Source organism: Paenibacillus sp. NPDC093718 (assembly GCF_050279985.1).
Classification (GTDB): domain Bacteria; phylum Bacillota; class Bacilli; order Paenibacillales; family Paenibacillaceae; genus Paenibacillus_AQ.
This window is the reverse complement of the sequence record NZ_JBNNUS010000008.1, coordinates 215,176-272,846: the sequence shown is the minus strand read 5'-3', so window position 1 is coordinate 272,846 and position 57,671 is coordinate 215,176. Positions and strand designations below refer to the sequence as shown.

The 57,671-nt window shown below is 49.6% G+C and carries 54 protein-coding genes and 2 pseudogenes (2 of these 56 only partly in view); 26 read left to right on the top strand and 30 right to left on the bottom strand.

Going from position 1 to position 57,671, the window contains the following annotated elements; genetic code table 11:
• Both moaD and ACQKPA_RS24030 read left to right on the top strand, forming a co-directional pair.
• Positions 1-149, top strand: the final stretch of a protein-coding gene (moaD, locus tag ACQKPA_RS24035) for a molybdopterin converting factor subunit 1 (RefSeq protein WP_427495010.1). The gene continues 589 nt to the left of window position 1, outside the view; the window shows 149 of its 738 coding nt (coding positions 590-738); its start codon lies beyond the left edge, outside the window; it ends in the stop codon at positions 147-149.
• Positions 150-236: 87 nt separating this feature from the next.
• Positions 237-1,283, top strand: a complete 1,047-nt coding sequence (locus tag ACQKPA_RS24030) for an HD-GYP domain-containing protein (protein WP_427495009.1) — start codon at positions 237-239, stop codon at positions 1,281-1,283.
• 254 nt (positions 1,284-1,537) lie between these two features.
• On the opposite strand, the gene sufB is transcribed toward ACQKPA_RS24030, so the two are convergent.
• The 6 genes from sufB to ACQKPA_RS24000 all read right to left on the bottom strand — a co-directional run bounded on the left by sufB (position 1,538) and on the right by ACQKPA_RS24000 (position 7,629).
• Positions 1,538-2,935: a Fe-S cluster assembly protein SufB gene (gene sufB / locus ACQKPA_RS24025; RefSeq protein WP_427495008.1), complete on the bottom strand. Its 1,398-nt coding sequence runs from the start codon at positions 2,933-2,935 to the stop codon at positions 1,538-1,540.
• 33 nt (positions 2,936-2,968) lie between these two features.
• Complete coding sequence (gene sufU / locus ACQKPA_RS24020; protein ID WP_071218030.1) at positions 2,969-3,388, bottom strand: Fe-S cluster assembly sulfur transfer protein SufU; 420 nt, start codon at positions 3,386-3,388, stop codon at positions 2,969-2,971.
• Positions 3,378-4,598 (bottom strand): cysteine desulfurase, encoded by a 1,221-nt coding sequence (locus ACQKPA_RS24015; protein ID WP_113057523.1) that lies wholly within the window; start codon positions 4,596-4,598, stop codon positions 3,378-3,380. The genes sufU and ACQKPA_RS24015 overlap by 11 nt, the downstream gene beginning before the upstream one ends.
• Positions 4,595-5,899, bottom strand: a complete 1,305-nt coding sequence (gene sufD, locus ACQKPA_RS24010) for a Fe-S cluster assembly protein SufD (RefSeq protein WP_427495007.1) — start codon at positions 5,897-5,899, stop codon at positions 4,595-4,597. The genes ACQKPA_RS24015 and sufD overlap by 4 nt, the downstream gene beginning before the upstream one ends.
• Positions 5,900-5,921: 22 nt before the next feature.
• Positions 5,922-6,704: a Fe-S cluster assembly ATPase SufC gene (gene sufC / locus ACQKPA_RS24005; RefSeq protein ID WP_216530513.1), complete on the bottom strand. Its 783-nt coding sequence runs from the start codon at positions 6,702-6,704 to the stop codon at positions 5,922-5,924.
• A 448-nt stretch (positions 6,705-7,152) separates the two neighbouring features.
• Positions 7,153-7,629, bottom strand: coding sequence for a Dps family protein (locus ACQKPA_RS24000; protein WP_427495006.1), 477 nt, complete (start codon positions 7,627-7,629; stop codon positions 7,153-7,155).
• Between the two features lie 308 nt (positions 7,630-7,937).
• Between ACQKPA_RS24000 and mtnK the strand changes: the two genes are divergently transcribed.
• Together mtnK and mtnA are read left to right on the top strand one after the other, a co-directional pair.
• Positions 7,938-9,161, top strand: a complete 1,224-nt coding sequence (gene mtnK / locus ACQKPA_RS23995) for an S-methyl-5-thioribose kinase (RefSeq protein ID WP_427495005.1) — start codon at positions 7,938-7,940, stop codon at positions 9,159-9,161.
• Positions 9,158-10,237, top strand: a complete 1,080-nt coding sequence (gene mtnA, locus ACQKPA_RS23990; RefSeq protein ID WP_427495004.1) for an S-methyl-5-thioribose-1-phosphate isomerase — start codon at positions 9,158-9,160, stop codon at positions 10,235-10,237. Before mtnK ends, mtnA begins: the two co-directional genes overlap by 4 nt.
• Positions 10,238-10,410: 173 nt before the next feature.
• On the opposite strand, the gene ACQKPA_RS23985 is transcribed toward mtnA, so the two are convergent.
• Entirely contained in the window at positions 10,411-10,713 is a 303-nt protein-coding gene (locus ACQKPA_RS23985; protein ID WP_113057527.1) for a YunC family protein, read from the bottom strand.
• 233 nt (positions 10,714-10,946) lie between these two features.
• Between ACQKPA_RS23985 and ACQKPA_RS23980 the strand changes: the two genes are divergently transcribed.
• On the top strand, positions 10,947-11,486 hold the full coding sequence (locus tag ACQKPA_RS23980) for a hypothetical protein (protein ID WP_427495003.1): 540 nt from the start codon (positions 10,947-10,949) through the stop codon (positions 11,484-11,486).
• 85 nt (positions 11,487-11,571) lie between these two features.
• Here ACQKPA_RS23980 and ACQKPA_RS23975 read toward each other — a convergent pair whose 3' ends face one another.
• Positions 11,572-11,952 carry a DUF423 domain-containing protein gene (locus ACQKPA_RS23975; protein ID WP_427495002.1) on the bottom strand — a complete coding sequence of 127 codons (381 nt, stop codon included), beginning with the start codon at positions 11,950-11,952 and terminating at the stop codon, positions 11,572-11,574.
• 210 nt (positions 11,953-12,162) lie between these two features.
• Here ACQKPA_RS23975 and ACQKPA_RS23970 point away from each other — a divergent pair, with 210 nt between their 5' ends.
• From ACQKPA_RS23970 to ACQKPA_RS23950, 5 genes are all read left to right on the top strand, one after another.
• Entirely contained in the window at positions 12,163-12,585 is a 423-nt protein-coding gene (locus tag ACQKPA_RS23970; RefSeq protein WP_427495001.1) for a hypothetical protein, read from the top strand.
• Positions 12,586-12,751: 166 nt separating this feature from the next.
• Positions 12,752-13,912: a sporulation protein YhbH gene (yhbH, locus tag ACQKPA_RS23965; protein ID WP_113057531.1), complete on the top strand. Its 1,161-nt coding sequence runs from the start codon at positions 12,752-12,754 to the stop codon at positions 13,910-13,912.
• Positions 13,913-14,248: 336 nt separating this feature from the next.
• Positions 14,249-14,386 carry a hypothetical protein gene (locus ACQKPA_RS23960; protein WP_427494999.1) on the top strand — a complete coding sequence of 46 codons (138 nt, stop codon included), beginning with the start codon at positions 14,249-14,251 and terminating at the stop codon, positions 14,384-14,386.
• On the top strand, positions 14,370-16,583 hold the full coding sequence (locus tag ACQKPA_RS23955; RefSeq protein WP_427494998.1) for an acyltransferase family protein: 2,214 nt from the start codon (positions 14,370-14,372) through the stop codon (positions 16,581-16,583). The genes ACQKPA_RS23960 and ACQKPA_RS23955 overlap by 17 nt, the downstream gene beginning before the upstream one ends.
• 169 nt (positions 16,584-16,752) lie before the next feature.
• Positions 16,753-17,598 (top strand): sulfurtransferase, encoded by an 846-nt coding sequence (locus ACQKPA_RS23950; RefSeq protein ID WP_427494997.1) that lies wholly within the window; start codon positions 16,753-16,755, stop codon positions 17,596-17,598.
• Positions 17,599-17,661: 63 nt separating this feature from the next.
• On the opposite strand, the gene ACQKPA_RS23945 is transcribed toward ACQKPA_RS23950, so the two are convergent.
• The 5 genes from ACQKPA_RS23945 to ACQKPA_RS23925 all read right to left on the bottom strand — a co-directional run bounded on the left by ACQKPA_RS23945 (position 17,662) and on the right by ACQKPA_RS23925 (position 23,604).
• Positions 17,662-18,687, bottom strand: a complete 1,026-nt coding sequence (locus ACQKPA_RS23945) for a hypothetical protein (protein ID WP_427494996.1) — start codon at positions 18,685-18,687, stop codon at positions 17,662-17,664.
• A 72-nt stretch (positions 18,688-18,759) separates the two neighbouring features.
• Positions 18,760-19,194, bottom strand: a complete 435-nt coding sequence (locus ACQKPA_RS23940; RefSeq protein WP_427494995.1) for a hypothetical protein — start codon at positions 19,192-19,194, stop codon at positions 18,760-18,762.
• Between the two features lie 199 nt (positions 19,195-19,393).
• Complete coding sequence (locus ACQKPA_RS23935) at positions 19,394-20,581, bottom strand: multidrug effflux MFS transporter (protein ID WP_427494994.1); 1,188 nt, start codon at positions 20,579-20,581, stop codon at positions 19,394-19,396.
• Positions 20,582-20,887: 306 nt separating this feature from the next.
• On the bottom strand, positions 20,888-21,892 hold the full coding sequence (locus tag ACQKPA_RS23930; RefSeq protein ID WP_427494993.1) for an ABC transporter substrate-binding protein: 1,005 nt from the start codon (positions 21,890-21,892) through the stop codon (positions 20,888-20,890).
• 95 nt (positions 21,893-21,987) lie between these two features.
• On the bottom strand, positions 21,988-23,604 hold the full coding sequence (locus ACQKPA_RS23925; RefSeq protein ID WP_427494991.1) for a helix-turn-helix domain-containing protein: 1,617 nt from the start codon (positions 23,602-23,604) through the stop codon (positions 21,988-21,990).
• Between the two features lie 265 nt (positions 23,605-23,869).
• Here ACQKPA_RS23925 and ACQKPA_RS23920 point away from each other — a divergent pair, with 265 nt between their 5' ends.
• The gene (locus ACQKPA_RS23920; RefSeq protein WP_427494990.1) at positions 23,870-24,208 is read left to right on the top strand and encodes a VOC family protein; all 339 of its coding nucleotides are present in this window, start codon (positions 23,870-23,872) and stop codon (positions 24,206-24,208) included.
• Between the two features lie 164 nt (positions 24,209-24,372).
• Here ACQKPA_RS23920 and ACQKPA_RS23915 read toward each other — a convergent pair whose 3' ends face one another.
• Positions 24,373-24,909, bottom strand: a complete 537-nt coding sequence (locus tag ACQKPA_RS23915) for an SMI1/KNR4 family protein (RefSeq protein WP_427494989.1) — start codon at positions 24,907-24,909, stop codon at positions 24,373-24,375.
• Positions 24,910-25,036: 127 nt separating this feature from the next.
• The gene (locus tag ACQKPA_RS23910; RefSeq protein ID WP_427494988.1) at positions 25,037-25,801 is read right to left on the bottom strand and encodes an SDR family oxidoreductase; all 765 of its coding nucleotides are present in this window, start codon (positions 25,799-25,801) and stop codon (positions 25,037-25,039) included.
• Between the two features lie 320 nt (positions 25,802-26,121).
• Here ACQKPA_RS23910 and ACQKPA_RS23905 point away from each other — a divergent pair, with 320 nt between their 5' ends.
• Positions 26,122-26,958 (top strand): YitT family protein, encoded by an 837-nt coding sequence (locus ACQKPA_RS23905; protein ID WP_427494987.1) that lies wholly within the window; start codon positions 26,122-26,124, stop codon positions 26,956-26,958.
• Between the two features lie 512 nt (positions 26,959-27,470).
• Positions 27,471-28,850 carry an NADP-specific glutamate dehydrogenase gene (gene gdhA / locus ACQKPA_RS23900; RefSeq protein WP_427494985.1) on the top strand — a complete coding sequence of 460 codons (1,380 nt, stop codon included), beginning with the start codon at positions 27,471-27,473 and terminating at the stop codon, positions 28,848-28,850.
• Positions 28,851-28,900: 50 nt separating this feature from the next.
• Here the strand turns inward: gdhA and ACQKPA_RS23895 are convergent, their stop codons facing one another.
• The gene (locus tag ACQKPA_RS23895) at positions 28,901-29,884 is read right to left on the bottom strand and encodes a diaminopimelate dehydrogenase (RefSeq protein WP_194544235.1); all 984 of its coding nucleotides are present in this window, start codon (positions 29,882-29,884) and stop codon (positions 28,901-28,903) included.
• A gap of 150 nt (positions 29,885-30,034) precedes the next feature.
• Positions 30,035-31,096 (bottom strand): suppressor of fused domain protein, encoded by a 1,062-nt coding sequence (locus ACQKPA_RS23890; protein WP_427494984.1) that lies wholly within the window; start codon positions 31,094-31,096, stop codon positions 30,035-30,037.
• 173 nt (positions 31,097-31,269) lie between these two features.
• On the opposite strand from ACQKPA_RS23890, the gene ACQKPA_RS23885 reads away from it, so the two are divergent.
• Positions 31,270-32,001: a hypothetical protein gene (locus ACQKPA_RS23885; protein WP_427494983.1), complete on the top strand. Its 732-nt coding sequence runs from the start codon at positions 31,270-31,272 to the stop codon at positions 31,999-32,001.
• Positions 32,002-32,181: 180 nt separating this feature from the next.
• Here ACQKPA_RS23885 and ACQKPA_RS23880 read toward each other — a convergent pair whose 3' ends face one another.
• Complete coding sequence (locus ACQKPA_RS23880) at positions 32,182-32,631, bottom strand: YdeI/OmpD-associated family protein (RefSeq protein ID WP_427494982.1); 450 nt, start codon at positions 32,629-32,631, stop codon at positions 32,182-32,184.
• A gap of 51 nt (positions 32,632-32,682) precedes the next feature.
• A pseudogene (locus tag ACQKPA_RS23875) lies at positions 32,683-33,438 on the bottom strand (SDR family NAD(P)-dependent oxidoreductase).
• A gap of 225 nt (positions 33,439-33,663) precedes the next feature.
• Here ACQKPA_RS23875 and ACQKPA_RS23870 point away from each other — a divergent pair.
• Together ACQKPA_RS23870 and ACQKPA_RS23865 are read left to right on the top strand one after the other, a co-directional pair.
• A complete protein-coding gene (locus ACQKPA_RS23870; protein ID WP_427494981.1) occupies positions 33,664-34,776 on the top strand; it encodes a DUF3626 domain-containing protein in 1,113 nt (370 codons plus the stop codon).
• A 137-nt stretch (positions 34,777-34,913) separates the two neighbouring features.
• Positions 34,914-35,768: an AraC family transcriptional regulator gene (locus tag ACQKPA_RS23865; RefSeq protein ID WP_427494980.1), complete on the top strand. Its 855-nt coding sequence runs from the start codon at positions 34,914-34,916 to the stop codon at positions 35,766-35,768.
• Between the two features lie 94 nt (positions 35,769-35,862).
• Here ACQKPA_RS23865 and ACQKPA_RS23860 read toward each other — a convergent pair whose 3' ends face one another.
• Entirely contained in the window at positions 35,863-36,378 is a 516-nt protein-coding gene (locus ACQKPA_RS23860; RefSeq protein WP_427494979.1) for a GyrI-like domain-containing protein, read from the bottom strand.
• Positions 36,379-36,471: 93 nt separating this feature from the next.
• Here ACQKPA_RS23860 and ACQKPA_RS23855 point away from each other — a divergent pair, with 93 nt between their 5' ends.
• A complete protein-coding gene (locus ACQKPA_RS23855) occupies positions 36,472-37,164 on the top strand; it encodes an effector binding domain-containing protein (protein ID WP_427494978.1) in 693 nt (230 codons plus the stop codon).
• Between the two features lie 195 nt (positions 37,165-37,359).
• Here the strand turns inward: ACQKPA_RS23855 and fabV are convergent, their stop codons facing one another.
• Together fabV and ACQKPA_RS23845 are read right to left on the bottom strand one after the other, a co-directional pair.
• Positions 37,360-38,550 (bottom strand): enoyl-ACP reductase FabV, encoded by a 1,191-nt coding sequence (gene fabV, locus ACQKPA_RS23850; protein WP_427494977.1) that lies wholly within the window; start codon positions 38,548-38,550, stop codon positions 37,360-37,362.
• A 223-nt stretch (positions 38,551-38,773) separates the two neighbouring features.
• Positions 38,774-39,523 (bottom strand): SDR family NAD(P)-dependent oxidoreductase, encoded by a 750-nt coding sequence (locus ACQKPA_RS23845; RefSeq protein WP_076324406.1) that lies wholly within the window; start codon positions 39,521-39,523, stop codon positions 38,774-38,776.
• A 144-nt stretch (positions 39,524-39,667) separates the two neighbouring features.
• Between ACQKPA_RS23845 and ACQKPA_RS23840 the strand changes: the two genes are divergently transcribed.
• On the top strand, positions 39,668-40,567 hold the full coding sequence (locus tag ACQKPA_RS23840) for a LysR family transcriptional regulator (RefSeq protein WP_427494975.1): 900 nt from the start codon (positions 39,668-39,670) through the stop codon (positions 40,565-40,567).
• Positions 40,568-40,669: 102 nt separating this feature from the next.
• Here ACQKPA_RS23840 and ACQKPA_RS23835 read toward each other — a convergent pair whose 3' ends face one another.
• Complete coding sequence (locus ACQKPA_RS23835; RefSeq protein ID WP_427494974.1) at positions 40,670-41,434, bottom strand: exodeoxyribonuclease III; 765 nt, start codon at positions 41,432-41,434, stop codon at positions 40,670-40,672.
• 249 nt (positions 41,435-41,683) lie between these two features.
• Between ACQKPA_RS23835 and ACQKPA_RS23830 the strand changes: the two genes are divergently transcribed.
• A complete protein-coding gene (locus ACQKPA_RS23830) occupies positions 41,684-41,827 on the top strand; it encodes a hypothetical protein (RefSeq protein WP_009595787.1) in 144 nt (47 codons plus the stop codon).
• A 150-nt stretch (positions 41,828-41,977) separates the two neighbouring features.
• Here the strand turns inward: ACQKPA_RS23830 and ACQKPA_RS23825 are convergent, their stop codons facing one another.
• The 3 genes from ACQKPA_RS23825 to ACQKPA_RS23815 form a co-directional block, all read right to left on the bottom strand.
• A complete protein-coding gene (locus tag ACQKPA_RS23825; protein ID WP_427494972.1) occupies positions 41,978-42,352 on the bottom strand; it encodes a VOC family protein in 375 nt (124 codons plus the stop codon).
• A 95-nt stretch (positions 42,353-42,447) separates the two neighbouring features.
• Complete coding sequence (locus ACQKPA_RS23820; protein ID WP_427494971.1) at positions 42,448-43,155, bottom strand: RNA polymerase sigma factor; 708 nt, start codon at positions 43,153-43,155, stop codon at positions 42,448-42,450.
• 143 nt (positions 43,156-43,298) lie between these two features.
• The gene (locus ACQKPA_RS23815) at positions 43,299-44,315 is read right to left on the bottom strand and encodes an iron-hydroxamate ABC transporter substrate-binding protein (protein WP_427494970.1); all 1,017 of its coding nucleotides are present in this window, start codon (positions 44,313-44,315) and stop codon (positions 43,299-43,301) included.
• Between the two features lie 150 nt (positions 44,316-44,465).
• On the opposite strand from ACQKPA_RS23815, the gene ACQKPA_RS23810 reads away from it, so the two are divergent.
• Both ACQKPA_RS23810 and ACQKPA_RS23805 read left to right on the top strand, forming a co-directional pair.
• Positions 44,466-45,506 carry a FecCD family ABC transporter permease gene (locus tag ACQKPA_RS23810; protein ID WP_427495059.1) on the top strand — a complete coding sequence of 347 codons (1,041 nt, stop codon included), beginning with the start codon at positions 44,466-44,468 and terminating at the stop codon, positions 45,504-45,506.
• 2 nt (positions 45,507-45,508) lie between these two features.
• Positions 45,509-46,513, top strand: a complete 1,005-nt coding sequence (locus ACQKPA_RS23805; RefSeq protein WP_427494969.1) for a FecCD family ABC transporter permease — start codon at positions 45,509-45,511, stop codon at positions 46,511-46,513.
• A gap of 218 nt (positions 46,514-46,731) precedes the next feature.
• Here ACQKPA_RS23805 and ACQKPA_RS23800 read toward each other — a convergent pair whose 3' ends face one another.
• A complete protein-coding gene (locus ACQKPA_RS23800) occupies positions 46,732-47,781 on the bottom strand; it encodes a 2,3-butanediol dehydrogenase (RefSeq protein WP_427494968.1) in 1,050 nt (349 codons plus the stop codon).
• A gap of 325 nt (positions 47,782-48,106) precedes the next feature.
• On the opposite strand from ACQKPA_RS23800, the gene ACQKPA_RS23795 reads away from it, so the two are divergent.
• The gene (locus ACQKPA_RS23795; protein ID WP_427495058.1) at positions 48,107-49,135 is read left to right on the top strand and encodes a LacI family DNA-binding transcriptional regulator; all 1,029 of its coding nucleotides are present in this window, start codon (positions 48,107-48,109) and stop codon (positions 49,133-49,135) included.
• 84 nt (positions 49,136-49,219) lie between these two features.
• On the opposite strand, the pseudogene ACQKPA_RS23790 reads toward ACQKPA_RS23795, so the two are convergent.
• Both ACQKPA_RS23790 and ACQKPA_RS23785 read right to left on the bottom strand, forming a co-directional pair.
• Positions 49,220-49,738: pseudogene (locus tag ACQKPA_RS23790) on the bottom strand (DinB family protein).
• A 254-nt stretch (positions 49,739-49,992) separates the two neighbouring features.
• A complete protein-coding gene (locus ACQKPA_RS23785) occupies positions 49,993-50,841 on the bottom strand; it encodes an AraC family transcriptional regulator (RefSeq protein ID WP_427495056.1) in 849 nt (282 codons plus the stop codon).
• A gap of 494 nt (positions 50,842-51,335) precedes the next feature.
• Here ACQKPA_RS23785 and ACQKPA_RS23780 point away from each other — a divergent pair, with 494 nt between their 5' ends.
• The 4 genes from ACQKPA_RS23780 (at position 51,336) to ACQKPA_RS23765 (ending at position 57,066) form a co-directional block, all read left to right on the top strand.
• Entirely contained in the window at positions 51,336-52,883 is a 1,548-nt protein-coding gene (locus ACQKPA_RS23780) for a PTS transporter subunit EIIC (RefSeq protein WP_427494966.1), read from the top strand.
• 9 nt (positions 52,884-52,892) lie between these two features.
• The gene (locus ACQKPA_RS23775) at positions 52,893-53,738 is read left to right on the top strand and encodes a PRD domain-containing protein (protein WP_427494965.1); all 846 of its coding nucleotides are present in this window, start codon (positions 52,893-52,895) and stop codon (positions 53,736-53,738) included.
• A 240-nt stretch (positions 53,739-53,978) separates the two neighbouring features.
• The gene (locus ACQKPA_RS23770) at positions 53,979-55,430 is read left to right on the top strand and encodes a glycoside hydrolase family 68 protein (RefSeq protein ID WP_427494964.1); all 1,452 of its coding nucleotides are present in this window, start codon (positions 53,979-53,981) and stop codon (positions 55,428-55,430) included.
• 103 nt (positions 55,431-55,533) lie between these two features.
• Complete coding sequence (locus tag ACQKPA_RS23765) at positions 55,534-57,066, top strand: glycoside hydrolase family 32 protein (protein ID WP_427495055.1); 1,533 nt, start codon at positions 55,534-55,536, stop codon at positions 57,064-57,066.
• A gap of 223 nt (positions 57,067-57,289) precedes the next feature.
• On the opposite strand, the gene ACQKPA_RS23760 is transcribed toward ACQKPA_RS23765, so the two are convergent.
• Positions 57,290-57,671 carry the 3' portion of a hypothetical protein gene (locus tag ACQKPA_RS23760; protein WP_427494962.1) on the bottom strand. Its footprint extends 302 nt past the window's final position, so only the last 382 of its 684 coding nucleotides appear in the window; its start codon lies off the right edge, out of view; its stop codon occupies positions 57,290-57,292.

Genomic DNA, 57,671 nt, shown 5'->3' with positions numbered 1-57,671 from the left:
CGCATCGGAATGCATGTTATGAGGCCAGCCGTTATGCCATCGAACAACTGAAACGATCCGTTCCAATCTGGAAGAAGGAGGTCTGGGACGATGGTTCTGAGTGGAAAGGCCCGCAGACCGGACCATGGGACCCAACCGTTAGGCAATAAGTCATGATTACACATTGTAAAACCATAATTTTCTTGCTAAGATAGTTTTGATCTTTTTACTTATATAAGGGCAAGAGGTGCAATGATTTGAGAGTACATGTCACGGACCTGATACCCGGTGATCAAATGCAGCATGATGCTTACAACACAAACGGCGTTCATGTTCTACAAAAAGGAGCAACCCTTCGTTTAGAGGATATATCCAAGCTACTGCAGCACGGTATCGATTACATAGAAATAAAGCCACGCGCACTGTCTGTATCCCTCGATTCATCGTCTGAAATTTCAGAATCATACAACAAGGTTAAACCCCATTTCAATCTTGCATTTGACGGGTGCTCCACCTTATTTACGGAAGCGTCACAATCAGGTAAATTCAATGAGTCCGTTGTGGACGATGTATTTAAACCCTTAGTCGGCTCTCTGAACGAGCATACGGATGTTGTCTCCCTTCTATTGCTGTTTAATGGTAAAGACGATTATACCTACAGACACTCCATTCAAGTTGGAATGTTATCGTACTACATCGCGGATTGGATGGGTTACTCCGACAAGGAAGCTTATGAAATCGGCAAAGCGGGCTATCTCCATGATATCGGCAAAAGCAAGATTCCTAGAGATATACTGGACAAGCCAGGGAAGCTGACTCCTCAAGAATATGAGGAAGTGAAGCTGCATACCATCTATGGTTACGAGATGATCTCTGAATCCATGGAAGATAAGGTCACCGCTATGGTCGCGCTCCAGCACCATGAACGGGACGACGCTTCCGGTTATCCACGAGCGCTCCGTGCTGAACAGATTCATCCATACTCTCATATTTGCGCTGTAGCCGATGTATATAGCGCGATGACAACGAACAGGGTCTATCAATCCAAGCAGCAGCTGTTAACCGTACTTCGAGAGCTGTATAGTCTTAGTTTCGGGAAGCTGAACGGCAAGCCGACACATGCCTTTATCCAGCAGATGCTGCCGAACTTTATCGGTAAGAAGGTTCTGCTGACGACCGGCGAATCCGGCATGATCGTCATGAACAATCCTTCGGATTACTTCCGTCCGCTCGTGAAGACCGAGGATCGATTCATTGACCTCTCCAAGGAGTATAATACCGAGATCCAGGAGATTCTTCTGTAATTGGCGTTTTCCCCCAGGTCCCTGAATAGCCAGTATAACCGTCAGGCTTGTACGCCGACGGTTTTTTTGCGCGCTTGCGTGACATTTCTCACCTCTCACTCTTGATTTCTGGCACAATAAAAGTCATGACCTGTCGAGAGGGCTCACGCAACCCTCAATGTCACAATGAAATCAACATTACATAAACAATCCAAACATAAAAAGGGGCAAACCACTCGTTTCTGAGTGATTTGCCCCTTGTATATAAGAAATATTTAGCCGATACTGCCTTCCATTTCGAACTTGATAAGTCGATTCATCTCAACCGCATACTCCATCGGGAGTTCCTTGGTGAATGGCTCGATGAAGCCCATCACGATCATTTGCGTAGCTTCAGACTCGCTAAGGCCACGACTCATGAGATAGAACAATTGTTCCTCAGACACCTTGGATACGGTCGCTTCATGCTCCAGCGTAATGTTGTCATTCTTGATCTCGTTGTAAGGAATCGTATCAGACGTCGATTCATTATCGAGGATGAGTGTATCGCACTGGATGTTGGCTTTCGCGCCTGCTGCATTCCGACCGAAGGAAGCCAGTCCACGGTAAGTTACTTTACCGCCATGCTTACTAATGGACTTGGATACGATCGTAGAAGTCGTGTCCGGCGCTAAGTGAATCATTTTGGCTCCTGCATCCTGATGCTGGCCTTTGCCTGCTACAGCGATGGACAAGACCATCCCTTTGGCACCGCGACCCTTCAGGATAACGGCAGGATACTTCATTGTCAGCTTGGAACCGATGTTGCCGTCCACCCATTCCATCGTTGCATTCTCTTCAGCAACAGCACGCTTGGTCACGAGGTTGTAGATGTTTGGCGCCCAGTTCTGAATGGTTGTATAGCGAACGCGCGCATTCTTCTTACAGATGATCTCTACTACCGCACTATGAAGCGAGTTCGTGCTGTAGATCGGAGCCGTACATCCTTCTACGTAGTGCACGAAGCTATCTTCGTCCGCAATGATCAGCGTACGTTCGAATTGACCCATGTTCTCGGAGTTGATACGGAAATACGCTTGCAGCGGAATTTCACATTTCACGCCTTTTGGAACATAGATGAAGCTTCCGCCAGACCACACGGCACTGTTCAGCGCAGCAAATTTGTTATCCGTTGGAGGCACTACCGTTGCAAAATATTCTTTCAAGATCTCCGGATGCTCTCTAAGAGCCGTATCGGTATCCATAAAGATAACGCCTTGATCCTCAAGGTCCTTTTGCATGTTATGGTAAACAACTTCGGATTCGTACTGTGCGGATACGCCCGCCAGGAACTTCTGCTCTGCTTCCGGGATACCCAATTTATCAAAGGTTTCCTTGATCTCGGTAGGTACTTCCTCCCAAGTCTTGCCTTGCTTGTCGGAAGGTCTTACATAGTACTGGATATCGTTGAAGTCCAGCTCATCAAGATCGCCGCCCCAGCGAGGCATTGGCATTTTCTCGAACTGCTCCAGTGCTTTCAAACGGAATTCCAGCATCCATTCCGGCTCGTTCTTGATTTTGGAAATTTCCATAACGACTTCACGCGTCAAACCTTTGCCGGTTTGAAAAATAGCTTTGTGCTCGTCACGGAAACCATATTTATACTCTTCTATTTCTGGTGCTTTTTTAGCCATTTAACTTACCTCCCTATCGATCTATTCATTCGCTTACTTCGCGTCTATTCCTTTTCGGAGTGCGTTCCAGGCAAGTGTTGCGCATTTAATGCGTGCAGGAAACTTGTTGACACCGGATAGGGCTTCAATATCCTCGTACTCTTCAAAATCTACGGCCTCGCCTTTCATAAGGGAGGAGAAGCGGTCCGCCAGACTGATCGCTTCATCCAGCGTTCTGCCTTTTACGGCGTCCGTCATCATCGAAGCGGAAGACATGCTGATGGAGCAGCCTTCCCCCGTATATTTGGCATCGGCTACCACGCCGTTCTCTACCTTAAGCTGCAAGGAAATGCGATCTCCGCAAGTCGGATTGTTCAAATCGATGGTTACCGCATCTTCTTCAAACTTGCCGCGATTGCGGGGGTTCTTATAATGATCCATGATGACACGTCTGTACAAATCGTCAAGTTGCATCGCCAAAATACTCCTTTGTCTGGATTAAGGCGCTAACTAATCGATCAACGTCCTCTTCTGTATTATACAGATAAAAGCTCGCGCGTGCCGTAGAGGAAACTTTTAACCAACGCATAAGTGGTTGACAGCAATGATGTCCTGCACGAATCGCAACCCCCTGTGCATCCAGCACCGTTGCCACGTCATGCGGGTGAACGTCGCCGAGATTAAAGGTAACAAGGCCCACTTTACGTTCACGAGGACCGTAAATGGTAATCCCGTCGATCTCGGAGATGCGGTTCATGGCGTAGGCCGCAAGCTGCGTCTCATGCTGTTCGATGGCCTCCATTCCGATTTCCTCCAGGAAATCGATGGCAGCACCCAAACCGACAGCCCCTGCAATGATAGGGGTGCCCCCTTCGAACTTCCAAGGGAGCTCCTTCCAGTTCGATTCGTACAATCCAACATCATTGATCATTTCTCCGCCGAATTCGATCGGCTCCATTGATTCCAGCAGCGCCTTCTTGCCGTATAATGCGCCGATACCTGTTGGAGCACACATCTTATGGCCGGACAAAGCGTAAAAATCGCAATCCAGGTCCTGGACGTCCACTTTCATATGCGGTGTGCTTTGCGCACCGTCAACCACAATGACAGCGCCGTGGCGGTGTGCGATTTCCGCAATTTGTTTCACGGGATGCACAACGCCCATGACGTTGGATACATAAGCGATGGCTACAACCTTGGTCCGTTCGGTAACGAGTGCCTCGACATCTTCGACACGGATCGTGCCGTCAGGCTGCAGAGGAATATATTTCAGCGTAGCGCCAACGGCGATAGCCGCCTGCTGCCACGGTATGAGATTACTATGATGCTCCATTTCCGTCAGGACAATTTCATCCCCGGGACCACATACAGAGCGTGCGTAGGACGATGCTACCAGATTCAAGGCTGTCGTCGTACCACGGGTGAAAATAATCTGTTCCGAACTCTCGGCATTAATGAAACGGGCAACCTTCTCCCTGGCTCCTTCATAAGCATCGGTAGCACGGCTGCCGAGTGTATGAACCCCGCGGTGCACATTGGAGTTCTCCCACTCGTAGTACCGCTTGATAGCATCTATGACCACCTGCGGCTTTTGTGATGTCGCGGCATTGTCGAGATATACCAGCGGATGTCCGTTGATCTCCTGATGAAGAATGGGAAATTGCTCACGGACAGAGGCGATCATTGTCCCAGCTTCCTTTCAACGAGCCCCTGCAGTTGGTCACGAAGCCCCTCAAGCGGAATTTCGCTGACAACCGGAGCCAAGAAGCCGTAAATAATCAAGGATTCCGCCACGGTACGCGAGATACCACGGGACATCAGGTAGTAAATTTGCTCCTGATTCACTTGTCCTACGGATGCTGCGTGACCGGCTGTTACATCATCCTCGTCAATCAACAGAATCGGGTTCGCGTCGCCGCGGGCTTTCGGGCTGAGCATCAGCACGCGTTCGGTCTGTTGTCCGTCCGCCTTCGTTGCACCCTTTTCAATCTTGGTAATGCCGTTGATGATGGCTTGTGCCTCTTCGCGCATGACGGCACGGGTGATCATCTGGGACGCCGAGCTCTTGCCGAAATGCTTCGCTTGGGTAGTGTAATTGATCTTCTGGGAGCCGGAGCCAACCGCGATGACTTTCGCATCGGATGTCGAACCGTTGCCCTTCAGAATACTCATGGTATCGCTAGCTGTATCGCCATCGTTCATCTCGCCAACAATCCACTCGATCGAAGCGTCATTGTCCAGCACCGCACGACGGAATGTAACATCGGTTGCTTCGCCAGCCAATTGGTGAACGGAAGCATAACGCACTTTCGCTCCGTTTTTAACGAAGACTTCCACCGCTCCGTTATGGGTTACCGGCGCAGCCAGGGAATCCGAAACGTAGTTGTCTACATAAGTGATCTGACTGTTCGCTTCGGCTACCACCAGCACATGCGGTGCAAATGTCGCTTCGGCATCGTCGGTCAGCATAACGGCTTGAAGCGGAACATCGACCTCCACATTTTTAGGAACATAGAGGAATACCCCGCCGTTCCATACGGCAGCATGCAGAGCAGCCATCGCATGCTCATCGTTCTTAAGGGCTTGGTGCAGGTAAGGCTTAACCAAATCCGCGTGTTCTTTAACCGCTGTTTCCAAATCGGTGAAAATGACGCCTTTGGCAGCCAGTTCCGGAGCCAGACTCACATATACGGTTCCCGAATTGCGTTGGATAACCAGACCGCCTTCTCTTGAACCTTCAACAAGTTTGGCTACCTGTTCAGGCAATTCGTCAAGGGAAGCAAGTTTATTGCTCTCTTTATATTCACCATAGCTTTGGATGTTCCAACGCTCGATGCGTTGTTTCTCGAGCTTGGGCAGTTCCAACTGGCCAGCCAGCTCCAGGGAAGCCAGACGGCTGTCTGTCAGCCAGGCCGGTTCCTGTTTACTTTCGGACAATGCCTTCAGAGCCTCAGCGTTGACCGGAAGAATGGTTTGTGTAGTCATATCGTTTCCTCCTCCCGTCTATTTACGCGTCTTGACCTACAGTTTCATCAGTAATGCCCAGCTCTTCCTTAATCCAGTCATAACCTTCTGCCTCCAGGCGCTCTGCCAATTCAGGACCACCGGATTTTACGATGCGTCCTTGCATCATCACGTGAACATAATCTGGAGTGATATAGTTAAGCAAACGTTGATAGTGGGTAATAATCAAGAAACCGCGTTCTTCGGATTTCATGGCATTTACACCGTTCGCTACAATTCTCAAAGCATCGATATCAAGACCGGAGTCGATTTCGTCAAGCACGACAAGTTTCGGGTCCAGCATCATCATTTGCAGAATTTCGTTACGTTTCTTCTCACCACCGGAGAAACCTTCGTTCAGGTAACGGTGAGCGAACTCGGGATTCATCTCGAGCTCCTTCATTTTGCCTTCCATTTGACGAATGAACTTGATCAGGGAAATCTCGTTGCCTTCACCGCGGCGTGCATTGATGGAACTGCGCAGGAAGTCGGAGTTCGTAACGCCGGCAATTTCGCTCGGATATTGCATGGCCAGGAACAGACCTGCGCGTGCGCGCTCGTCAACTTCCATCTCCAGTACGTCTTCATCGTTAAGCAATACTTTGCCTTCTGTAACTTCATATTTAGGATGACCCATCAAAGCGGAAGCCAAAGTACTTTTGCCTGTACCGTTTGGTCCCATGATGGCATGAACTTCTCCGCCCTTCATCTCAAGGTTGATACCTTTAAGGATCTCCTTGCCTTCAATTGCTGCTTTCAATCCTTCAATGACAAACTTGGTTGACATATTAGATTCCCTCCGTTGAATAGGTAGTGTATTGTTGTCCTATATGATAACAGGATTGGACGCCCTGATTTCATAAAACAAAAAATAATTATTTATTTATAATCATTCTAAACTGATTATCAATGATTCTCAAGCCATTTTATAATAAAATATGACGTATTTCAACCGGACAAGCGTTTTGCAGACAACATTCGGACAACCGTAACAATTAAAAAACAGGCATGACCGATAACCCGGTCAAGCCTGTTTCGTTCACCCTGTTCCCCTCCATATTTGCGGTTGCTCCTAAAGAGTCTATTACGGCATCCGGCACCGGCGTTTATCGCGCGTTGACAGACGGTACCCAGGTCAACATCATGAGCTCTATGGGCGCACGGCACGATAACCGGCACCCTCAGCTCTTGCAAATACAAGGGATGAACAGGCAGCATTCTGTTGTATTCACGCTTTATCCAAGGAACGAACGCAGCATCCACATATGCTTCTCAAGATCAGCCTTAAATCCGGTGAACATGTCCGCTGTTGGTGCATCGCCGGCTTCCTCCGCCATTTCGATGCCTTCCGCCAGCTCCTCGGATACGGTTGCAAAGTCTTCAATCAAGGCTTGTACCATGCCGCGGGTATCCTCGTTGCCTGAAGCCTCCTGGACTGTCGCAAGTTCCAAATATTCTTTCATCGTTGCTGCCGGTTTGCCTTTAATCGACAGCAGGCGCTCCGCAACCTCATCCATTTTAAGCGTAATTTCATCATACAATTCTTCGAATTTAACATGAAGGGAGTAGAATTGCTCTCCGGTTACATACCAGTGATAATTGTGGAGTTTGACATAGAGCACGTTAAAGTTCGCAACCTGTTGGTTCAACAATTGCTCCAGACTTGCGTTCTTTGTTTTTCCTGCAGCTTTGCCAGATGTAGTTTTTGCCATGCTTAATCCCTTCCTTTTCTATATGAAATGCACCCTGTACTGCGTCAAAGGAACATTCGGCAGAGCGGTGTTTACCCATTGTAACTGGTACCATCTGCTAATGCTAATCCTTCATTAATATATGAGTACATCCTGTGCTTGGGCGTCTATTTGTAGTTTACCCTTTGGACTACGAAGCGAATCAGTTTCGCAAACCTTTCGTCTTGCCAAAAAATTATACAAAATTCGCGAAAAAACGTTATACTAGGTAATACCAAGCAAAAAAGTTGGCTTTGTTTTTCTTCTATTCTATTTGGGGGTGACCATCCATGTCTGCATATCATCCGCTGAACGCGGAAGAAGCTATACAATTAGCTAAAAGTATACCGGGCCGGTTCCCGGACCATGCCGAACTCGAATGCCGCGAAATCGGCGACGGCAATCTCAATCTGGTGTTTCATGTCACCGCCAAAAATACGACTGATAGTATCATTATCAAGCAAGCTGTTCCTTATGCAAAAGTTGTAGGCGAATCCTGGCCACTGTCTCTCGACCGGGCCCGTATCGAACGTCTGGCGCTGGAGACGGAGTACTCCATCTGCCCCGACCTCGTACCCGAAGTATACGGTTATTCGGACGAGCTCGCCTACACCGTAATGGAAGACCTGAGCGAGTACACCATCATGCGCAAAGGCCTGATTGAGGGCAATGCCTATCCGAAGTTCGCAGAGCATATTGGCCGCTTCCTGGCCAGAACATTGTTCTACACGTCCGATCTCGGGATGAACCAACAGAAGAAGAAGGAACTTGCCGGCCGCTTTGTCAATCCGGATTTATGCAAAATCACCGAAGATTTAATCTTCGAAGATCCATACCGCGAATCCGCCAATAACAATTATGCGCAGAGCATTGCCGATGAAGCGGAAGCCCTCCGCGCCGACCTGCCGCTTCACTTTGAAGTCGCGCTGCTTCGGGAGAAGTTTCTGACTCATGCACAGGCTCTGCTGCACGGGGATCTGCATACAGGCAGCATTTTCGTCACGCCGGAATCCACCAAGGTCATCGACCCGGAATTCGCTTATTTCGGCCCGATGGGATTCGATATCGGTGCGGTCATCGGCAACCTTCTGCTCAACTATGCGGCACAGCCGGGCTGGAGTGAGGACGAGCATACGCTGGCTGCCCGGGAAGCCCGACTCCTCGAGATGGCAAGCGATGTATGGACCCACTTCGAGAACAACTTCCGCATGCTGTGGAATGAAGACCTCTTGGACGAAATGTCTCGCACGCCGGGCTACCAGGACCATTATGTGTCGCAGATTTTGAAGGATACCGCAGGATTCGCGGGCTGTAAAATGATCCGGCGCATCGTCGGATTGTCCCATGTTGCGGACATTGACACCATTGCAGATGACAAAGCCAGAGAAGCTGCGCAGCGCAAAGCGCTTGCCATCGGCAAAAATCTAGTGCGCCATCATCGCAGCATGAAGTCCTTTGAGGACATTTTAACTTTGATTACACAAGCAATTAAGGGAAATGAGGTATCGATATGAGCGGTATGACTACCGGCAATGCCAGCACCTATGAACCGCTAAGCTCGGTTTACTGGGGAGGAGACCATCTGGTCCTTCTTGATCAGCGCTTGCTCCCGGAAGAGATCGTCTATCTTCAACTCTATACACCGGAGGAAGTCTGGGAAGGCATTCACTCCATGAAAGTCCGCGGCGCCCCGGCTATCGGCATCGCGGCAGCATTCGGCACAGTCCTTGGCGGCATGCAGGTTGAAGCCAACGATAGTGAGGGATGGCTGCAACAAGTCGCAAAAACCTGCGCTTATCTCGCTACCTCCAGACCGACGGCCGTCAATCTGTTCTGGGCGCTGGACCGCATCAAGCTTGCAGCTGAGAAGCTGGCTGCTTCGGATCTCGATACGGCCGGACTGAACGCTGCGCTGCTCGCCGAAGCCGAAGCCATTCGTGCCGAGGATGAGGATGTATGCCGCCGCATCGGCGAAAACGCGCTGCCGTTCTTCCAGGACGGCATGGGCGTGCTCACCCACTGCAACGCGGGCGGACTGGCAACTGCCAAATACGGGACCGCCCTGGCGCCGATGTATCTCGCTCATGAGCAGGGCCTAAACATCAAGGTGTTCGCGGATGAGACAAGACCTGTCCTGCAAGGCGCGCGTTTAACTGCTTTTGAGCTCCAGCAGGCAGGGATTGACGTTACACTGCTGGCGGATAACATGGCCGCCATGGTCATGTCCAAAGGGTGGATCCAAGCGGTTATCGTCGGTACGGATCGCGTTGCCGCAAACGGCGATGTTGCCAACAAGATCGGAACGTACGGAGTAGCGGTACTTGCTAAAGCCCACGGCATTCCTTTCTACGTGGCATGCCCGCTGTCCACGATTGATCTGAATACGAAGACAGGTGCCGACATTCCGATTGAGGAACGTCCTGCGGAAGAGATCACCGAAGGTTTCGGCAAGCGCACAGCGCCGCAAGGCGTAAAAGTGTACAACCCTGCCTTCGACATTACGCCGAATGAATATGTGACAGCCATCATTACGGAAAAAGGCGTCGTGCAAGCTCCTTATCATGAGAGCTTAAAAAGCTTGTTCGAATAACCGCTATATCCGCCGAGTTTTATGGCATCATAAAACGGACAACCGGCCCTCCAGCCGAATTGTCCGTTTTTTTACGGTTTGCATTTTAGTGCATCTGAAGTCTAAACCTTGTTATCTCTAAAAAAAGAGCGATCCGCACGGGAATCACTCTTGGAACAGAAGGCATACATGACTCATAACATGCGCAGGATCGCATCCTTGCCAGCCAAGCCAGGATGAATGCCCCACTTCTCTGCCTCCAGGGTTACCGATTCCAGCGGCGCTTCCAGCAGCTGCTCCAATGTGCGAACCCCTACGGCTCTTCCTGCGATAATCTTGCGGTCCGCAAGCTTTTCGTTAAGAAGGCCCACATCGAGTGCACCGCACATAATATAGCCGCGGGAAGTGTATACGGCCAGCAGCGTTGTTTTCGGAAGCTTTACTTCGACGCCCATAACGGTATGTCCTTCAATATCGATCGGCAGTAAAGTCACCAATATCAACAAACCTCCCCTCACGTCGGCTTAGAATTATGTTTATTCTTTTGGAACCGACATGGTGCGAATGTCTCTCATATTATGCATTCCAGCCCACACATAATGGTGCGAATGACTCGTAAGTCAATAGAATAAAGATGAAATATGCATGACATTAGGACTATGAATATTCGAAAATTATGGTATATTTGATTCAGTAGAAACAATGTGAAAGCTGGTGAATAATAAAAGCTATGAACACAATTCCTGCCACCGATGATAACGGCTTTTTATTCAACGTTGATATTCTGGTCAAGAGTTCCTCCAACGCACTGGCTTTGCAATATTTGCTAGAAATGCTGAACGACAAGGCTGAAGTCGTCGACTTCCGGATTAAGTCCGGGATGGAACTTGGAGAAATTATCAACACCTTGGTTCAAGCCAAGAAAGATTCCGTTATTAGCAAAGCCTCCGAGAAGATGGCTTCCGCTGCTTCTCAGAAAGAGAAATCTGCGCCACCTGCGACATCCTCGCCGGAAAAAAAGATCGCTGCAAGCGTACCTCCTGTCCAAACTCCACTCACCGGAAGTGATCCCTTTGAATGGATAAAAGTATACAGTAAGGACAATCGCCTTGTTCGCCTGACAACCAACCGCCACGGTAAGCAGACAAGTCTTCCCTGCCGAATTCTCAATTATGATGAAAGCAATTTCCTGGTCAACGTCTATCATGTCGATGAGAAACAGGTGTATACCTTCAAACTCAATGAAATTGACGAGTTCAGCGTCAGCTGAATCGGTATACGTCAATGGCATCCATTTAAAAAAACGGCTTCGCCGCCCCATAAGAAGGGATCGGTGAAGCCGTTCTTTTTTAGAATCAAGCATTTTTTCGGGACAGCGCCGAAGACATCAGCATCAGCCAGCCCACGATAAAGGAGACACCGCCAATCGGCGTAATCGCGCCCAGCCACTTGATGCCGGATATACTTAACACGTAGAGACTTCCGGAAAATATGACGGTTCCCGCGATGAATAAGGTCCCTGCCCAGAACAGCTTCCGGGATTCGCCCAGAACCTTAGCCACAATGCCCGTAATCAGTACCGCAAGTCCGTGAATCATATGATAATGGACTCCGGTCTCATAAATGGCAAGTTCATCCGGCGTAATCTTATCCTCCAGCATATGGGCGCCGAATGCCCCGATAGCGACAGATAATGCCATCAGGATCGACCCCCATGCGACGAATCTTCGACTCATGCCTTTTCAACCCCTTTTGTCAGCGGACACCCGTGTCCTTATGTAATCAAATTAAGTTTAACGGATTCAAGGAAGCTTTTCCACCGGCATTGAGGCTCGTTGGACTTGATTTCAGGGCCATTTTGTGAAAGATTAATAAGGATGTCTTTTTATTGAAGACCACACGAACCCATTAGAGAATGAATTCTTATGTTAGGAGCGATTATGTACATGGATCAACAATCACCTGCCTCCCCATCCGAGGACCAAGGTTCACCTAAGCGACCCAAAACCACATTTATTCCACCCGAGGACAGAAAAAACTCCCGCTTCGGCATCGCCTCATTCATCTTGTCGATCGTGACGCTGCTCGGGTATATTCTGCTCGGGGCGCTCGGCACCACGATGATTGAGCCATACATGACGGAGAACGGACCGCTCCTTGAGCCGACTCAGGAAACGCTGGAAGCGATGACCACGCTGGCGGCCGTGTTCATCATCGTCATGATCATCAATATCACCGGCTTGGTGCTTGGCGTTGTAGGCTGCTTCTCCAAAACACGCAAGCGTGCTGTCGCCGTGATTGCCACCATCGTGAACGGCGTAGTCATCATCACCATCGGAGCTCTTTTCCTATTCGTATTAAATGCTTAAGGAGTGCCACTTCAAGACACTTGCCTGATTCATCTCGGGTTAAGTGTCTTTTTCATGACAAACCCGGATTGATACTCACATATCGCTCTTTCTCCCGAATATAATGAATTACTACAGCCAAAAAGACGGCAACCGTGTCAAGGCAATACTTGGGAGGTGACTGTCCATGCAAAATGAAGACGCCCTGTCGTTTGTCGTATCCCGTGAAGACTGGTCGCTGCACCGCAAGGGCTATCAGGATCAGGTACGTCATCAGCATAAAATCCGTGAAGTCATCAAACGCAACCTGCCCGACCTTATTACCGAGGAAAACATTATTCTGTCCGACGGAAAGCAGATCATTAAAGTTCCGATCCGCAGCCTTGACGAATACCGTTTCATCTATAACTATCAAAAGCAAAAACATGTCGGTCAGGGCGACGGTGACAGTCAGGTTGGGGACGTCCTTGGACGCGACCCTTCGTCAGCCCAGCCCGGTAAGGGGGAATCGGCCGGCGATCAGGCAGGGCAGGACATCGTGGAAACCGAGGTCAGCCTGGAAGAACTGGAGAATATGCTGTTTGAGGAACTGGAGCTCCCGCTGCTGCAGCCCAAGGATAAAGAGCAGATCGAGACCGAATCCATCGTCTTCAACGACATCCGCAAAAAAGGCATCATGTCCAACATTGACAAGAAACGCACCATCTTGGAGAATTTGCGCCGCAATGCAAGAGACGGCAAACCCGGCATCCACGGGATCAGTCCGGACGACTTGCGTTACAAGACCTGGGACGACACCGTCATCCCGGAATCCAATGCGGTCATTATCGCCATGATGGATACGTCCGGCTCCATGGGCTCCTTCGAGAAATACTGCGCGCGCAGCTTTTTCTTCTGGATGACCCGCTTCCTTCGCAAGCAGTACGAGAAGGTCGAAATCGTGTTTATCGCCCACCATACCGAGGCGAAAGAAGTGACCGAAGAAGAGTTCTTCACACGGGGTGAAAGCGGCGGAACCATATGTTCATCCGCTTATCAGAAGGCGCTTGATATCATTCATCACCGTTATCCCCCTTCCAAATACAACATTTATCCCTTCCACTTCTCCGACGGCGATAACCTCACGTCCGACAATGAACGCTGCGTCAAACTCATCGGCGAACTGCTTAAGGTCAGCAATATGTTCGGTTATGGCGAGGTCAATCAATACAATCGCAGCAGCACGCTGATGTCGGCTTATAAGAATATCAAGCTGGACCAATTCATGTATCATGTCATTAAAGACAAAGGGGAAGTGTACGAGGCGCTCAAAACCTTTTTTCGTAAACGGCAGGGAGCCGCGATCTGACCCATATTCTACATTAATAAAAGGAAAATCGTGGATGTCTATTCATCCTGATATTGGAGGAGGCAGGGACCTCCTCTTTCTTATGGCGTATTGCGATACAGCTAACAGCCGGTTACCGAATCATGGATAACGAGGTGTGTAGACTTTTCCTTTCAAATGAAAAATATGTTTTATTATTGACATCATAATGTAGCCGTAGCTTCACTTTTTTGTCACCTTCTGTTTTTCCTGGAATGATAGTATTAGCTATGACATCGTGTTGCAGGATATTACAGGATTCGATAAGCGTCTCCTAAATTTAAGATATCCTCCTATAAAGGAAAGGGAAGGTTTACCATGTTCCAAATGACACATTCACTATTCAGCACCCAGACGTTTGAGAATATGTCCTACATATTATCGCAGCGGCTGTTCCAGGGCGGCGTAAGCGCAGATCCTTCGAAAGGAGCGATCTTCCGTGCCGGCATCAGATAAGCCACGTTCACGCTACATGCCCGGTCTTGATGGGCTGAGGGCCCTCGCCTTGATCGGAGTGATGGGATACCACTGGAATTTCGGTTTTGCAGGCGGTGGTTTTCTCGGAGTCAGTTTATTCTTCGTGCTGTCCGGCTATCTCATTACGGATATTCTGGCATCCCAATGGCATCATCAACGCCGGATCGATCTGAAAGATTTCTGGATTCGAAGGTTCCGCCGTCTCCTGCCGGCCATGCTGCTCATGCTGTTCATTCTTGTGGTGTGGGTTACGCTATTTGACCGATCTCGGCTGGCTACGCTTCGGAGTGAGGTGCTCGGTGCGGTTACATACATAAGCAACTGGCAGTTTATTTTTCAGCAGCAATCTTATTTCGAATCATTTGGCCCACCGTCTCCTCTGGGGCATTTCTGGTCGCTTGCCGTGGAAGAGCAGTTCTACTTGCTGTGGCCCCTAATCATGTTAGCCGTACTCAAGCTATTCCCCCGCAGGGGACAGCTGTTCACTTTCATTGCTGCCGGTGCCGCGATTTCAGCTCTCGCCATGGCAGTGATCTATCAGCCGGGAGATGATCCTAGCCGGGTCTACTATGGAACGGATACCCGGGCGTTTGGACTGCTCATCGGAGCGGGGCTTGCTATCGTATGGCCCAGTTGGAAGCTGTCCACCCATGTTTCAAGGGCTGCCCGGCGCAGACTCAACCTAACAGGCGCAGTGGCAATGCTCATCATACTGTTCATGATGTGGCGGGTGGACCGTTACGATTCGTTCCTGTATCAAGGGGGAATGTTCCTCTTCTCTATGGCCGCCGCCGTCCTCGTTGCGGTGTTGGCGCATCCTGCAGCTTCGATCAGTCGCTTGTTAAGCTGGAAGCCCCTGTTGTGGATTGGCGTTCGATCCTATGGCATTTACTTATGGCATTACCCGGTGATGATCCTGACCTCGCCTGGATCCGGCGCAGGCAATCTGAGTCTGCCTCAGGTTGCACTGCAAATCGCGGCAAGCGTTCTGCTGGCCGCCCTATCCTGGAAGTATGTTGAAGAACCGATACGACATGGCGGACTGAAGAAAGTATGGTTTAAAGCCCGCTCCATTCGCCGCCGTCCGGCTTCGATTTCATTAAGAGGCTGGGTCGTGTCGCTAAGCTCGCTTATTCTAATCGGTATTTTTTGCTCAGGGATGATGAGCAGCGTATCTTCTGCGAGAACGGTAGGCGATATCGCTGCCATGCTGAACCTTGATGACCCTGCCCCGGAAGAGCCGGATCAGAATCAAGGCGGAGAGCCCAGAGTGATGGAGCCACCGCAAGGACAAACGCCGCTTCCTGAAGGCACTGACGACGGTAACATCTCCCCTCCGCCTGCCGACGCAAAGCAGCCTGGTGTTATTAAGAAGCCGGAGCCCGCTAAAGAAACGGATGAAATGCCGCTTCCGAACGAAGCGACACATTCTGGAGATGAAGATGCAGGCGGAAACGAAGAGCCGGACCCTCCTGCTGGAAATGACGCTGACAACGAAGACAGGAACACCGACGCAGGGAGCGAAGACCGGGATAGGGCTGATTCCGAAAAAACAATCCCGGATCAACCGAATGAAGATAAAGCGGGTAAACCTGGTGACAATAAGGCAGATAAGCCGGATCCATCCAAGGACGCGGCAACCGAAACGACAGGCAGAGAGAGCAATCATACGAGGCCAACGAATAAGCCTCAAAATCCTCCGGTATCCCAGTCCGCCATCACGGCCATTGGAGATTCGGTCATGCTCGGGGTATCCCCTTATCTGGAGAAATCCCTGCCCGGCATTCACATCGATGCGGAGATAGGCCGCCAAATGCGTCAGGCCGATGACCTGATCCCTGCCATGAAGACCCAGAATCGGATAGATGGCGGCATTATCATCATCGGGCTCGGAACCAACGGCGCTTTCTCGCAAAAGGATCTCGATTCCCTTCTGGGCCCTCTGGATTCGGCTAAACAGATTCTGCTTATCAACACGCGGGTTCCGCGCGATTGGGAACAGAACGTGAACGGCATGCTGGCCAAAGCAGCCGAACGGAACCCGAAAGTTACGCTGGTGGATTGGTATTCAGCCAGTAAGGATCATCCGGAATACTTCCGGTCTGACGGTGTCCATCTGGAGCCGGAAGGCGCCGAGGCTTACACCTCCATGCTGCTTCAAGCTATCAAGAAATAAAGCGTTCATCCTGATTCTTGCCATTATTCATTCTCATATCGTCGACCTGATCTCATCCTTCTATGAGACAGGTCGACTTTTTAGTTATATACGTAATCGGAAGCAGCAATATGATATAATTCGGTTACTTAATCTCATAATTTCTTAATAGAAGGCGGTGTCCTGGTATATGAACAATATCGTGTCAATGAAATGGCTGCTGGCGAGACTATATGAACCGGATCTGGTCATCGTCGACTGCCGTTTTGCCCTCGGCAAGCCGGAAAGCGGCCGAGCCGCTTACGAGGAATCGCATATTCCGCGTGCCGTATACCTGGACCTGGAAAAGGACCTCTCCTCCCCTGTCACCCAACATGGCGGACGCCATCCTCTACCGGACCTGGATCAGCTTGCAAAGCGTCTCGGCCAGTCCGGCATTCAGGAGAGCAGCCGTGTCGTCATCTACGACGACCAGGGCGGAGCCATGGCCAGCCGACTATGGTGGCTGCTGAAATACACCGGGCATGAACAGGCTTATGTGTTGGATGAAGGGTTTACGGCTTGGAAGAACGCTTCGTATCCGGTAACGGACGATCAGCCAATCGTCATTCCGGTACCATATGAAATCAACCTTAAACCGGATAAGCTGGCCCTCGTAGATGAGGTGCGCGCGGCTTCGCAGCATGGTAACAAAACCCTCATCGATTCACGCGAACCGCGCAGATATGCCGGATTGGAGGAGCCTATGGACTCCAAAGCAGGGCATATTCCGGGGTCAGTGAACTACTTCTGGAAGGGTGTCCTGGACGACTCTGGACATTGGAAGGAAACAGAAGCGATCCGCGAGAATTTCTCGGACATCCCGCAAGATGCCGAGATTATCGTATACTGCGGCTCCGGCGTCACCGCTTGTCCGAACGTGCTTGCCCTGGAGGAAGCCGGTTACGGCAATGTGAAGCTGTACGCGGGCAGCTGGAGCGACTGGATCAGCTATGAGGAGAACCCGGTGGCGACTGGGAAGGCATCCAAAGATTGATATCGGAAAAAGCCCACTACCATAGCGTAGCGGGCTTTTCATTATTTTGTGTCCTTTTCGCTTTTACATCAGGATCCCTGACAGATGCTCAAGAGCCATCGGGCGTATTCGGCTCTCCTCAGGGATATTCTCATAGAGAAGATACTCTTTGCCCGCTTCCGCCATTTGCTTGCGGAGAGCAGCAATTCGGCCTTTGCCGGAATCGATAAACCGGAAGTCGATCTGACGCAGGCACTCCATTTTTGTTAAGCCGTCCAAGGCTTCCGCCTTGATCCTTGTAGAAATCTCTTTCAGCATTAGAACCTCCAACCGGTCCGCGGTCCACAGATTCCCGATCTCCTGCAAGGATTTCATGTAATCCAGTTCAAGCTGCCGAAGATTTCGCATAGACGAGAAATCGCACAAGCGCTCGACTTTCGGCAGCGACAAGTGCAGAAAGGCCAGCTGATCCAATGCCGCCAGGGCATCGATATTCACCAGGTTTCGGACGGAGGACAACCTCAGCATGCTTACATTCGAATCGGCCAGCACGTGAAGCGAACCGTTCAATGTACAGCTGTCTAGGGCCAGATACTTCATCATGGGCAAATCCACTACAAAACTCAGTTGATCGATCGCACAGTTCAGAACGAGCGTATCCAGCCGAAGGCAGTCGGCAATCGGCGCTAGATCATCAAATTTACCGCTGAGCTCCAGGTATTTTAGAAACTTGTAGTTCCGGATAAAATCGAGGCTTTGCGTTTTGGGCGAGCGCAGCTTAAGAAACTCCATTCGATCCATCGCACCCAGACTATTCAAATCCTGCCGCTGTTTGAGATCTAAATGCAGAGCAGCGACAAACTTCAATCCTGCGAGCGTCTCCAGAAATTCCTCCGTATAACGACCATTCGCCTCTGCATGATAAATATGCAATATCAAATCCGGACGCTTGGAAAACACCTGCTCGTCCAGCTTCAGCAAATCTCCAGCGTTGTCTGATCCGACAACAAAACCGATGGTTGCACGGTGTCTCAGCTGTTTAACGGCACTGTCCATGTTGTCCGTGCTCCAGGGAACCCCGCTCATCGATGCTGTCCACACATCGCTCATTTCACTCGCCTCCGTTCCGATTTCCCTGTCAGATAAACACTCTGAAATCGAAGTCTGACCCGCATCCCCGTTTTACCCTTTGACTTGACCCAGATAATAATCAAGATACTTCTTCGGTCTTTCCTGGAATGCCCTCTTCTTCCCGTATCGATAGGCTTCGTCAAAATATCGGAAGGCCTCCTCATGCTGTTTGAGTTCCAAACAGACCATGCCGAGATCAATGAGCGGTCCGGTGTCGATATTGGAGCCTCTGGTTTGCAACGAGATTTCGCTCCAAGGTTTGGCCTGCTCAAACTCCCCCCTCGCAAAGTAAACACTGGAACAACAAGATGCAATCCAACTCGCAATCTCCCAGCTTAGCTTGGGCTCGGGCAGCATGGACCACGCTTTTTCATAATATGTAAGAGCCTCTGAAGGCTTCCCAGCCTCTTCAAGCTCATTCCCCGTCTCAACCGTCGCTATAATCTCATTTTCCAAGTCCGGGTTGTCGATTCCCAGCTCTTTCATTCGGAACCCCTCCTCATAAATCTAGCTAAAATGTTACCAGACCATGGATAAATATTCCACCACGGCGAGGAATCTTTATCGGTAGGTGTACCACCGCCGCTCTATTAATCCAGTGGAACAAGAAGAAGCCGCCCCTCCTGCAAGGAAGGGGACAGCTTCTTTATACAATCCTATATGATAACTTTATTTAAATGCCAAACTACCTCAGCGAATGCCCAGCAAGCTTCTTGCTCACCCAGACCATGACTACGCCAAGTCCAAGAAAATACAAGGGCATCACGATTAACGAGCCATTGTGAAGAAGACTCATGCCGCTGGTAATCACGCTGACGATAACGTAATAACCCAATCCGAAGATCGCTCCTGCCGTTCCGAGCACATCTCCATATTGGTTCAGCGCCAGACTAAGGCAATTCGGAATCGCCATTCCGATGCCAAGCAGCAGAATAAAAATACACGCTACCATCAACACCATATCCATTAGGGTGGCATTAATTCCGCTAACAGCAAGAACGGTAAGACAAAGGGCCCCCAGCATCGTAATAATCGTGCCGATCACGATAATGCGCTCAGCCTGGAGCCTTGTCAGCAGTTTCTTCGACAGCATCGCACCCAGTATGGACGACATCGCAACAAAAATACCGAAGAAGCCAAACCCGCCGGGACTCATCTGAAAAAATTCAATAAAAATAAACGGGGCCTCCGCATAGTAACTGAACAATATGCCGTTAGTGGCTCCAATGAGAAAACCGAATCCCCATATTCTGCGGTCGGAGACCAGGCGCTTGGCCACGGAAAGGGTGTTAATCTTCGATACAGACTTTACCCTGGTCTCAGGCAGAGAAGTCCAGGTATACGCCAAAATGGCGGTGCTCATCAAAACCAGCGTCAAGAACACTGCTCTGAAACCAAAAGATTGATCTACCCATCCGCCAATGAGCGGCCCGATGGCGGGCGTAAACGCAAGCGCAGCCGAAATCTGGGCAAACACCGCATGGCGCTTGGCTCCATCGATGCTCTCACGCAAAATGGTTTGGGTGACAACCGAGCCTGTGCTGGCACCGAAAGCCTGAATGAATCGGCTCACCAATAACCATTCGGCCGAACCGGATAGGTAGCAGCCCAAGCAGCCTATTCCATAAACCAGGATGCCCCACAGCATGGCAGGACGACGTCCGAGGGAATCCGAAAGCCTCCCCCAGCAAAACACCCCGAAGGCAAAGCCCAGGAAGTAAATGCTGAGCGGCAGTTGGATGGCATTGTTGCTTGCTCCCAATTGATGGGCAATGTCCGGTAATGATGGTGTATATATCGTTTCACTAATTTGCGGGAAACCCACAAGAACAATCAATAGCCATATGGATGGATTTGAGATTTTTCTTTGCACAGCTAACATCCCCCTTATCATTTCAAAAAATCTCTAGTTGGCTGGCAAAGAAATTACGGGATCGGGGGTTTGCATTTGGTTAGTCTAGTAAATGAAAGCATGAAAATTCACCTTTTTTTTCTGAATAAGGGGGTAAGTCTACTGAGTAGTATAGCAGATTATTTGGCAAAATACGTTCTTAATTCGTCTCCCACAAGTGGCTTTATACTTAGGGCCAGGAGGTTCAAGAATAGGATCACATTAAAAAACAAGGCGCTCTACCTTCATCTTGTATGACAAGACTCAGGAGAGCACCTTTGTTATGTATCAATTCTTCTTGGAGAGCCATTCCGCCAATTCTTCCGTCTGGGCTAGAACAGCAAGCGGATCGTAATACCATGAACGCTCCTCCGGCCATGAATACATGTTCCCCTGCTTGACCGCAGGGAGACTGCCCCAAATCGGATCCGCTTGGAAATCTTCGATCGTTCGTGTATTGGACGTCATAATAATGTAATCGCCCGCGTATTTCCCTATCATTTCAGCCGTTAACTCAGCCCATTGCTTATCCAGTATTTCCGCAGCTACTCCGCTTGGCGGCTTTCTTCCCAAAGCCTGATAGACAGGCTGCCCGCCACGACCAAAATTATCGCCGTACACCCAGGTTGACTTCTCGCCGTCTTCCATAATGCTAAAGGTCGCATCCGCCGGAATCGCTGCATCGACTTTAGCTTTGGCTGCGGCAATACGCCGATCATACTCCTCCAGCCAGGTTTTGGCTTCCTCTTCCTTACCGAATAACTCGCCGAAATAAGTCAGCTCTTCATGGGCATTCTTTAAATCTCCATATGGAATAACGATGGTGGGAGCGATTTTGCTTAGCTGCTCATAGGTTGTTTCCCCATTGCCGGTAATGATAAGATCCGGGTTTACAGCCATGACTTTCTCGATCGACGGTTTTCCGTAATCCCCGATATCCTCAATACCTTCCAAAGATTCTTTAAAATAATAATTTTTAATGGTTAACCCTGGGGCTCCGACCGGAATGACATCGAGCGCAATCAGACTGCCCAAATATTCTTCAGCGACGATGCGCTGCGGACTCACCGGAACTTCGATATCGCCATTGATGGTGGAGACAGTTTTCACTTTGGATTTTCCCACTAAATTCGTTTCCATCGTTTGTGACGAATCCGTTGTTGCTGTCGGTACGGTCTCCGTGTTACTCTTACTTGTCTCTCCCGCCCCACAGGCACTGAGCATAAATGCCAGGAAGAGCACTGCGGTAACAAGAGTTACACGCCTTCTGCTCAAACTACGAAAAGAAAACACTTCATATCCCCCTTATTTATAGATAACGATAATCATTCTCAAATATACTTTACCGCCCGTCCCTTCATATGACTATGCCTTAAAATGATATCTGTTCATGCATATTTATGATGTTCTGTCAGCGCGTTTATCATTTCGTGCAGCTGTGCTTGTGTAGAGATGGGATCATAACCGAAGAACAATTCGGGTTGATCCAGGACATAGACTCGATTGTGCCGAACCGCATCCAAATGCAGCCACTCCTTGGAACTGAACAATGCATCGACGCGCTTCTGGCCATACGAATGGTTAGGTAGCGACGTAATAAATATATGATCGGCTGCATAAGAAGCGATCTCGCTAATATTCGCTTCCACGAACCCACGACGATGCACGCCTTCATCCACCAGCCGGGCAGGTGGTTGAAATCCGATATCGTGGTATAGAATCTGGCTCCCTCTGCCGAAGCTGCCGCTGAAGCAGTAGGCGGTATCCACGCAAATTTCCCAGACGATGGCGCTTCCCCGCTTCCCAAGCACTCCATTGAGTACCTCATTCGAGTGAGCGACCAGTTCGTCGTAACGCGCCAGCCATTCCTCCGCTGCCGCATCTTTATCTATTGCGGAGGCGATGAAGCGGAATTGCTCGCGCCAGCTCATCGTCTTGAACGGCAGCTTCAGGACAGGCGCCAAAGCGAGCAGTGCCTTGTTCTCCATTGCCGAATCGTAGCTGATGATCAGATCCGGATGGGATGAAGCTATCGTCTTATAGTAATGATCGAATGCGAGAGCATACGGGTCAAAACAATGCTCTGCACTCAGATGATTGCTGTGTGGGGTCTGCTTAAGCCAAGGGGTATACACACCCAACTCGGGAGTAACGCCAAGCGCCAACAATGATGCCGTATGGTTAAGGTTTAATGCGGCGATTCGCTTCGGTTTGCGTTTATAATCCGTGGGAGATACGCCTACGGCCTCCTTGAATTTACGGCTGAGATACAAGCCCTCCTTATACCCTACTTCCTGCGCCAGCGTATTTAAATCTTTCGATCCGGTCAACAGCCGTTCTTGCGTTTTGCGTATTCGAAACAGGGTCAAGTATTCATTAAAGGTAAGACCGGCATGCTTGCGAAACATACGCGAGAAGTGCTCCGGACTGACACCCGCCATAGCGGCCATCTGCTCTCTTGTCAGATCCTTATGGTAATTCTCTTCCATATACTGCTGGGCTTGTTCCACCCAAGGTCGATGCTGTGAAGATGATCTGAATACCGTCTCTGCATGGATCTCTTGCAGCAGTTTAATGAACAGATGCTGCAGCTGAAAAGGTTCCCCGTGATCCGCGCCTCCCCAGATACTCTCAAGTTCTCCGGCCAGCCGTAAAATCTCGGACGGAATGTCATGAATCGGAACATTACATTCAATTCCGTAAGATGCGCTGTCATCTATACATAAGCATCGATATTCCATATAAAGCCCCCGCAAAGGCGTTAATCTTGTGGATTCTAGCTTGAGTTTCGTTTGGCTGCCTGAACCAAATACACTTCCTCTGAAAACCGGAAAGGAGCGCCCATCCGCAAGCAGCAGGCCCTCTCCCTCCTGGATGATCACGATACGATAGCTCTGCTCTTGATGACTTCCCCTGTCGCTCGGAATCTCTTCATCCAATCCCATCAAACGAGTCGGTATGTGAAAAAAATGAGGGGGAAGTTTAGTTGTTGAAGGTAGTGACACGAAACGCCCTCCTTGATTATGATAATCATTATCAATTAATGTGATGTTATTATACCAGATGCTCCGCTCATCTGTGATGACAATCCGTATTCGGAAGCTTTTTTTTCGATCACACAAAAATAAAGCCTTATCTGAAACATTCGACTTATGTGACGGGTTTTGCCACCCGTTCCGGGCCTAAACCGGCGTAAGCCCTCCACTTGCTTTCATGTGCTACGCTTGAATCAAGAAATCACTTATTCGCTGGAAAGGAAGTGTGCACGATATGATACTGAACCATCTTAACCTCACCGTCACCGATGTAACCGCGGCAAAGGAATTTTTGCAAACCTATTTCGGACTCAAAATCGGGGGGGAGCGTGGTCAGACGTTTGTGTCGCTGTTTGACGATCAAGGAATGGTGCTGACCTTAATGCGTGGTACCGAGGTTAACTATCCCAAGACGTTTCATATTGGCTTTATTCAGGAAAGCGAAGCGAAGGTAAATGAGCTCCATCAGCGCCTAAGCGTTGATGGCTTCGATGTCACAGAGCCCCGAAGAACCCACGGATGGACCTTCTACGTTAAAGCTCCGGGCGGTTTTACTGTTGAAGTACTGGCTTAATCATCATTGTTACATGATACGTACACGGCAACTAAGCGCAAAATATAAGAGCCCGCACATCACGCGCGGGGCCCTTCTCCTGTTCAATAGATGATAACCATGCCAATAAGAATATTCTTTTTTCAATTATATCCTGAGTTTCCCTGCTTGCCTTCCTATCCTTCTCAATAAAGCTCCCATTTCTCCGTACATAGCGCCGGCAAAGAATCCGCAACCCGTTCGCTCTCCTCATACCCCAAGCTGCCGGAATGGGCAAACAGAATCGGATATTCACCGTTTACCGGCTCTTCCCTCATATCGAACATATAATGATTTCCTCTTCCATCCATGGCAAACGACACCGCATTCGGCATATACTCCGGCAGCTCGTAAGCCAGGTTCATCTCCCTCAGGTCATCCGTGTTAAAGAACTGAAAAAGACGTTCTCCTTGTTGAAAGTCTCCGCCGTTGGAGTACTTCAACAGGTCTAAATAGCTAGCGGGAAAATTTCGCTGAGGCAGCTTCCAGCCTGCGGGATCGAGCGGCGTATATTGGTCGTAAAAGGGCGACGTTTTGTGAAAAGGATTCACTTGTCTTCCCTTGATGTCCTCCATTTCTTGCGCAGACAGCTCCGTATTCCACTCCTTAACAAAACGGGCCATTTGTTCACCGGTTGCACCGGAACGTTTGTCATACTGGTGCTCAAAATCGATATTCCACATCCTTGGCCTTTCCTCCATCCTGGTACTTCCTATCTACGAACTTCTTCAACATTATATAGGAAGTGCTGGAAAAAGGGGATCATACCACCGGTGTAAGGAATTCATTAGGTCCTTGGAGCTACCGTCATCACAGATGGGAGCCTCCACTGGCATCGATGCATTGACCGGTGATCCAGCGGCTGTCCGGAGATGCCAGAAATGCAGCTATGTCCGCGATATCCCCAGGCTCACCCCATCTACCGAAGATCGAATAACCGGCTCCGAATTGGAACGAGGCCGGGTCCTGAAGCATGGCAGCATTCATGTCGGTAGCAACGAATCCGGGCTGTATCGCATTGATCGTAATTCCACGGGAACCCAGCTGGCTCGACAGAGAGAGGGTCAGCGAATTAATGGCCCCCTTCGTCATCGTATACGCCGGAATATTGGGCAAGGAGATTCGGGTTACTGCAGAAGATAAATTGATAATGCGCCCATCGTCCCGAAGACGTGGCAGAGCCTGCTGAATCATGAAGAATGGCGACTTCACGTTCATTCGCATCACTTCATCAAAGCTCTCCTCCGTGGTCTCCTCGATGGTTTCCACTAAGCCGATCCCTGCGTTGTTAACCAGAATATCGAAATACGTATTACCTGTTCGTGCTTTCAATGTCTCATCCAGCGACCCGTACAGGGCACTTATTCCATCCGAGGAGGCGAGATCTGCCCCTACCAAGAAAGCTTCTCCTCCAGCCCGTATAATCTCGCTGACGACCTCTTCCGCCGCCTCATGGTTCTTGCCATAGTGAACGGCTACCAACGCTCCTTCCTTCGACAATCGTATCGCGATAGCACGTCCGATGCCTCGGCTGGAGCCCGTAACCAAAGCAACTTTCCCATTCAATGTATTCATCTTCTCATCATCCCCTCTTCTTTTTTCACTTTTAGTTTTATCACAGACCCCATTTCGAAATGTTGCGCTCCTATTCTTGCCTTCCTCTCGATAACCCCCGTAAAAAATGCCCCGCCTGCAAAGGGGGCTACAACGTAGGCAGCTTGCGCCGTCTCCTACATTCAGTGAATTAAAAATCATTTACATTCCATGTAATGATTATTATAATGAGAATATCAAAAGAGCTGCGCAACCTGTGTTTGCATAAAGCGATTAAAGGATGATTTTTTCCTTTAGTCGCTTTTTTTGTGAGCTTGTTGAAAGTCATGGAGGTATATCGTATGAAAAAAAGAGCGTTTGATATGATCATGCTGCTCATTGGGGCATTTATTTTTGCGCTGGCCGTCAATTTATTCGTCATTCCCAACGATTTTGGCGAAGGCGGCGTTACCGGGATATCGATTATTCTGTTTTATGTGCTGAAATGGTCCCCGGCGCTGGTCGGCATAGTGATTAACGGAATTTTGCTGATTGTCGGCTATAAGCTTCTGGATAAAAAAACGACCGTCTATACCATTATCGTTGTTGCCTTTCACTCGATATTCCTGCACTTGACGGAGAACTGGCACATCGCTTCGGATGAGCCGGTGATCAATGCCATCTTCGCCGGACTGTTTGCCGGCGTCGGGATTGGACTCATCGTCCGGGTGGGCGGCACAACGGCAGGTACGGTGATATTGGCCCGTTTGGCTAATAAATATTGGGATTGGAATATCAGTTATGCCCTGCTGTTCTTTGACCTGATCGTGGCCGGACTGTCCGTCTTTGTAATCGGGATCGAGAAGGTGATGTTCACCGTGGTCATCCTCTATATCGGCACCAAGGCGATGGAGTTCATTATCGAGGGCTTGAATCCCAAAAAGGCCGTTACTATCATCTCAACTCATCATGACCGCATCGCGATTCGGGTTACGGAGATTATGGACCGCGGGGTGACCGTGCTTCGGGGCTATGGATATTACACCGGTCAGACCAAAGATGTGCTCTACATCGTCATCAGTAAACAGGAAGTCTCCATGCTCAAAAAAATCGTCCGTGCGGAGGATAAAAACGCCTTTGTGACGATTCACGACGTACGCGACGTGTTTGGCGAAGGATTTATCGATATTTCGAAATAAGGCCGGACTTATCCTTATATGAATAAGAAGATCGAAACAGCCGTTTAGGATGTTTCGATCTTTTTTTATTATGCCGTCAAGGTACTTATTGCCAAAATAAACATAGCAGCCGAAAACTTTTTCATGCCTTTAATCACTGTAATAAGATTCCAATTTTTCCATATGACCAGACGCTAAACATGCCGAAAAAATTGAAGGCAAAGTTCCTTTTATTTGTATTTTTCCATGACAAATTCGGATCATTTTTTGCATTTTCGCTACACGAAACACGGGGATATGGCTTATTAACTTACACCAAATGACAACTTTATAGAAATATTTAATGAGTTCGCAAAAAACATTTTATTGGTAATACGAGGCAAGATTCTATAAAATTCTTTTTAACTTAAAAATGCTGAGTGCAAACTTTTAATGTTTTAGTACAAATTGTCCAAGACAGGCTTTCTTTTCAGCAAAACCGACGATTTATCACGCAATTCTACTTTAACGATTTGAAGGAGTGCATCGCAAAAGTGACTACGAATATTTCTGTTTCTTCACCCCTTACTGCCGCGAAAGACTATGTGGAATCCATCTATAACCAAGTGGTGGCCCGAGATCCGCACGAGCAAGAATTTCATCAAGCCGTCCGGGAATTTGTAGATTCCCTCGTCCCTGTTTTAGCCCAGCATCCGAAATATCGGGAACACGGTATTCTGGAACGCCTTGTCGAGCCTGAACGAATGATCACCTTCCGTATACCATGGGTGGATGATCAAGGCAAAACCCAAGTAAACCGCGGGTTCCGCGTCCAGTTTAACAGCGCGCTGGGTCCGTACAAAGGCGGCATCCGGTTCCATCCTTCGGTTTATGCCGGCATCGTCAAATTCCTTGGCTTTGAACAAATCTTCAAAAATGCGCTCACAGGCCAGCCCATCGGCGGAGGCAAGGGCGGTTCGGATTTCGATCCAAAAGGCAAATCCGATCAGGAAGTCATGCGTTTTACCCAGAGCTTCATGACTGAGCTCTACCGCCATATCGGACCTGATTCCGATGTGCCTGCCGGTGATATCGGTGTCGGCGCTCGCGAGATCGGTTATATGTTCGGCCAATACAAGCGTATCCGCGGAGGACATGAGGCCGGGGTGCTGACAGGCAAAGGCGTCATCTATGGCGGAAGCCTGGCACGTACGGAAGCAACCGGTTACGGCTGCGTCTATTTCGTACAGGAGATGCTGGCTTCGCAAGGCCTTAGCTTCAAAGACAGCCGCGTCGTGGTTTCCGGCTCGGGCAACGTCTCCATCTATGCGATTGAAAAAGCACAGCAGCTCGGTGCGCACGTCATCGCCTGCAGTGATTCCAATGGATACCTGTATGATCCGGACGGAATTAACCTCGAAACCGTCAAGCTGCTGAAGGAACGGGATCGCCTGCGGATCAGTGAATACGTCAAGATTCACCCGCATGCCGAGTATACCGAGGGCTGCGCGGGCATTTGGAACATTCCATGCGACATCGCGCTTCCTTGCGCCACGCAGAACGAGCTGGATGAAGAAGCAGCGAAGACACTCATCATGAACGGCGTAAAAGCCATCGGTGAGGGAGCCAATATGCCTTCCACGCTGGAAGCGATTGAGCAGTTCATCAGCAGCGGCGTGCTGTTCGGACCGGCTAAGGCCGCCAATGCAGGCGGGGTTGCCGTATCCGCGCTGGAGATGAGCCAGAACAGCATGAGAATGTCATGGACCTTTGAAGAAGTGGATGCAAAGCTGCATCAGATTATGAAAAACATCTACAGCAGTGCCGTGGATGCTGCGGAAGAATATGGCGTAGCCGGCAATCTTGTGGCTGGTGCCAACATCGCAGGTTTTATTAAAGTAGCTGATGCCATGATCGCACAAGGTATCGTATAAATAAGAAAAAAAAGAAGCCCTGCCGCATATGCGGCAGGGCTTCTTACAGCTTATAGAAGCTCGCTGCGGAGCTCTTCAGCCGATTTTGGAGATAAGTATCCCAGCGGGATATCAAACACCGTCTTGGCGCCTTGCTGTCCCTCTCTGCTCAAACGATGGGCAGCTCTTGCATAAGATACCAGCACACTGGCCGTAAATTCCGGGTTGCTGTCGAGCTTCAGGCCAAATTCAACAATTTGTTTATTTCCGCTTCCGGTCACGCCGCTGCGAATGACAAATCCGCCGTGAGGCATACCTGCATGTTCAGCCTCAAGCTCTTCTTGCGTAATGAAAGTTACGGTTGTATCGTAATCGGAAAAATAGTTAGGCATCGACACAATCGTTTGACGGATTTGCTCTTGGTCCGCGCCTTCTTCCGCTACGACGAAGCAATCTCTCCGGTGCTTCTCGCGTGTGGCAAGCTCCGGTGTTTCACCAGAACGGATTTGGTTGATAACCTCTTCTACTGGAACCGTGTATTGAACGCCTGCCTTCACCCCGGGAACACGACGGATGGCATCCGAGTGGCCTTGGCTCACGCCTTTGCCCCAGAAGGTATAATCCTTTCCTTCCGGCAAAATCGCTTCGGCAAGCAGACGATTCATGGAGAACAAGCCCGGATCCCAGCCTGTCGAAATGACGCTGACATGGCCTCCGCCCATCGCCGCTTTGTTGACTTCCTCGAAAAACTCAGGGATTTTCGCGTGTGTGTCAAAGCTGTCTACCGTATTGAACATGCTGGCAAGCTGTGGTGTTTGCTCAGGCAAATCCGTAGCCGAACCGCCGCACAGAATCATAACGTCAATCTTGCCGATATATTGCTCTGCCGCTGATATATGCTCGAAGCGAGCACCGGAATTGGCCGGCATTTGCTGCGGGTCTCTGCGCGTGAAGATGGCCACCAGCTCCAGATCCGGATTTTGCCCGATGGCTTTCTGTACGCCCTTGCCCAAATTTCCATAACCTACGATCCCTACTTTAATAGATGCTTTCAATGTAATCCTCCCTTTGTCAGAACCATTTCCTGTAGCATGATGTTTATGTACCGCTTTAAAGTATAAGTATATAGACATCACTCAAATTGTAAACTATTTTATATGGACAGGAAATTGTTTCTATCTGTGTTATTCTTAATCTCCACCGTGCTATCCGATAACTTGTACAACATTTCCTTCTTGATCCTTGATTTCCGTCTTCAGGACTTCAATCCGAATTCCTTGCAAGCCAGAAAGCTCGAAGGTGCTGACCTGCGGCAGCAGTCGTCTTGAAAATTCACCCGCGGTCCGATCGTCCAAAACCAGGGTAACATCTCCATCCTCTGCAGTCCAGCGACTCTCTTCCCCCGGCTCAAATACGACCCGAACGTCCGAGCCTACAAGGCTCAGTTTCTTATCTTTCAAAATTCGGCCCTGCAGCAGCTTCCCGATAATTTCGGCCTGCTTGGCGCCTATTTGTAATGTAGCCGGAGTTTTACTTAACCAGCCCTTCTTCCCCGGTTCAAAAGCCAGCTGGCTCACGTAGAGAAATCCGGTGTTCGAGCCCTCTTGTTTTCTCCCCCGATCAACGGCTTCCGAAATCGAAGGCACCTTCAGCAGCGAATCCCGATCCAGATCCGTTATGTACTGCGGCATATACTCCGCACAAGCTTGTAATACGCCAAGCGTATTCCATGTCTGCATCGCCTCGAGCTCTTCACGTGTGATGCCAACCATTTGCAGAAATTCTACCCGACCATTCGGCGTATCCATCCCCGGCAGCTCGGGATCCAGGGTGAAGGCGAGCGCGGTCAATTGCGTATCGGCTCCCAGGCAGATCGGCCCATTGGCATCCAAATAATCCCCCGAACGAAAAACATTCCCGCTGTTAAACACGTATCTCCCCATGTTCTGAAGCAGATTTAGCGCCCACGCCGGCGGCTCTTCCTCGCCCTCCCGCTTAGCTAGCCTGAACGTCAATTCGAATCCGTAACCGCTCTCCTCCAAATTGTCCGACTCCTTGTCATACAGCTCGCTAAAGCCATAAGTGACCATATGCCAATGGGGAAAAGGGGCATTCGACGTATAAGCGCTGATTCCATTCAGCGGATCGGGTCCTCCAAGAGCATAAGGAATTAGGGCTCCGTAATGTTTCGGCTCCTGCTCCCCGTACAGCTTCAATAGCTGCTCATCAATTGCGTCCCAGCCTGCGGCGTTTTCTTCATGTGTCATATCCTGTTCCCTCCCGTTATCATGTATATCCAAAAATTCAACCATATCCGAGTAGGCCCAATCATTCAAGTCACCATCCTCTTCCGCTTCATTATATAGGACGTATAGAGTAATGAAGAAGTAACCAGCGAAGTGTATAATAGAACCATATCAACAAAGGAGCCTACATGTTCATGAAAAAAATAACGGCATTATCAGTAACCTTAACACTTTCAGCTTCGCTTATGGCCTCTTCATTAGCCTCGCTGCCGGGTTCCGTCGATGCGGCCTCCGCCAAGGAATGGATACAGATCTCCGAACGGACATCCTATTACGGTGAAGCAGCCCACGGCCAGCCCAATGGTCGCGGTACGATCAAGTGGGGAAATGGCAAACAATATTCCGGCGAATTCATTAACGGGAAGCGCACCGGAAACGGTAAATACATTAACGAATACCAAGAAGACGGTGAATCGCATAAGGTGGTATACATCGGCCGCTGGAACAACGACAAAATGGATGGCGAAGGCATCCTGACGCATAAGGTGACATCGCCTGACGGGTCCGTTCGATGGAATCAGATCCAGCAAGGGACATTCCAAGCAGGCGTCTTCCAAAGCGGATACGATGTCATTCATGCGGTCGCGGATCCCGACTACAGCTTTACCTATAAGAAAGGCAAGGAACTGCTCGTGGTTATGGGCACCAATCAAAACATGAAAAAAAACTGGGCCACCGGAACGATGTTCAGCGCTCAATACAAGAACGGTTCCGTCAACCATAGTTATTCGATCTTCCCGGCTAATTCGGCGGCTGAACAGCGTAAGATTGACGCCGCGCTCCGTTATTTCAAGAGCATTCAAAGCAAAGTAAATCCTCACCTGCAGCAATTTGAAGCATTGTCCAAGCAGGTTCCGTTAAAATAACCCAGCTCCTACAATCGTCAAAGAACCCGGTAACTTGCCTATAGCAAGACCGGGTTCTTCTATTACCGAAGGGTATTAATCACAATATCTCTATGAAGCAGGACCCTCGAGTGCAAACTGGAACGTATATTGATCCGACTTCTCGACCACGATGGTATACCCCATTCATTCGGCGATTCTCTACTGTGAGCGTCCCTCGTTCAGCATCGTGATGGTCTTTTCGATTCGCCGCTGACGGGTTTCTATCGTCTTGGCCCCCTCGATCGACAGCACCAAGCGGCGTTTATTACTGTAGGACAAACCATCGAAGTATTGTCGTGCCACCGGGTTTTGATCCAGAGTCGCGGAAAAATCATCGGGTACCGTGATCTCGCGCGGCTCGGTATCAAGCTCAATCTGAACGGTCACTTCGTCACCCGCCGCAACTCCCGCTGCTTGCCGGTTCTCTGCGCTAAGCGGCAGCATGAATACGCCTCCCATAGGGGCGATGGTACTGCGATAGGTATGCTTGCCGATGGTGACCGTAACTGGGGGTTTTTTGCCGGAACCGAGGCCTTCCACCACTTCATCCGGTACCTGAAACCCTGTTGCCGTCTTACTGCCTAGCACTATTGTCGTTCGAAATTCCATTTCTGTATCCTCCAGTTAAAAATCATGGGTTACATCTACACCAACGCAGCTTTATTGTGCCGTCCAGCCGCCATCCACAAGCAGCAAAGTGCCTGTAACGAGATCAGATGCCGGGGAGGCGAGATAAATAACAGCTCCAGCCACATCGCCTATGTTGCCGATCCGCCCTGCCGGGATCCGTGCCAGGACGCCGTCGCGAAAATCAGGGGAGTCCAAACGCTCGGCTGTTCCCGGCGTATGGATGAACGTAGGACCGACGGCATTAATGTTCACGCCACGGCTGGACCACTCCAGCGCCAGCGCCTTCGTCAGCTGATTCACGCCGCCTTTGGAGGCGCAATAGGCTGCCCCTTCCGTAATCCCAACGACACTCACCTGGGAGCTGACGTTAATGATTTTTCCGAACCCCTGCTCCAGCATGATACGGCCAGCGGCCTGACAGCAAAAAAATACGCCCTTCAAATTTACGTCCATCATCTAATCCCAATAATCCTCCGTGATGTCTTCCGCCAGCATCCCCTCTCCCAGACCCGCGTTATTAACCACGATATCGAGCCGGCCGAAATCCTTGGCTACCTGACCAAATACGGCTCGGATCTGCTCCACATTCCGGACGTCCAGCTCATAGGCCTTGGCCTGACCTCCTGCCTGAGCGATTTCCTCGACCAATGGATGGAGCAGGTCCTTGCTTCGTGCCATGACGGCAACCTTGGCCCCTGCCAGCACTTGGGCTAGTCCATAACCGATGCCCTTGCTGGCCCCCGTCACGATTGCAATTTTATCCTGAATGCTGAAATTAGGCTGCATATGTAATACCTCCATCTCTTATATCCATTCATGTTAGTTTCATTAAAGCATGATGGCTGGTCAGCAGCAATCTTTGTTAGTCCCCCTTCCCAATAAATCCATCCCGTTAAGTGCTAAAACACGTTCATTTGCAGCAGCAATAGAGGAATCTCAGCCCGTGGGCTAGAAATGATGAGGATCAATGCGATCGTTGTTTAGTATGGAGAGTATGGAGGAAATCCACTTATGAGCGGACGGTTATCTGAAGCGCAGCAACAAGCGATTCTTCATGTCGAATCAACAGCGGCGGGCCAGCGAAGGGTCGCCTTGAAAATGACGGAGCACATCTTGCGGAAGCATGGAAAAGATTCCGTAACGATCGGCTCACTGTTAACCCATATTGAAAAATTTGCCCGCGTCACGTTGAATTTCCATCCGGATCGGATACGGCCCACCGGGCACCCTGTCATCGAATCCCTCTTGGCAGAAGGCATATATCATAACCAGTTCATCACGAGCGTGACGAATGGAAGCAAGACCGCTTATCCGGGCGGTGACCGCGACCAATGGGAACGGCTCCTGTTTGGCGGAGCCTACCAGCAGCCCGGTGTGCGTAACGACGAGCGGCCGAAATACGGAGCACTTAATCTTATGAATTATGCCGATGGTGCATCGCCCCGCTTCGGCTCCTGTTTGTTGGTGCTGTCCCCTAACGTATTGAACCGCTGTACCTTTACGTTCGGAGACAGTCATGCAGGTCCTGAGTTTGTAGGCACGCTCCGTCAGTGGGATTCCATTCTCGCTGCACTCTTGCAGCAAGTTGAATCCACTGGCTCGGCCCTGGGTTCCCCGAATGTGGACATTCCATCCATGCTGGATCGGCTTCTTCATCTGCCTTCATCGTATACCGGTTCTTCCGGGCCTGTCGGTCGTTCCTTGGATGATTATATTGAAGCGCAGATCCATGGCGTCATCGACTTGTCCAGCGATGTGGAGGCCCTGGTAGCCGATCCTTCCTATAGGAACACCCCAATCGGACATTTGCTTCATGCTTTATGTGAACGGTATGACCTCACCTTGTCCTGGCATCCCGGCTTCTGCCTTGCGGTACGGGATGTTCCGGATGATTTTCGGGGACCGGCCATGCCGCCGCTCGCTAAGCGGATCGATCAACGGTTTGGAGGCTCGCTGGGCATGCTGGATGCAGCCATTATCGGCAAAGCGGCTGCTCAACTGCACCATGATTCAAGCGAATGGAGCGATTGGGGAACATTTGATGAAACCTTCCAGCATCTCAAACAGCTGTGGCATGTGCTCGTAAAGTATGGACATCCGAATCCGTTTTCGCCAAACGGCTAAGCTGTGTTTTTTTGTCTAGTACCTGCGTTGGAATGATGGTTTGACTTAGATAACCGGGCTAGCGGAATCCGTTCAGCAACGGCTAGGCCTATCAAGTGCAGCTTCTTATATATTGATCTTAGAAAGGATGATGACCGATGGATTGGGTAAAGCGGATGAATGAGGCCATAGGCTATATAGAAGCGCACATAACCGAGGAGATCGATTACGCTGAAGCTGCTCAGATTGCATGCTGCTCCGTTTATCATTTTCAACGCATGTTTCCGTTCATTACGGATGTATCGCTGTCCGAATACATACGGAGACGCCGGCTGACACTGGCTGCTTACGAGTTGCAAAACAGCGATATCAAAGTAATTGATCTGGCACTTAAATATGGTTATGATTCCCCGGAGGCGTTCGCGCGTGCGTTCCAGAACATGCATGGCACAACGCCGACGGCCGCACGCCAGGCGGGTACCAAACTGAAGGCCTATCCCCGCATCTCCTTTCAATTCTCAATACGAGGAGCTGCCGAAATGAATTACAGAATCGAAGAAATGAAGGAGTTTTCCGTTGTCGGTTTCAAGGAGCAGGTAAGCACGCAGCGTGCCTATGAAGACGTTCCCCGCCTCTGGAAGGAGGCTCAGGAGAAGAGCATTTTCGAGAAACTATGGAACTATCGTGTGCAGGACCATCCGATCCGGGGAATACTGGGTGTTTGTGCAGACGGTGACTACGGGAAGAATGAGCATTTTGACTACATCATGTCCGTCGTATCCAAGGACACGCCTCAGGAACCGATGGTACAGCGACATTTCCCTGCCGCCACTTGGGCCGTCTTCGAGCTGGAAGGAGATCCGAGCGGCATTGCGGAGATGTGGAAACGCCTTTATACGGAGTGGATACCATCCCAAACTTATGATCTCGGGCCGCTTCCTGCCATCGAATGCTATCTTCCTCCGGACGAGTATAAGAACGAGTTATGGATTCCTGTGGTTAGAAAGGCATAGTAGTACATTTCCGCTGAAACGATGAATTTTTTTCGCTCACCGCTACAAGACCATGAACATGAGCTTCATATCCACACCGCGCGGTGAGCACCCCCTATCCATTTTCTTTCAAAGGTTCTCCAATCTGAACGGGAATCATGATGATAAATTCGGGGTCATCCGCATAGGGATCCTGACTCATCGGATATTTTTCGAAATGCGTTAAATGATCCGGGTTATATTCCGAGTAACCTTGTTCTTTAATCCAGGCATAGATATTGTTATAGGACTGATCGATGCGCTGCTCTTTCCGATGAGTACAAGTGGCATAGGTTAATGCAGGAACGGATATCGTAACCATCCCGTCGGGAACTTCGTTGATCCGTTCCACTTCCACGACCGCGTAATGGATAAATCCGTCACCCCCGGGAACTGCGTGGTAAGACAGCCCCAGCAACGTATCGGTATGTAAGGCATGGGGTATCTCCGCAAGCCGCTCTTGCATCAACCGATGCACTGCGCGTATCCCGCCTGCACCCGCCTCGGCAAATGTGCCTTCCCACTTCAATCCTATCGCCTGAAAAGCTTCCTTACTCGTAACCGCTGCTTCGTTTCGTTGATCGATTGTCATTAGTAAATGCTCCTTTATCCTGTATTTGGTTTCATTATATACTTGAACTATGCCAGAAACTGTCACATTATAAAAAATCACAGGAGCGAAATCATGCCCAAAACCGAACGGATCCTTAAGGTCATGCAGCGGGTGTATGAACGGCAAAACTTCACCGTCGGCGAGTTAGCCGAAGAATTCGCGGTTTCATACCGTACGATGCTCCGCTATCTTCATGAACTGTCTCGTCTAGGTGTTCCATTGTACGCCAATGAGGGGAAAAACGGCGGTTACTCCATTCTGACATCGCGGCAAAAGAGAGAACGATCCGCGCAGACGAATGAATCCATTCAGCGGATAATCAAACCGCAGACCATGATCGTCGGCCTGGAGATGAAGCTTCCGTTTACGGCCTATTATATGTCCCAAACCCTCAAGCCAAAGCTCTGGAAGGAACTCCAGGATCGCATGGAGGAAATTCCATATATCCGCAAGAAAACATCGAATCCCTTATATATTGCAGCTGTTTTGAACCGGCAGCAGATCTATCACTATGTAGCCGGAATCGAGGTAATGACGATCGGTGATACGCCGGAGCGGATGGTAGCTTTAACTTTGCCAACAAAGGAATATGCAATGTACACCCATGAAGGACATTCCGACCGGGAGGATACCGACCAGTCCTATGCCTATGTTATCCAGCAGTTGAAACAACGTGGCCTCACGCCAAACCCGGCGCTCTACAGCCTTGAACTGAGAACCTCGGTACATGCCTCTAAAGCCCAAATCTACATACCTTTAACCTGAATGAATCAGGGGCTTATCAAACACATTTGTCACGCAACAATATGAGAATCATGATTTCGGACTCAAGGAACCTGTCCGATTAAATCTGCGGCTAAAATCCGGGAAATGGTACGCTACGGATGCGTATATTCAACCTTAACTCCTTGGTGATTTAAAAAAGCGAGCCCCGGTCATGTCTGGGACTCGCTTTACTCGTTAAATGGCTTTCGGATTGTCGACCACAGGATTAACATCCGCATCGTAATCCACGCCATCGGTTTCAAAGCCGAACAGCTGGAAGAACTCCCGGCGGTAACCGGCAAGGTCAGTCAGTTCTTCAATATTTTCGCTTGTCACCTTGCTCCACAATTCGGCCACCTCGGCTTGCACGTCATCACGAAGTTCCCAATCGTCGATACGGATGCGCCCCTTCTCATCCACCGGCGTTTCTTGCCCTCTATAGAGACGATCGGAGAATAGACGATAGATCTGCTCGATGCAGCCCTCGTGCAGCCCCTTCTCCTTCATGACTTTGTATAGCGCCGATACGTACAGCGGAACGACCGGGATCGCCGAGCTGGATTGGGTCACTAACGCTTTGCTGACCGTTACATAAGCTCGCCCGCCTCCGGCAGCAAGCTTCTCGTTCAATTTCAGCGCGGTTGCCTCCAGATGATCCTTGGCTTGTCCAATGGATCCGTCCCGGTAGATGGCTTTGGTAATCTCGGAGCCGATGTAGGAGAACGCAATCGTGGTCACATCAGGAGCCAAGACGCCGCCTTCCGCCAGCTCATTCATCCATAATTCCCAATCGTCGCCGCCCATCACCTCTACGGTGTTCTTCACTTCCTCTTCCGTGGCCGGCTCAATCGTTACCTCTGTCACTTCACCCGTATGGAAATTTACCGTCTTGTTGGTATAGGCCGGTCCGATCGGCTTTAATACGGAGCTGACCGTCTCACCCGTCTCAGGCAGCGTACGGCGCGCCGAAGCAACACTGTACACCACGAGATCAACCTGTCCCAGCTCTTTGCGGATAAGCTCAACCGTCTTGGCTTTGGTCTCTTGCGTGAAGGCATCTCCTGTCACGCTGAACGATTTTAAGCCTGCAGCCTCCGCTGCCTTCTCGAATGCGACCGAATTATACCAGCCTGCCGAAGCAGTCCGCTTCTCGGTTGCCTGGCTGGGACGATACACACCTACAGTATTTGCTCTGGAGCCGAATGCGGCAGCAATTCTGGCCGACAGGCCGTACCCGGTGGAAGCGCCGATAACCAGCACATTGCGCGGCCCCTCGATGCCAGGCTGTTTTAACACATAATCAATCTGCTCCTGCACCTGGGCTTCGCAGCCTACAGGATGGGACGTTGTGCAAATAAATCCGCGTGTTCTAGGTTTAATGATCATATTTATATACCTCTCTTCCAGTACTCGTCTTCTGACACCATATGTATGGTCTTTTAAATTTCCTTTCTATTTTACCTGTTTTTTGTGGAGAGAGGAAATCTTTTGACAGGAAAACCAAGAAAACCTCCCTTCGTAGTTATGAAGGCTTAAGCCTGCATTCCTTCCAAAGAGAGGTTCTGTATGTTTAATGCTCTATATACGTTGCCATTAAATACCGAACGGATTATTTGAATGAAGCATAGCCTTGGTCAGCCATGACCACGCTGCCTGTAATCGCAGCAGCTTCATCTAGAGACACGAGATACACGGTATCCGCAACAACTTCAGGCTGTGTTAATTCACCGCCCATGACTTTGGCTCTCATGGAATCCAGCATTCCTGAATCTTTATAGCCTTGGATAATCGGTGTATCCACTGCTCCAGGAGCAACGGCAACGACGCGAATGCCGTATGGCGCCAGTTCAAGCGCAGCGGATTTGCTCATCATGATGACGGCGCCTTTTGTAGCGTGGTATGCAAATGTTCCCGGTGAAGCCAGGAAGCCGAATACGGATGCTGTATTGATGATAACGCCTTTAATACCGAGCTCTTTCATCTTTCTGCCTGCCGCAATAATACCGTAAGCAACCCCGTGCTGATTCACGTTAATGGTGCGATGATAGAGATCCATATTTTGTTCGAGAACCGGTCCAGCCCCGCCAATACCCGCATTGTTGTGCATGACATCGATGCGGCCGTAAAGCTCAACCGCTTTATCTACAAGCGCCTCGACGCTTTCTTGTTTGGAAACATCGACTTGAACGAAAGTGGCTTCGCCGCCTTCTTTTTTGATCATGTCCACCGTCTCTTGACCGGCAGCCTCATTATAATCGGCAACGACGACACGATCGCCTTTTCTTGCAAATTTAAGGGAGACCTGACGACCGATTCCGCTCGCTCCGCCGGTAATTACCGCTACACGTTGTTCTGACATTATCAATGACCTCCTAGGGTATAATAGCGTTATTGTTTGAACATTGTGTGTCCATGTCCTTGTGTTCATTGTAACGCTGCGTTATATTTAAGTAAATTTAAACTTAATTAATATTACTTAACTATAGATTAAGGATGAGGTCATATGAATCTTGAACAACTGGAATATATCGTGGAGACGGCCAAGACAGGATCGTTAACCAAAGCAGCCCAGAATTGCAACGTTACCCTTTCCGCCGTCAGCCAAGCGGTGTCCAGCCTGGAAGCCGAGTTCGGTTTCTCCTTGTTCACCCGATCGCGGCTTGGTGCCGTTCCCACAGCCGAGGGCCAGCGAATTCTCCAGAAAGCCTATGCCATTTTGGAACAATTTCAGGAGCTGAAATCAGAGGCCGAAGGATATTCCAGCCTGCTGAGCGGATCTTTGCGGATTGCTACCGTTCCGGTCCCCTTAACGTTGTCCATCGATGCCATTATCCAGTTCAAAAAGCACTTCCCCCATATCCAACTCGAAATTACGGAAAAAGCGACTCTTGATATTATTGAGGATATCAAACAAAATCATGCGGATATCGGTTTGATTTTTGTCGATGATTCCACCATTCATCAGCACCGCGGCCTTCACTTCGGCAAGCTGCTGGAGAGCAAATTCGTGGTGGGGGTCAGCCGTCAATCTCCACTTGCCATGCGGCAATCGATCACGCCGGAAGAACTGCGTAAATACCCCTTGGTTCTCTACAAGGATGACAGTCTGTTCAAACTGATGGATGTATTCGAGGAGCAATACGGGGAAATGGATCTGCTCTTCTCAACCAACCAGACAAGGGTCATACAGAAGGTCGTCGAAGAAAATGTAGCGGTCACGGTGGGGGTAGATTTGTCCTTCTCCAGCTTCACTCCCATACCTTCGGGAAACATCGTAACGCTGGAGCTGGAGATGCCCCCGGGCCATGCTGCCTCCTCATTCGGGTGGGTACAGCCCGGAACGCACCATCTGTCGAAGCCGGCCTCGATCTTTCTGGACAAGCTGAAGCATCAGATTGGGTGAGGTGAACGAAAGCTTTTACTTTCAATATAAAAGCCAACCGGCGTAGGCGAGGCTGTTATCCAGTCCCCTGCTCTTCGGTTGGCTTTTTTAAAAATCTGTATTTTAACGTAATAACTCGCTGAGCGTCAAACTCACCGGACAATGATCGCTTCCCATCACATGGCAGTCGATCTCGGCATCCTTCAGCTTCTCGGTTAAACGAGCAGACGCCAGAAAATAATCGATGCGCCAGCCGATATTCCGCTCCCTTACCTTGGCCATATACGACCACCAGCTGTATACGTCCGTACGGTCCGGGTAGAAGTGACGGAAGGAATCAATAAAGCCCGCTGCCAGCAGATCGGTCATTTTGCCGCGCTCCTCCAGGGTGAAGCCGGAATTGCCATGATTAGACTTGGCATTTTTCAGGTCGATTTCCTGATGCGCCACATTCAAGTCGCCGCATACGATCACGGGTTTACGTTCGTCAAGCTGAAGCAAGTAAGCACGAAACCGCTCCTCCCACTCCAGCCGATAATCCAGCCTGCTCAGGTCGCGCTTCGCATTCGGCGTATATACGTTCACGAGATAGAAGTCCTCAAACTCCAGCGTGATCACTCTGCCCTCCGGCTCGCTGTCCTCCTCCAGACCATAGCGTACGGACAATGGGGCGATTTTCGTAAATACCGCCGTTCCCGAGTACCCCTTCTTCTCCGCATAGTTCCAATATTGTTGATATTCCGGCCCTAAATCGAGCTCGATCTGCCCTGCTTGCAGCTTCGTTTCCTGCACGCAAAATATATCGGCATCCACCTGCTGAAAATAATCCATAAAGCCCTTCGTTACGCAGGCCCGCAATCCGTTGACGTTCCATGACACTAGCTTCATATCGCAACCTCCGTGGTATCCATATCGTTTAAGCGTGTTGAATCTATGAATCTTCTAAATTCTATTATGGTATCATGTCACGGCTGAAACGAACAAGCAGCTACGAGCGCTTTCATCATACCTTCATGAACGGATGAAAGGCTTGCGTGCATAATCCCCCGCCAAATCAGGAACAACATAAACGTTCGCAAAGTACGATCATTCGTACGTTCCCAATCGATGAGAACCCCACATAAGGAGGAATACAGCATGACAGGCAGAAACAGCAAACCTAAGAACGACGGTCCTTCCAGCAGCCCTGAACGTTTGGACCAATACGGTGACAAGCTTGCTTCCGAGAATGAGGAAGAGTTTACTTCGGCGGCCGAGGAGCACTGTCGGGATCAGGAATAACGGATTTGATACAACTGTCGATGCACATTCAATAATCACCGCAGCAAAAACACCCATCCATGCCAAGGCAATGAATGGGTATTTTTCCTATTCAATCATCTGGGCAAACACGATGCCCGTCGGTTATAACCATCCCGCTTCTCGATGTCGTTACTCCGTGACCCCACAGCGGTTGCCGTCTGGATCCGTCAGGGAAAAGCCTCTGAACCCGCCAAAATCCTCAATTTCAGTCACGTCGGCTCCCTTGGCAACCAATCGTTGATGAATTTCACCTACATTCGTGGTATGCAGGTTGAAATATTGCCCCACGCCATAATCATTCCTGGGAAAAACCGGCTGCTTCACCTCATAGGACCGCACGAGGCAGAAGGATACCTTCTCATCGTTCATTCGCATGACCACCGCATTCGGTTCATCCATGTGGATCACTTCAAACCCGAGCATATCCGTATACCAGGCCGTCGAACGCTTCAGATCACTGACCGGTACAAAAATGCCAACGCCGTACAAAAGGTTTTTTTTCAAAGAACCTTCCTCCTCTTTGATTTGGTTATATAGGGTTCTGACACCTAAGAAACGAAATTTTGGGCTAAAACCAAACAGCGTCCAAATATCATGTTTCATTCCGTAAGTTTCCACACGTTTCCATCCGGATCTTCCATATAAAATGCAAGGGCTCCGCCAACCCGGCTCAATTTGCTTATTCTTATTCGCAGCTTCGTCAATTGGAGATACGAGGTACAAATGGCTTTGGGATCCCTTTTCCGAAAAGCCTCCACAAGCGCATCCATATCCAGTCCTGCGGCTGTGCCTGCCCGGGCTCTCTCTTGCGGTTTAGGTTCCATGCCTGTTTGCTGTATGCGATGCAGCTTCTTCAGCCTGGTTCGCGCACGTCCGAGCGACACCTGAACCGTCCCTTCCGACATGAAGAGAAAGTCAGCCGTCTCCCTGGCCGTGAAATCAAAAACATCCATCAGCAGCAATATAACCATCGCCCGTGGGGATAACCGATCCGCTAATGTCTCCAGAAGCTCCCTGGTGGATAAGCCCTCATCCTCGGCCGCCCTATCTCCTAACGCATCCTCGGAAACCCTCATTCCGGGCTTATCCTTCTTCAGTCGGTCCTTCCACGCGTTGCTTGCGATGCGATATAAGTAGGCATTGGACAGATGTTTTCCAGGATCGGTTTCAACGGCTCGTATCACCTTTATCATAACATCCTGAAGCAGATCCTCCGCTTCCCATGGATCCCCTGAGATTCGCATACAGTATCGGTGCAGCTTCGCCTGCACATTGGATAAGTCCGGCATATACTTCGGCATCATCATTCCCACCTCGCTAACTAGTTCTGTGAGTGCGCACGTTTTCCTGCTGAATGTTTGCGCCGTCCTTGTTCCATCTACGCATCCATACAAAAAACCGCCTCCCCACTAATATGGGAAGACGGCTGATTTGCTCGATCTGACCGCGTTTATTTCACCAAACTCTCCAGCACGTCATCAATGATCTGGCTGTTGGCAATCGTACCGGTATACAGCCAGCTTGTATCTTTTCCATATTCATAGATGTTGCCGTTCTTAACGGCCGGAATATTCGCCCAGAGCGGATCCTGGAGCACTTCGGCCCCTTCGCCGTCGCTGTTAATAAAGAACAGATGATCCGCGTCGAGCTCGGCCAATTTCTCCAGGGAAATGGAGGACCAGTTGCCCGTAGCCGATGCCGAAATTTCCTTCACCACGTCCGGTACCGTAAGTCCCAAGTCGCCGTACATAACGGCTCCGCTGGACAACGTCTCGCTAACGACGAACAATTTACCGCCGACAAGCCAAATCGCTGCAGCAGATTCACTGCCGATCGATTGCTGGATTTTCTCCTTGGCATCCTTTGCCTTCTGCTCGTATTGATCGAGCGCCGCTTGCGCTTCCTCCTCCATGCCAAAGATTTCCCCCACTTTCTTCAGCTCTTCGCGCCAATCGTTATTGACCTCATTGCCGATGACGTAGGTTGGAGCAATCTTCTCGTATTGGCTGTACTTGTTGCCTTCTACCATGGAAGCCGAGTCCATGATCAATAAATCCGGCTGGAAGCTCGCTACCGCTTCAAAGGGAAGATCATGCTCAATCGTAGGCACATCCTTCAATGAGTCCTGCAGATAATCCTGGACGCTTCCGCCTTTGACCGACCACTGCGCGATTGGCGTAATCCCTAACGCCACCAGGTTATCCTCCAAGTAAGAAGCAATCACCCGTTTCGGCTCGGCTGGAATTTTCACTTCATGGCCCATGGCGTCTATCAGTGTTCGTTCTGTCTTGCTCTCTGCGCCTCCTTCACTTGGCTTCGCTTCGCTGCCGCCGCTCTGCTCGTTTGGCGTTTGCGCCTCCGTTGGTTCGTTCCCGGCTTCGTCTTTGCTATTTCCACAAGCTGCAAGCAGCGTGAAAGCTGCCAAGAGTCCTGCGATTATCCATATTTTTTTCTTGAATCGACTCATTGTTCAGATCCCCTTTATGTATATTTTTTCTGCTTAGATCACTAGCAATCTTGGGATGAAGTGATATAATAATAACCATGATAATGAAATTCATTCTCAATTACAATACGTTATTTTAAATTTTTTATCAACATGAAGGTTTAGGTGACTATGCAAGCAAATCAGCCCATGAACAAAACAACCGCAAAATCCATCTACCGCCCCAAGACGGCCGCGGCCGTCATTCTGCTGGGGCTTGGTCTGCTGGCTGCCGCGATGGCATCCTCAATTATCTATGGCGCTTCGAATATTAAATTGTCCACCATATGGGAGGCGTTTGTTCGATTCGATGCCCATTCCACCTCGCACCAGATTATCCAGAGACTGCGCATGCCGAGGGCCTTGGCCGCTGCGCTGATCGGCGGTTCCCTGGCGGTTTCGGGAGCCATCATGCAGGGGATGACAAGGAACGCGCTTGCTTCCCCTTCCATTATGGGAGTCACCGCAGGTGCCACTTTCATGATGTCGATTGGGTTTGCCTTTATGGAGTCGCCATCCAACAGCGTGCTCATGCTGCTATCTTTTGCCGGTGCAGGCCTTGGGGCCGGACTCGTGCTTCTCATCGGCTCGTTATCCAAGCGGGGACTGACGCCTGTCAAGCTTGCGCTGGCCGGATCAGCCGTTACTGCGCTCCTGAGCTCGATTTCCTCGGCCATTGCCATCCGCTTTAACGTTGCCAAGGATATCAGCTTCTGGTACGCCGGAGGCGTGTCGGGCGTGCAGTGGGTGAACGTGCAGCTTCTGATCCCTGTCGCCATCATTGGGCTGCTCATTGCACTCGCACTCAGCAGATCCATTACCGTCATGAGCCTGGGCGAAGAGGTCGCTACCGGGCTTGGCCAAAAAACAGGAACCGTGAAGTTCCTGGGCACGCTCGTTGTGCTGCTCCTCACGGGTGCAGCGGTAGCTGTGGGCGGAACGATCGGATTCGTGGGGCTTGTCATCCCGCATATCGTTCGCTTCATCGTAGGTCCCGACTATCGGCTGATCATCCCTTGCTCCGCTGTCATGGGAGCACTTCTGCTGGTGTTTGCCGATGTGGGGGCGCGGATGATCAACCCTCCGTTCGAGACGCCAGTCGGCGCAATTACGGCCATGATCGGCGTTCCTTTCTTCCTCTATCTTGCACGTCGGGAAGGGAGGGGGCTGTAACGATGAATACAACGCGAAAAATCATGTCCGTGTCGATGATCCTGCTGCTGGCCATATTAGCCGTGTTTCTGGTCAGCCTGAATATGGGAACGATGAAAATCCCGCTGGCTGAGGTCATTAAAGCATTCAACGGGACAGGATCTGAGCAAAATTATACCGTTCTGATGCACTTTCGTTTACCACGCATGGTCATTGCCATCCTGATCGGTGCCGGAATCGCCGTCTCCGGTGCTATACTGCAGAGTGTTTCGCGGAACGCGCTGGCGGACCCGGGCATCCTAGGCATTAATTCCGGAGCAGGACTGGCCGTCGTGCTGTATATCTTTTATTTCCAAGGCAGCTCGTTCAGCTCCGGCATATGGTCCGTCTATATCCTGCCTTTTGCCGCCCTATTCGGTGCATTTCTTGCCGCCTTTCTCATATATTCGCTGGCCTGGAAGCAAGGTGTAACGCCGATCCGGCTGGTGCTTGTGGGGATTGGCATCAACGCGGCCTTCGGCGCGCTTATTATCGTGTTCCAGCTCATGATGGACCCTAACAATTTCATGCAGGCTACCATCTGGCTGTCCGGAAGCATTTGGGGCGCAAGCTGGGAATATGTCGTTGCGATCCTTCCGTGGATCCTTCTGCTGATTCCCTGGGCAGTGTACAAATCGCAACATTTGAATGTGCTCAACCTGGGGGACCACACGGCAGCGGGACTTGGGGTCACAGTAGAACGCGAGCGAAGAACGCTGCTGTTCATCTCCGTTGCCCTGGCTGGCGCCTGCGTGGCCGTAGGCGGCGGCACCGCGTTTCTCGGACTGGTTGCTCCGCATCTGGCGCGTAAGCTGGTGGGTCCCCGTCATCAAGGAATGCTGCCGGTCTCTGCGCTTCTTGGCTCACTGGTGCTGCTTGTGGCCGATATGATCGGCAAGAACCTAATGGCCCCTTCCGAGATTCCTGTAGGATTAGTCGTTTCATGTCTCGGAGCACCCTACTTTATTTATTTGTTGATCAAGGATTAATTGAATGAGTTTAAAAAAGACGGCGATCACCTCCCGAATCCATTCGGAGGTAATCGCCGTTGTTTTGTGTCATGTGCTAAAGATTGATTGGCGTACATCAGCGAGTGCTATGCACTGCTCTGACTCAGCTCGGAGGCAACCTTTTTATTCCGCAAAACAAAAAGACCGCATTACGCGGTCTTTCATAAGCTGTGCAACTGCGTCACGCAGCGGCTTTATTAGTGCGCGCTCACCAGAATCTTCACCTGGTTCTTCTCTTTGAGCAAGGCCTCAAAGCCCCGGTCAATAACCTCATCCAGCTTGATCCGCTGGGTAACCAGCTTATCCGCAGGGAAGAATCCTCTTTCCATCAGGCTAATGACAGCCGGGAATACGTCGCGATAACCGATGATTCCGGTAATATTACGCTCCTTCATCACAATGTCATTCGGCACGATGGGAGCGGAGGTTTCAAAGATGCTCACAATCATAATCTGTCCGCCAATCTTTGTAGAGTTGATCGCTTGATTCAGTACAGGCGGAACACCCGTCACTTCAAATGCGACATCTACCCCGCTGCCGGTCCGGCGATGAAGTTCCTCAACCACATCGTAAGCCTTCGGATCAATGACGATGGCACCCAATTCTTCGGCCTTTTGTTTACGCTCAGCAGACAGCTCCACGGCGTAAATTTCGGACGCCCCTGCTGCCTTCAATGCCTCGATGACAAGCAGACCGATCGGCCCCGCACCGAATACGACCGCCCGATCCCCTGCCTTCAGCTGGCTTTGGCGTACGGCATACAAAGCGACTGCCGAAGGCTCTACCAAAGCTCCTTGTTCATAGGAGACGCTGTCCGGAATTTTATGAACCATATGCTCATCCGCGGCGACATATTCGGAGAATCCGCCGCCACCGCCGGCAAGGCCAAGAAAGCCCATTTTGTCGCATAGATTGTATTTTCCTTGTCTGCAGGCTGCGCATTTTCCGCATGCAAATACAGGCTCAACAACCACGCGGTCACCGGCCTTGAATTTCGTAACGCCTTCGCCAACCTCTACCACCTGGCCGGAAAATTCATGGCCCATAACCACCGGAGCCTGTTCTCCAGTAAGGGTGTGAGGCGTATTCTCAGGTATAAATATAGGCCCGGCTACGTATTCGTGGAGATCGCTGCCACAAATCCCGCACCATTCAACCTTGATTTTCACTTTTCCACTCGTTGCTTGCGGCTCCGCAATTGTCTCCAAACGCAGATCCTTTACTCCATGCCAGCGCAATGCTTGCATTGTCTTCATCTCCTTATGGGTTCGAAAAAATAAAAACAAAACAGGAAACGTTTCCGAAATCAAATATGTCACAGTTTTGACAATCTGTCAAACATGATGGACTATAATGTATGAAAAGTCATGGACAACCGGTAATCAGGGTACATCGACTTTTTAAGGAGTTGCAGCTTTTTATGCGTTCACTTCAGCCTTACCTCTTTTCTTTGCCGAGGTGTTCCATGAATCGAAGGTATTCTTAATGTTATAATATAGATATTACTCCATTAGGATTTCGAATCAGATCAATAACAGGAAACGTTTCCGATATAGAGAGGACTTTATGAATATGGTGAATCCCAAAAAAGTGACGATTGAAGATGTCGCCAAACAAGCGGGCGTTGGCATTGCAACCGTGTCCCGAGCCATCAACAACAGCAAGGGGATCAGTCCGAAAACGAAAGCACGGATCCTGCAGGTGATCGAAGAAATCGGATTTAGTCCGGATACATCGGCTCAAAGCCTGAAGGTTCGGCAGACGAATCAAATCGCCTTGGCCGTGCCTGACATCCGAAATGCGATCATCCCGGAAATCGCCTGGTCGGTGGAACAGACCGCCAAGCAGCACGGGTATCGGGTCGTTCAGATCAATACGGCCGGGAATGCCCGAAACGAGCTTGAAATCGTGAGAGATATCAAGAAGCTCCATGTAGACGGCTTGATTATCATGCCGCTGGCTTATCCGAAAACGCTGGGCGACCTGATCAACAAATCCAGCCTCCCCGTCTCAATCATTAATTACGGGAAACAGCTGGGAGATGAGTATAAAGCCGATATCGTCGGCTTGGCACGCCAGGAGGGCAGGCTTGTCATGGAGCATCTGCTGAAAATCGGTCGGACCCGCATTGCCTACGCGGGTGCGCCCAAAGATAAAATCGAAGAGCGGTATTGGGCATATGAGCAGTCGCTGACGCAAGTCGATCCGTCTCTTGTCTATTTTGGGGAGGATTTCTCGTTTGAAACGGGGGTTCGTGCGGCGGACTATTTTTATGGCCTAAAGCTTATGCCTGACGCCATCTATGCGGTAAACGATATGGTTGCCATCGGCATCGTCAACCGTTTTAAAGAGCTGAAGGTTCGGGTTCCCGATGACGTGGCCGTCGTCGGCATCGATAACAATGTATGGACCACCGTCACGACGCCTCAGATCAGTTCGGTGTCGATCATGGGCGATGAAGTAGCCCGGCTGGCTACGGAATTGCTGCTCAAGCGGCTTCGCGAGCAAAAGTCCGGCCAATACGAACGCGTGCAATTCGAACCGAGGCTCATCGTCAGGGAATCCAGCGTGTCCGTTATACGAAACGCAACAACCGACTAGGATGGGCAACCCGGCCCATAAAGAAGAGCCTGGAACACGGGGTTCCAGGCTCTTTTTGCAGCTCTTAATAGGAATATTAGACGCTTAGTGACTTAAGGTATACAAGTAATAGCCGTAGTCGGTGGGCGTTCCCGGATGGCCGATTTGCCGGAGCATCGCGGTCACGTTCCCCCGGTGATACGTCCCGTGGTTGACCATATGCTAAATATAATTCAGGCAGCTGGCTTTGAAGTCGCCGGACGGATAGACGGTTTCCAGATTCTCATGCTCTTCGATCAACAGCCTGAAGCGCACCGCCAGATCGTCCATTAGCTGTCCCAGTTCTTCGATTCGCTTGCCTTCCGTGTCCGCAACCAGCCGATCGATCGAATCTTTCAGATTCTCTAGGTACGCAGGCGACATCTCCGTAACTCCGCCCGCGTTAAAGAACGACAGCCAGCCGGAATCAATGATATAGATGTGCACCATCGTGTCATAAATGGATGGAAAGACGCTGACAATCTCCTTGCGGTATACGTCTTCCGAAAGCCCCTGCAAATATTCGCAAACCTTCCGATTTGCCCATACGTGGTAATCATACTGCTGCAATATCCATGTTTTCAAATCGTTGTTCCCCTTTTCAAAGGCGGGGAAGCACGCAGTTTAAGGGCAATTATGCGCTAATCCCCATATAAGTTTGCCCATGAACGATAGTTGTTTTCATCTCAAACGCCTCCTGAGATTAACCTAATCCCATTCTAGCATAAATGCAGCCAAATAAGCTGGAATCATCATATGGTTCTAACAAAAAAAGGCCGCAGCAGGTTCCTTGCTACACCCTGTCACAGCCTTGATCGGCATGCCTTTTTTGCGTTCACCTAAGTCGGAACCGGCACGTGCTGCAGCCGATATGAGGTAGGCGACGTGCGGTAATATTTAGCGAACGCTCTAGAGAACGTATGAAGATTGGAATATCCCAGCGAAATAGCCGCCTCCGTGATAGATACATCAGTTTCGGTCAGAAGCACCGCTGCCCGCTCCATCCGCAGCTTCATGAGATAATGGCTCGGACTAATGCCGTACACTCGAATGAATTCACAGTACAGATGCGTCCGGTGTACGCCGGCATGCTCGACCACATCCGTAACGGTGATCCCCTCCATGTAATGGGAATCCATATAATGAACGCTTTGCTCAAGCCAGTTCGATTTACCCCCTTTTTGGACCGTGGCACCCGCCAGCAGCTCAAACAGCCGGTATAACCATTTCTGTCGTGCAAACTCGTTTCCGATGGTATCGTTGTCAACACATCTATTCATTTGATCCAGCACCGCCTGCAGTTCACCCTTCATCACGTTATGCACATAAGGCTTGCACGGATGCAGCCCAATCCGGCTCAAAGCCAAGTCGGTCAATCCTCCATCCAAAACGACCCACTGCATGCGCAGCGTCGGTTCGAGATGGCCGTTCGGCTCCCAGTAGCTGTACCTCGTACGAGGAAACAGGCAAAAGACGTCCCCCTCCGACAACGTTACCTCCTCGTCCACGTAAGCCAGTGAGACCATTCCGTTCAGAACAAAATGCAGCGCATAGTTTTCGGATACTTTGGGGCCTACGAAATATTGGGGTTTGACCCGACTCCGGCCCGTACGGAGAATCCAGATTCCACCCCCTTTTTCCATATCCGAAGGTATGGAGTACTTCATATCGGCATTTTCGAAGACCATTTCCTTCACACGATATCCCTCCCTCACAAAAAATGTTTCCTGCTACCTTGGAACCCTGGCATGTTACGCTTGCCTTCATCAGGTAAAAACAACAAAAAGACACAGCCCGATGACTGTTCCTCCAGTGTGTTCTGGTCGACAAACCTTCCGTATGTTATCTATATTGATGTGCCCCTGGGTCAGACGCAGGCTCTTCCGCTTTACACGTTCCCAATGGCCACCGGATTCTCCTTATAGCTGATCCAATCGCTCCAGCTTCCGGCATACACTTCGAATTCGACGGGGGATCTGCTAGAACTGAATGTAAAGCCAAGATGAGCCATTGTCCTCAGAGTAGTGGTATTTACTGACCATTGATTTTGGAAAGTGAAGTGGTCACAATAGTAATATTGCCATAAATGACGGAATTGTTAATTTTGTAGAAGATCAACTTTCAATGATAGACATCGATCCTTCGATGTCCGTTTAATGCCAAGTAACAGGGAGGAGCATCCATGCAGCAGGATGACCGGAGTGTCACCAAGGGGCGTAGTTCCGCAAGGGCATTGGCCACACAACTTATTGAATGGTCCGGAGGAACGGACAATATTATCGAAAGCACCCATTGCACGACACGACTCCGACTCCGATTGCAGAACAGTGATCTGGTGGAACAAGAACGTCTTGATGGGTTGCAGGAAATTCAAGGGGTGTACGTTCGTGCTGGACAATTGCAGATTATTCTTGGTCCCGCTCTTGTCTCGAAGGTTAATCGCCAGGTGAATGTCATGCTTCAGTCAGCTGCTTTGTCCATACCAAAAGAAGACGAACCGAATGGACCTGTCACACCACGGCTACACGAAGAAGTTCATATTGAATCCTACCCACTGCCGTCCGTGTCTACGGCTAGCAGGTCATCCAATGATAAGGGGCTTCATTCACGAGCATTGTTACACAGGTTGATGGACGTATTCCAATTTTTTTCTGATATCGTTGTGCCCATTATTCCACTCTTCATCGGGGCTGGACTGCTGTTGGGTCTCTTGGGACTTGCAGGAGCATTTGGTTGGGATGATCCGAGCCAAATGTGGTTCCGGATTCTGTCACTGCTGACGGGCTCCGCGTTCCAGCTGATGGCGGTTCTCTTCGGATACAACACCGCCAAGCGGTTCGGGGGAACCCCGACGCTTGGTGCCGCTGTTGGAATTGTCATGACTCATCCGGGGATTCTTCCGTTCACCGACGTCGGTGGAGATCCGGCATTTGCTCAAGTTTTGACCATATCACCGCAATTCGGGTATCAGGGAGCCATAATCCCAACCGTTCTTGCGGCGCTTATGCTAACGATAATGGAGAAAGGACTACGCCGATGGATGCCGTCATCCGGAGCTGTTCTTCTCGTTCCCTTCTTAAGCTTTAGCATCGCGGGCAGCCTTGCGGTACTGGTTATAGAACCTCTTGCTCTTGGTTTGGGCCGCTCGCTGGGAAGTATTCTCGAACACGTCTTCAACTACGGGAGTTTGCTTTTTGGCCTTCTGCTTGGAGGGATCTACAGCTCCATTGTGATCACCGGTCTTCACCACGGGATTCAGGCTGTCGAAGTTGGACTGATTTCCAATCCGGATATCGGCTTCAACTTCTTGCTTCCGATCTGGTCCATGGCGAATATTGCCCAAGCAGGGGCGGGTCTTGCAGTGTATGCCAGAACCCGGGACGAAGCATTGAGGAAAATAGCATTGCCTGCTTCGATCACCGCGCTGTTCGGCATTACCGAGCCAGTCACTTATGGTGTGAATCTTAAACTTGGGCGCCCCTTTCTGGGTGCGGCCGCCGGAGGAGCCGCCGGAGGAGCATATGTCGCATTTCATCAGGTTGTGGCCAATTCATTTGGGCTAACCGGATTGCCGATGATTGCTTTTATCGTACAGCCGGGGTTGATGAATTTTGTTCATTATCTGATCGGTTTTGTGCTTGCGCTGGCGACGGCTTTTACTGTTACCTTGCTGCTCGGTGTAGATCGCGATGTTCGACCAGAAGCTGATAAACTTAACGAACAGGCATAGGAGACTAACATGAAGATCAAAAAAATACTCAACAATAATGCCGCTGTGGTTAACGATCATGGAGAAGAGAAAATAGTCATGGGGCCGGGTGTTGTTTTCCAAAAAGGAAAAAATGATATTGTAGACCCAAGCCTTGTTGAAAAAGTGTTTGTGATGACTGATCCGAAACGGTATAACCACCTTCAGGAAATACTGGGGACCCTGCCTGAAGAAGAAATTGCAGTCGCCCAGCAGATCATCACTTTCGCCGAGAAATCACTGGGTGTTACGTTTCATGAGCATATCCATATCGCTCTTACAGACCATCTCTCGTTTGCTCTGGAGCGGATTGGCAAAGGAATCGAAATTCGGAATACGCTTCTTGAGGAGATTCGTATCCTCTATCCAAGAGAGTTCCAGCTTGGGCTTCATGCCAAGCGTTTGATCTACGAGAAATTGCAGGTGGTCATCCCGGAAGATGAGGTTGGTTATATCGCCATGCATATCCATACGGCCTGGAAGAATGCGGGCATGCGCCATAAGGCTCCGGAAAAGACGGCCATGATCAGGGATATCGCGGAAGGTGTAGGACAAGTTGCCGGTGTACTGGATCGACGGTCTGCGAACTATGAGCGACTTTTGACCCAGCTTGAGAATATGCTGCAAACGGATGAATCAGGCAGACTCCGCAATGAACTGAATCCGGAGCTTGTAGCGATGGCAAAGGTGAATTTTACCGAAGCATATACACAGGCCCGCGAGATCTGTGAAATGGTTGAAGAGGATTATGGATATGCTTTTACCGAAAGCCAACTGGTTGTGATCGCCATGGAAATCAACCGGATAGATCATCGACTTCATCCATCCTCGGATTGATTCTGATGCTTGATAAACTGAGTCCCTGGTCCTTGATCCGAATCGGGAGTTTCGATCTATAGCCAAGTTTTGATCGGACCATATAGAATAGTTATCGACAGTTGAATATGTCGGGATTGTTACTGGTAAGCAGGCAAGACCTAAAAGTCCGTTGGGATCGGTGTATCCACCATACCCTAACGATTTTTAGGTCTTTTTCTGTTTACCGGAAAAAAATGACAAGAGAGAGGGATACATCTAATGAATTTCCAGAAGATTGTGAGAAGAGTGACAGCAGTAACGTTGGCAACAACACTATTGGCAGGTGGAGGAGTTTCGGCTTTTGCAAAAGAAAATTCAGACTACAAAGAGAGTTATGGTTTCTCGCATATTACACGCGCAGACGCCCTGAAAATTCCTGAGGAACAGATCAAAGAACGATTCAAGGTTCCTCAGTTTGACGCATCTACTATCCAAAATCTACCTTCTGCAAAAGGGTATGATGAGAATGGTAACATCATCGACATGGATGTGTGGGATACCTGGCCACTGCAGAATGCGGATGGTACCGTAGCTGACTATCATGGTTATCAAATCGTCTTTGGCCTGGCGGGTGACCCGGATCGGGGATGGGACACATTCATCTATATGTTCTACAAAAAAGCAGGAGACACATCCATTGATGCCTGGAAAAATGCAGGCAGAGTGTTCAAAAACACCGACAAGGACGTTCCGAATGACCCCATTCTGAATCAGCAGGCAGAGGAATGGTCCGGCTCTTCTACGCTGACTACGGATGGCCATATTCGTCTGTTCTACACCAATCGTCATGGCTGGGACCCGGCCAACGGATTTTATGGCAAGCAAACCCTGACGACTGCGCAAATCAATGTCTCCGAACTTACAGAGGACACGCTCAAGGTGGATGGTGTTGAAGATTTCAAGTCGATCTTTGATGGTGACGGCAAAATGTATCAAACCGTGGAGCAGGCTTTCAGCGGTGGGGATTATTCCGACAATCATACGCTGAGAGATCCTCATTACGTTGAAGATAATGGTCACAAATACCTTGTTTTTGAAGCCAATACTGGAACTGAGACGGGCTACCAGGGCGAGGATGCATTCAATAACAGAGCCTTCTACGAAGGAAGCAAGAAGTTCTTCCAGGCCGAGAGGGAGAAATTGCTGCAAAGCCCTAATAAAAAGTTAGCTTCCTTAGCCAATGGCGCTTTGGGGATCATTGAACTGAATGACGACTATACCTTAAAACAAGTGATGAAGCCGCTGATTGCATCCAATACGGTAACAGATGAAATTGAACGCGCAAATGTCTTTAAATTGAATGGAAAATGGTATTTGTTCACGGATACAAGAGGAGCCAAAATGGTTGTGGATGGTGTCGATGCTGAAGATATCTACATGTTGGGATATGTATCTAATTCTCTGACAGGACCATACAAGCCGTTGAATGGTAGCGGACTAGTACTGCATCAGGATCTGGATCCTAAGGATGTTACCTGGACTTACGCACATTTTGCTATTCCGCAAGTTCAAGGCAACAACGTAGTGATCACTAGTTATATGACCAACCGAGGAATGTTTGAAGATCATCACTCTACCTTCGCACCAAGTTTCTTGGTGAATATCAAAGGATCCAAAACATCCGTAGTGAAGGACAGCATTCTGGCACAAGGACAATTGACAGTGGAGTAAACCAACTCCACAGAGAGTCTGAAGAAAGAAAATGTCGATATATATTGGCATTTTCTTTTTTTACAAGCGGGGTATTGTTATGAATATTAAAATTAGAAAGAAAATGGTCATCGGGTCTGCTGTCTGTGGTATGATCACGCTCGCTTTCACTGTCATTCCGCTCTTGACCAACAGCCCATGGCCTACAGAGGATACGGGAGTAGCCTCTCCTAGCGCGAGTATGAGAGCAAGCTTCCATTTTACAACGCCAGACAAGTGGAAGAATGATCCCCAAAGGCCGATATATCTGGACGGGAAGTACCACTATTATTATCTGTATAACGGTGATTACCCCACAGGTAATGGTACGGAATGGCGGCATGCAACATCGGTCGATCTGGTTCATTGGAAGGATGAAGGAATAGCAATCCCTAAATATACGAACCGGAACGGTGATCCATGGTCTGGCTCATTGGTTGTGGATGAGTCAGGTACAGCCGGCTTCGGCAAGGGAGCAATTGTTGCGATCATGACGCAGCCCTCTGCCGATAGCGGACAACAGGAACAATACTTATGGTACAGCACCAATCAAGGGAAAACGTTTAAGCCATATGGAGATCGACCGGTGATCAAGAATCCGGGACAAAAGGATTTTAGAGACCCTAAAATCATCTGGGATGAGCAATCCCGAAAGTGGGTTATGGCTCTGGCTGAAGGGACGAAGATTGGATTCTATGAATCGGTTAATCTGAAAAATTGGCGATATACCGGCGGCTTCTTCACGGAAAACGTGGGGTTGGTTGAATGTCCTGATCTCTTTGTGATGCGGGCAGATAACGGAACCTATAAATGGGTGCTCGGCGTAAGCGCCAATGGCAGATCATCAGGACAACCCAACACCTACGCTTATTGGACCGGAAGCTTTAATGGTAAACAATTTGTTCCAGACCTTCATGAACCACAATGGCTGGACTATGGCTTCGACTGGTATGGTGGAGTTACATTTGAAGATGGGGCAAGCAGTGACAAAACCGATCATCGCTACGCATTTGCCTGGATGAATAACTGGAGCTATGCCAACAATACGCCAACACTGCAGGAAGGTTACAACGGCATGGATTCGATTGTTCGTGAAATTAAGCTTATTACAACGAAAACGGGTCAGTATCGACTGATCTCTAGGCCGATTGAGTCACTGGAACAGGCGGTGGTCTCGGAGACTGCCTTTAAACCGATTACAGTGAAGGGATCTCATACACTTCCTGTGACTGGAGATTCGTATCAGCTTGAGGTCGATATATCGTGGACCAAGATTAATAATATTGGATTAAGGCTTCGTGAATCCAACGACCAGAGCCGACATGTGGATACAGGCGTCAATGTAGAAGGTGGCTATGTCTATGTGAACCGGACCTATACCGGGAATCCTGACAGGAGTGGCCGAGACTTGGAGAGTCAAGCGGCATTTGCTCCCGAGAAGAATGAGGTTCATCTCAAGATTCTCGTAGACAAGACCAGTATTGAGGTCTTCGTTGATGATGGTTCATTGGTGTTATCCAATGTCATTTTTCCCAAATGGAATGATCGTGGGATCACACTGTATGCTGAAGGGGGAGAAGCAGTATTTAGCAACTTGCAGATTAAATATTTCGATTAATCGGGGGCATGACGAAAAGGGGCTATCCCGAGTCTTTTTATGACTTATGATATGCTCCCCATATAGTAGACAGGTGAAATAATTAAAGCCTTTTACTATATGGGGAGTATTTTTATGGGACAGCTCCTTTGGTTCTGCAATCCTTTAATCAACACATTATAAATTGAAAGGTGAGTGAGAAATGATCTACCGAAACTTAAAATTTCATTTCCAGAATCAGTAATTATTGCGAATCTTCCATTTGTTTTATGTTTATATTTGTGTGCAGGATCGAACCTGAATTTACATTTTTGTATAATTCGATGGGTTTATTTATTACATCATCTCTCAAAGTCCCAGCAGCTAACAAATAGTTATACAAGTTATTTACAAGTACTTCACCTTTATGTTTGTTGAAGTGATACTCTAAAGAAGCTCCGCGAGTGCTAAAAGTTCCTTTGTTCCATCCTAGCGTGGCAAGTTGCGCTTCGGAATACTCTAATCTAGCATTACCAGTTAAATTTCTTGTGCCACTGCCATCAACAACTCTTATAGTAACGTTGTACACCATTTGCGTTTTAGTCATAGGTACATTCCAAACAAATGTCTTTCCAACAACTGGGGGA

Excerpts from the sequence above, each read along its gene's own strand:
- sufB (WP_427495008.1), bottom strand. The coding sequence starts at position 2,935 with ATGGCTAAAAAAGCACCAGAAATAGAAGAGTATAAATATGGTTTCCGT.
- sufU (WP_071218030.1), bottom strand. The coding sequence starts at position 3,388 with ATGCAACTTGACGATTTGTACAGACGTGTCATCATGGATCATTATAAG.
- ACQKPA_RS24015 (WP_113057523.1), bottom strand. The coding sequence starts at position 4,598 with ATGATCGCCTCTGTCCGTGAGCAATTTCCCATTCTTCATCAGGAGATC.
- sufD (WP_427495007.1), bottom strand. The coding sequence starts at position 5,899 with ATGACTACACAAACCATTCTTCCGGTCAACGCTGAGGCTCTGAAGGCA.
- sufC (WP_216530513.1), bottom strand. The coding sequence starts at position 6,704 with ATGTCAACCAAGTTTGTCATTGAAGGATTGAAAGCAGCAATTGAAGGC.
- ACQKPA_RS24000 (WP_427495006.1), bottom strand. The coding sequence starts at position 7,629 with ATGGCAAAAACTACATCTGGCAAAGCTGCAGGAAAAACAAAGAACGCA.
- mtnK (WP_427495005.1), top strand. The coding sequence starts at position 7,938 with ATGTCTGCATATCATCCGCTGAACGCGGAAGAAGCTATACAATTAGCT.
- mtnA (WP_427495004.1), top strand. The coding sequence starts at position 9,158 with ATGAGCGGTATGACTACCGGCAATGCCAGCACCTATGAACCGCTAAGC.
- ACQKPA_RS23980 (WP_427495003.1), top strand. The coding sequence starts at position 10,947 with ATGAACACAATTCCTGCCACCGATGATAACGGCTTTTTATTCAACGTT.
- ACQKPA_RS23975 (WP_427495002.1), bottom strand. The coding sequence starts at position 11,952 with ATGAGTCGAAGATTCGTCGCATGGGGGTCGATCCTGATGGCATTATCT.
- ACQKPA_RS23970 (WP_427495001.1), top strand. The coding sequence starts at position 12,163 with ATGGATCAACAATCACCTGCCTCCCCATCCGAGGACCAAGGTTCACCT.
- yhbH (WP_113057531.1), top strand. The coding sequence starts at position 12,752 with ATGCAAAATGAAGACGCCCTGTCGTTTGTCGTATCCCGTGAAGACTGG.
- ACQKPA_RS23960 (WP_427494999.1), top strand. The coding sequence starts at position 14,249 with ATGTTCCAAATGACACATTCACTATTCAGCACCCAGACGTTTGAGAAT.
- ACQKPA_RS23950 (WP_427494997.1), top strand. The coding sequence starts at position 16,753 with ATGAACAATATCGTGTCAATGAAATGGCTGCTGGCGAGACTATATGAA.
- ACQKPA_RS23945 (WP_427494996.1), bottom strand. The coding sequence starts at position 18,687 with ATGAGCGATGTGTGGACAGCATCGATGAGCGGGGTTCCCTGGAGCACG.
- ACQKPA_RS23940 (WP_427494995.1), bottom strand. The coding sequence starts at position 19,194 with ATGAAAGAGCTGGGAATCGACAACCCGGACTTGGAAAATGAGATTATA.
- ACQKPA_RS23920 (WP_427494990.1), top strand. The coding sequence starts at position 23,870 with ATGATACTGAACCATCTTAACCTCACCGTCACCGATGTAACCGCGGCA.
- ACQKPA_RS23915 (WP_427494989.1), bottom strand. The coding sequence starts at position 24,909 with ATGTGGAATATCGATTTTGAGCACCAGTATGACAAACGTTCCGGTGCA.
- ACQKPA_RS23910 (WP_427494988.1), bottom strand. The coding sequence starts at position 25,801 with ATGAATACATTGAATGGGAAAGTTGCTTTGGTTACGGGCTCCAGCCGA.
- ACQKPA_RS23905 (WP_427494987.1), top strand. The coding sequence starts at position 26,122 with ATGAAAAAAAGAGCGTTTGATATGATCATGCTGCTCATTGGGGCATTT.
- ACQKPA_RS23890 (WP_427494984.1), bottom strand. The coding sequence starts at position 31,096 with ATGACACATGAAGAAAACGCCGCAGGCTGGGACGCAATTGATGAGCAG.
- ACQKPA_RS23885 (WP_427494983.1), top strand. The coding sequence starts at position 31,270 with ATGAAAAAAATAACGGCATTATCAGTAACCTTAACACTTTCAGCTTCG.
- ACQKPA_RS23880 (WP_427494982.1), bottom strand. The coding sequence starts at position 32,631 with ATGGAATTTCGAACGACAATAGTGCTAGGCAGTAAGACGGCAACAGGG.
- ACQKPA_RS23870 (WP_427494981.1), top strand. The coding sequence starts at position 33,664 with ATGAGCGGACGGTTATCTGAAGCGCAGCAACAAGCGATTCTTCATGTC.
- ACQKPA_RS23865 (WP_427494980.1), top strand. The coding sequence starts at position 34,914 with ATGGATTGGGTAAAGCGGATGAATGAGGCCATAGGCTATATAGAAGCG.
- ACQKPA_RS23860 (WP_427494979.1), bottom strand. The coding sequence starts at position 36,378 with ATGACAATCGATCAACGAAACGAAGCAGCGGTTACGAGTAAGGAAGCT.
- ACQKPA_RS23855 (WP_427494978.1), top strand. The coding sequence starts at position 36,472 with ATGCCCAAAACCGAACGGATCCTTAAGGTCATGCAGCGGGTGTATGAA.
- fabV (WP_427494977.1), bottom strand. The coding sequence starts at position 38,550 with ATGATCATTAAACCTAGAACACGCGGATTTATTTGCACAACGTCCCAT.
- ACQKPA_RS23845 (WP_076324406.1), bottom strand. The coding sequence starts at position 39,523 with ATGTCAGAACAACGTGTAGCGGTAATTACCGGCGGAGCGAGCGGAATC.
- ACQKPA_RS23840 (WP_427494975.1), top strand. The coding sequence starts at position 39,668 with ATGAATCTTGAACAACTGGAATATATCGTGGAGACGGCCAAGACAGGA.
- ACQKPA_RS23835 (WP_427494974.1), bottom strand. The coding sequence starts at position 41,434 with ATGAAGCTAGTGTCATGGAACGTCAACGGATTGCGGGCCTGCGTAACG.
- ACQKPA_RS23830 (WP_009595787.1), top strand. The coding sequence starts at position 41,684 with ATGACAGGCAGAAACAGCAAACCTAAGAACGACGGTCCTTCCAGCAGC.
- ACQKPA_RS23820 (WP_427494971.1), bottom strand. The coding sequence starts at position 43,155 with ATGATGATGCCGAAGTATATGCCGGACTTATCCAATGTGCAGGCGAAG.
- ACQKPA_RS23815 (WP_427494970.1), bottom strand. The coding sequence starts at position 44,315 with ATGAGTCGATTCAAGAAAAAAATATGGATAATCGCAGGACTCTTGGCA.
- ACQKPA_RS23810 (WP_427495059.1), top strand. The coding sequence starts at position 44,466 with ATGCAAGCAAATCAGCCCATGAACAAAACAACCGCAAAATCCATCTAC.
- ACQKPA_RS23805 (WP_427494969.1), top strand. The coding sequence starts at position 45,509 with ATGAATACAACGCGAAAAATCATGTCCGTGTCGATGATCCTGCTGCTG.
- ACQKPA_RS23800 (WP_427494968.1), bottom strand. The coding sequence starts at position 47,781 with ATGCAAGCATTGCGCTGGCATGGAGTAAAGGATCTGCGTTTGGAGACA.
- ACQKPA_RS23795 (WP_427495058.1), top strand. The coding sequence starts at position 48,107 with ATGGTGAATCCCAAAAAAGTGACGATTGAAGATGTCGCCAAACAAGCG.
- ACQKPA_RS23785 (WP_427495056.1), bottom strand. The coding sequence starts at position 50,841 with ATGGTCTTCGAAAATGCCGATATGAAGTACTCCATACCTTCGGATATG.
- ACQKPA_RS23780 (WP_427494966.1), top strand. The coding sequence starts at position 51,336 with ATGCAGCAGGATGACCGGAGTGTCACCAAGGGGCGTAGTTCCGCAAGG.
- ACQKPA_RS23775 (WP_427494965.1), top strand. The coding sequence starts at position 52,893 with ATGAAGATCAAAAAAATACTCAACAATAATGCCGCTGTGGTTAACGAT.
- ACQKPA_RS23770 (WP_427494964.1), top strand. The coding sequence starts at position 53,979 with ATGAATTTCCAGAAGATTGTGAGAAGAGTGACAGCAGTAACGTTGGCA.
- ACQKPA_RS23765 (WP_427495055.1), top strand. The coding sequence starts at position 55,534 with ATGGTCATCGGGTCTGCTGTCTGTGGTATGATCACGCTCGCTTTCACT.